43 protein-coding genes (1 of these 43 running past the window's edge) are annotated in these 57,671 nt (G+C 44.9%); 32 read left to right on the top strand and 11 right to left on the bottom strand.

Going from position 1 to position 57,671, the window contains the following annotated elements; translation table 11 throughout:
- Together dxs and JHD69_RS06470 are read right to left on the bottom strand one after the other, a co-directional pair.
- Positions 1-1,764 carry the 5' portion of a 1-deoxy-D-xylulose-5-phosphate synthase gene (dxs, locus tag JHD69_RS06475; protein ID WP_199138518.1) on the bottom strand. It extends 165 nt beyond the left edge of the window, so only the first 1,764 of its 1,929 coding nucleotides appear in the window; it begins with the start codon at positions 1,762-1,764; the stop codon falls past the left edge of the window.
- 87 nt (positions 1,765-1,851) lie between these two features.
- The gene (locus tag JHD69_RS06470; RefSeq protein WP_199138516.1) at positions 1,852-2,556 is read right to left on the bottom strand and encodes a hypothetical protein; all 705 of its coding nucleotides are present in this window, start codon (positions 2,554-2,556) and stop codon (positions 1,852-1,854) included.
- A gap of 149 nt (positions 2,557-2,705) precedes the next feature.
- On the opposite strand from JHD69_RS06470, the gene glyA reads away from it, so the two are divergent.
- Positions 2,706-3,977 carry a serine hydroxymethyltransferase gene (gene glyA / locus JHD69_RS06465; protein WP_199138514.1) on the top strand — a complete coding sequence of 424 codons (1,272 nt, stop codon included), beginning with the start codon at positions 2,706-2,708 and terminating at the stop codon, positions 3,975-3,977.
- 11 nt (positions 3,978-3,988) lie between these two features.
- Positions 3,989-6,760, top strand: a complete 2,772-nt coding sequence (locus JHD69_RS06460; protein WP_199138512.1) for a PAS domain S-box protein — start codon at positions 3,989-3,991, stop codon at positions 6,758-6,760.
- Positions 6,761-6,867: 107 nt separating this feature from the next.
- Here JHD69_RS06460 and JHD69_RS06455 read toward each other — a convergent pair whose 3' ends face one another.
- The 6 genes from JHD69_RS06455 to JHD69_RS06430 form a co-directional block, all read right to left on the bottom strand.
- Positions 6,868-8,250 (bottom strand): hypothetical protein, encoded by a 1,383-nt coding sequence (locus JHD69_RS06455; protein WP_199138510.1) that lies wholly within the window; start codon positions 8,248-8,250, stop codon positions 6,868-6,870.
- A gap of 1 nt (position 8,251) precedes the next feature.
- Positions 8,252-8,950, bottom strand: coding sequence for a ComF family protein (locus tag JHD69_RS06450; protein WP_199138508.1), 699 nt, complete (start codon positions 8,948-8,950; stop codon positions 8,252-8,254).
- Between the two features lie 50 nt (positions 8,951-9,000).
- Complete coding sequence (gene rlmN, locus JHD69_RS06445) at positions 9,001-10,050, bottom strand: 23S rRNA (adenine(2503)-C(2))-methyltransferase RlmN (RefSeq protein WP_199138506.1); 1,050 nt, start codon at positions 10,048-10,050, stop codon at positions 9,001-9,003.
- 93 nt (positions 10,051-10,143) lie between these two features.
- Complete coding sequence (gene rluF, locus JHD69_RS06440; RefSeq protein ID WP_199138504.1) at positions 10,144-11,112, bottom strand: 23S rRNA pseudouridine(2604) synthase RluF; 969 nt, start codon at positions 11,110-11,112, stop codon at positions 10,144-10,146.
- A 258-nt stretch (positions 11,113-11,370) separates the two neighbouring features.
- Positions 11,371-11,862 carry a DinB family protein gene (locus JHD69_RS06435; RefSeq protein WP_370583456.1) on the bottom strand — a complete coding sequence of 164 codons (492 nt, stop codon included), beginning with the start codon at positions 11,860-11,862 and terminating at the stop codon, positions 11,371-11,373.
- A gap of 248 nt (positions 11,863-12,110) precedes the next feature.
- Positions 12,111-12,800, bottom strand: coding sequence for a helix-turn-helix transcriptional regulator (locus JHD69_RS06430; protein WP_199138500.1), 690 nt, complete (start codon positions 12,798-12,800; stop codon positions 12,111-12,113).
- A gap of 126 nt (positions 12,801-12,926) precedes the next feature.
- On the opposite strand from JHD69_RS06430, the gene JHD69_RS06425 reads away from it, so the two are divergent.
- Positions 12,927-15,404 carry a hybrid sensor histidine kinase/response regulator gene (locus JHD69_RS06425; RefSeq protein ID WP_199138498.1) on the top strand — a complete coding sequence of 826 codons (2,478 nt, stop codon included), beginning with the start codon at positions 12,927-12,929 and terminating at the stop codon, positions 15,402-15,404.
- Here JHD69_RS06425 and JHD69_RS06420 read toward each other — a convergent pair.
- Positions 15,389-16,708 carry a sigma-54-dependent transcriptional regulator gene (locus JHD69_RS06420; RefSeq protein WP_199138496.1) on the bottom strand — a complete coding sequence of 440 codons (1,320 nt, stop codon included), beginning with the start codon at positions 16,706-16,708 and terminating at the stop codon, positions 15,389-15,391. The genes JHD69_RS06425 and JHD69_RS06420 overlap by 16 nt on opposite strands.
- Before the next feature lie 90 nt (positions 16,709-16,798).
- Positions 16,799-17,122, bottom strand: a complete 324-nt coding sequence (locus JHD69_RS06415; RefSeq protein WP_199138494.1) for a hypothetical protein — start codon at positions 17,120-17,122, stop codon at positions 16,799-16,801.
- A 219-nt stretch (positions 17,123-17,341) separates the two neighbouring features.
- Between JHD69_RS06415 and JHD69_RS06410 the strand changes: the two genes are divergently transcribed.
- The 23 genes from JHD69_RS06410 (at position 17,342) to JHD69_RS06300 (ending at position 50,805) form a co-directional block, all read left to right on the top strand.
- Positions 17,342-18,508 (top strand): amidohydrolase family protein, encoded by a 1,167-nt coding sequence (locus JHD69_RS06410; protein ID WP_199138491.1) that lies wholly within the window; start codon positions 17,342-17,344, stop codon positions 18,506-18,508.
- A gap of 11 nt (positions 18,509-18,519) precedes the next feature.
- Positions 18,520-19,485 carry a D-2-hydroxyacid dehydrogenase family protein gene (locus JHD69_RS06405; protein WP_199138482.1) on the top strand — a complete coding sequence of 322 codons (966 nt, stop codon included), beginning with the start codon at positions 18,520-18,522 and terminating at the stop codon, positions 19,483-19,485.
- Positions 19,486-19,497: 12 nt separating this feature from the next.
- Positions 19,498-20,442: an NAD(P)H-dependent flavin oxidoreductase gene (locus JHD69_RS06400; protein ID WP_199138480.1), complete on the top strand. Its 945-nt coding sequence runs from the start codon at positions 19,498-19,500 to the stop codon at positions 20,440-20,442.
- Positions 20,443-20,502: 60 nt separating this feature from the next.
- A complete protein-coding gene (locus JHD69_RS06395; protein WP_199138477.1) occupies positions 20,503-20,787 on the top strand; it encodes an acylphosphatase in 285 nt (94 codons plus the stop codon).
- 114 nt (positions 20,788-20,901) lie between these two features.
- The gene (locus JHD69_RS06390; protein ID WP_199138475.1) at positions 20,902-22,401 is read left to right on the top strand and encodes a lipopolysaccharide biosynthesis protein; all 1,500 of its coding nucleotides are present in this window, start codon (positions 20,902-20,904) and stop codon (positions 22,399-22,401) included.
- Positions 22,402-22,404: 3 nt separating this feature from the next.
- Positions 22,405-22,839, top strand: a complete 435-nt coding sequence (dut, locus tag JHD69_RS06385; protein WP_199138473.1) for a dUTP diphosphatase — start codon at positions 22,405-22,407, stop codon at positions 22,837-22,839.
- Between the two features lie 92 nt (positions 22,840-22,931).
- A complete protein-coding gene (locus JHD69_RS06380) occupies positions 22,932-24,629 on the top strand; it encodes a tetratricopeptide repeat protein (RefSeq protein ID WP_199138471.1) in 1,698 nt (565 codons plus the stop codon).
- Positions 24,607-25,398 carry a DUF4292 domain-containing protein gene (locus JHD69_RS06375; RefSeq protein WP_199138470.1) on the top strand — a complete coding sequence of 264 codons (792 nt, stop codon included), beginning with the start codon at positions 24,607-24,609 and terminating at the stop codon, positions 25,396-25,398. The genes JHD69_RS06380 and JHD69_RS06375 overlap by 23 nt, the downstream gene beginning before the upstream one ends.
- Before the next feature lie 20 nt (positions 25,399-25,418).
- A complete protein-coding gene (locus tag JHD69_RS06370) occupies positions 25,419-26,696 on the top strand; it encodes a murein hydrolase activator EnvC family protein (protein WP_199138468.1) in 1,278 nt (425 codons plus the stop codon).
- 82 nt (positions 26,697-26,778) lie between these two features.
- Entirely contained in the window at positions 26,779-27,093 is a 315-nt protein-coding gene (locus JHD69_RS06365; RefSeq protein ID WP_233165745.1) for a Sec-independent protein translocase subunit TatA/TatB, read from the top strand.
- A gap of 40 nt (positions 27,094-27,133) precedes the next feature.
- Positions 27,134-27,331: a Sec-independent protein translocase subunit TatA/TatB gene (locus tag JHD69_RS06360; protein WP_199138463.1), complete on the top strand. Its 198-nt coding sequence runs from the start codon at positions 27,134-27,136 to the stop codon at positions 27,329-27,331.
- Positions 27,332-27,368: 37 nt separating this feature from the next.
- Positions 27,369-28,793 (top strand): Asp-tRNA(Asn)/Glu-tRNA(Gln) amidotransferase subunit GatA, encoded by a 1,425-nt coding sequence (gatA, locus tag JHD69_RS06355; RefSeq protein ID WP_199138460.1) that lies wholly within the window; start codon positions 27,369-27,371, stop codon positions 28,791-28,793.
- Positions 28,794-28,914: 121 nt separating this feature from the next.
- Positions 28,915-30,312 carry a lytic transglycosylase domain-containing protein gene (locus JHD69_RS06350; RefSeq protein WP_199138458.1) on the top strand — a complete coding sequence of 466 codons (1,398 nt, stop codon included), beginning with the start codon at positions 28,915-28,917 and terminating at the stop codon, positions 30,310-30,312.
- 192 nt (positions 30,313-30,504) lie between these two features.
- Positions 30,505-32,823, top strand: coding sequence for an NADP-dependent malic enzyme (locus JHD69_RS06345; protein WP_199138456.1), 2,319 nt, complete (start codon positions 30,505-30,507; stop codon positions 32,821-32,823).
- A gap of 6 nt (positions 32,824-32,829) precedes the next feature.
- Positions 32,830-33,414, top strand: coding sequence for a Holliday junction branch migration protein RuvA (gene ruvA, locus JHD69_RS06340; RefSeq protein WP_199138454.1), 585 nt, complete (start codon positions 32,830-32,832; stop codon positions 33,412-33,414).
- Positions 33,415-33,425: 11 nt separating this feature from the next.
- Complete coding sequence (gene sprA, locus JHD69_RS06335) at positions 33,426-40,580, top strand: T9SS outer membrane translocon Sov/SprA (RefSeq protein ID WP_199138451.1); 7,155 nt, start codon at positions 33,426-33,428, stop codon at positions 40,578-40,580.
- Between the two features lie 76 nt (positions 40,581-40,656).
- Positions 40,657-41,037: a glycine cleavage system protein GcvH gene (gcvH, locus tag JHD69_RS06330; protein WP_199138448.1), complete on the top strand. Its 381-nt coding sequence runs from the start codon at positions 40,657-40,659 to the stop codon at positions 41,035-41,037.
- Between the two features lie 4 nt (positions 41,038-41,041).
- Positions 41,042-41,536 carry a VanZ family protein gene (locus tag JHD69_RS06325; RefSeq protein WP_199138446.1) on the top strand — a complete coding sequence of 165 codons (495 nt, stop codon included), beginning with the start codon at positions 41,042-41,044 and terminating at the stop codon, positions 41,534-41,536.
- A 279-nt stretch (positions 41,537-41,815) separates the two neighbouring features.
- On the top strand, positions 41,816-44,608 hold the full coding sequence (locus JHD69_RS06320; RefSeq protein WP_199138444.1) for an outer membrane beta-barrel family protein: 2,793 nt from the start codon (positions 41,816-41,818) through the stop codon (positions 44,606-44,608).
- A gap of 132 nt (positions 44,609-44,740) precedes the next feature.
- Entirely contained in the window at positions 44,741-47,581 is a 2,841-nt protein-coding gene (locus JHD69_RS06315) for an outer membrane beta-barrel family protein (RefSeq protein WP_199138442.1), read from the top strand.
- A 59-nt stretch (positions 47,582-47,640) separates the two neighbouring features.
- On the top strand, positions 47,641-47,856 hold the full coding sequence (locus JHD69_RS06310; RefSeq protein ID WP_199138440.1) for a FeoA family protein: 216 nt from the start codon (positions 47,641-47,643) through the stop codon (positions 47,854-47,856).
- A 1-nt stretch (position 47,857) separates the two neighbouring features.
- Positions 47,858-49,978 (top strand): ferrous iron transport protein B, encoded by a 2,121-nt coding sequence (feoB, locus tag JHD69_RS06305; protein ID WP_199138522.1) that lies wholly within the window; start codon positions 47,858-47,860, stop codon positions 49,976-49,978.
- A 215-nt stretch (positions 49,979-50,193) separates the two neighbouring features.
- Positions 50,194-50,805: a SprT-like domain-containing protein gene (locus JHD69_RS06300; protein ID WP_199138437.1), complete on the top strand. Its 612-nt coding sequence runs from the start codon at positions 50,194-50,196 to the stop codon at positions 50,803-50,805.
- Here the strand turns inward: JHD69_RS06300 and JHD69_RS06295 are convergent.
- Positions 50,757-51,569, bottom strand: coding sequence for a hypothetical protein (locus JHD69_RS06295; protein ID WP_199138435.1), 813 nt, complete (start codon positions 51,567-51,569; stop codon positions 50,757-50,759). The two genes, JHD69_RS06300 and JHD69_RS06295, sit on opposite strands and share 49 nt — an antisense overlap.
- A gap of 293 nt (positions 51,570-51,862) precedes the next feature.
- On the opposite strand from JHD69_RS06295, the gene JHD69_RS06290 reads away from it, so the two are divergent.
- The 6 genes from JHD69_RS06290 to JHD69_RS06265 all read left to right on the top strand — a co-directional run bounded on the left by JHD69_RS06290 (position 51,863) and on the right by JHD69_RS06265 (position 57,615).
- Positions 51,863-52,105: a hypothetical protein gene (locus tag JHD69_RS06290; protein ID WP_199138433.1), complete on the top strand. Its 243-nt coding sequence runs from the start codon at positions 51,863-51,865 to the stop codon at positions 52,103-52,105.
- Between the two features lie 190 nt (positions 52,106-52,295).
- Positions 52,296-53,882: a cysteine peptidase family C39 domain-containing protein gene (locus JHD69_RS06285; protein ID WP_199138431.1), complete on the top strand. Its 1,587-nt coding sequence runs from the start codon at positions 52,296-52,298 to the stop codon at positions 53,880-53,882.
- A 209-nt stretch (positions 53,883-54,091) separates the two neighbouring features.
- Positions 54,092-54,298, top strand: a complete 207-nt coding sequence (locus JHD69_RS06280; RefSeq protein ID WP_199138429.1) for a hypothetical protein — start codon at positions 54,092-54,094, stop codon at positions 54,296-54,298.
- Positions 54,299-54,506: 208 nt separating this feature from the next.
- Positions 54,507-54,740, top strand: a complete 234-nt coding sequence (locus tag JHD69_RS06275; RefSeq protein ID WP_199138428.1) for a hypothetical protein — start codon at positions 54,507-54,509, stop codon at positions 54,738-54,740.
- A gap of 198 nt (positions 54,741-54,938) precedes the next feature.
- Positions 54,939-57,125: a peptidase domain-containing ABC transporter gene (locus JHD69_RS06270; protein WP_199138427.1), complete on the top strand. Its 2,187-nt coding sequence runs from the start codon at positions 54,939-54,941 to the stop codon at positions 57,123-57,125.
- A gap of 7 nt (positions 57,126-57,132) precedes the next feature.
- Positions 57,133-57,615: a hypothetical protein gene (locus tag JHD69_RS06265; RefSeq protein WP_199138426.1), complete on the top strand. Its 483-nt coding sequence runs from the start codon at positions 57,133-57,135 to the stop codon at positions 57,613-57,615.
- Positions 57,616-57,671: the final 56 nt, after the last annotated feature.

Genomic DNA, 57,671 nt, shown 5'->3' with positions numbered 1-57,671 from the left:
ATCAGCCATAAATTCCAATACGGCACTGCCCATCCCGCCTTGTAAACAACCGTCTTCTACAGTTACTATTTTGGCATAACGCTTAAATACTTCGTGTAGCAGGACTTCGTCTAAAGGTTTTACAAAGCGCAAATCGTAATGTGCAGGATGTATGCCTTCGCTGTTGAGTTCTTTACAGGCTTCTACGGCAAAATTGCCTACATGACCAATGGTTAGGATAGCTACATCTTCGCCATCGCAGATTTTGCGGCCCTTGCCAATTTCCAGTGCCTTAAACGGACGTTTCCAGTCGGGCATAACGCCATTGCCGCGTGGATACCTGATGGTAAACGGGCCGATGTTTTCTTGCTGGGCAGTATACATCAGGTTGCGGAGTTCCTCTTCATTCATAGGAGAGGCCACAACCATATTCGGAATGCAACGCATGTAGGCCAAATCATAGGCGCCGTGATGTGTAGCGCCATCGGCACCAGCCAAACCGGCTCTGTCTAAACAAAACACTACATTCAGGTTCTGTATAGCTACGTCGTGGATAACCTGGTCGTAAGCCCTTTGCATAAAGCTCGAATAGATATTGCAAAAAGGTACCAACCCCTGCGTAGCCAAACCCGCCGAGAAAGTTACCGCGTGTTGTTCGGCAATCCCCACATCGAAAGCGCGATTGGGCATGGCTTTCATCATGATGTTCATTGATGATCCCGAAGGCATTGCCGGAGTGATACCCACGATTTTCGGGTTGCTTTCGGCCAGCTCTACTAGGGTATGCCCGAAAACATCCTGATATTTAGGTGGCTGCGGCTTATCTACTACTGGTTTTTTAATTTCGCCGGTAATTTTATCAAACAAACCTGGTGCATGCCATTTGGTTTGGTCTTTTTCGGCCAGTGCAAATCCCTTGCCTTTTACCGTGATGCAGTGTAATAGTTTCGGTCCCGGAATTGCGCTCAGGTCTTTGATTACTGAAGCTAATTTTTTAACATCATGTCCGTCAACAGGACCAAAATACCTGAAATTGAGTGCTTCGAAAAGGTTGCTTTGCCTTAACAAAGTGCCTTTGATGCTTTTTTCTATCTTTTTAACGTACTTGTGTGCATTGGGCCCAAGTTCTGAAAGCTTGGTCAATACATTCGAAACATCGTCTCTGAAACGGTTGTACGATTTAGAGGTGGTGATGCTGGTTAAATATTCTTTTAGGGCGCCCACATTAGGGTCGATAGACATGCAGTTGTCGTTCAAAATTACCAATAGATTGGAATTTTCGATGCCGGCATGGTTCAAGCCTTCAAAGGCCAAGCCTGCGGTCATGGCGCCATCGCCAATTACGGCTACGTGTTGCCTGTCTTTTTCGCCTTTGTAATGGGAGGCCACGGCCATGCCCAAAGCAGCCGAAATTGAAGTTGAAGAGTGGCCTACGCCAAAAGTATCATATTCGCTTTCGCTTATTTTAGGAAAGCCGCTAATGCCATTTAGAATACGGTTGGTATGGAACTGGTTTCTTCTACCGGTAAGGATCTTGTGTCCATATGCCTGATGGCCCACATCCCATACCAATTTATCATAAGGAGTGTTCAGGGCATAATGTAAGGCAACCGTGAGCTCTACCACACCTAAACTTGCTCCAAAATGCCCGCCGTTAATGCTAACTACATCGATGATGTATTGGCGTAGCTCTTGGCAAATTTGCTCTAAATCTTGTTCACTATATCGCTTTAAATCAGCGGGATAATTGATAGTAGATAGTAAAGCTCCAGTCTTAATTTCCATGCCGTATATAAAAAGTACAAATTACGGCATTTTGTTTAATACTTTTATCAAGAATCGTTTCAAATTTCATCCTAACCAATGCCTGTTTTATTTCTTGGCCACATCAAAACTAATGGTCGATGCCAAGTTGGCCATCAGCTTCTCGTATAGTGCTCTGTTAGTGGTGCTGGTTACTACAATGGCGTTATTGTTGCCTGTGCGCGTGGTTTGGCCAAAGTCGTTTCTGGTTAGGCCGGTTACCAGCTGATTGATTTTGATGGAAACATTGGCGATGTAGTCGCCAGCTACCACCTCAATACGTTTGGCTTCGAAGTCGAGTGCCTGCGATTGTGTAAATTGCACAGAAACTGGTATCTGCGTGCCACTGGCCTCAATATAGGTGCCGTTAAGCGTAAAAGTAGGCACGGCGGCATTTTCTGCCAGGCTTAAATTGAATTTAACATTTTCGTATACGCCGGCAGGAATAGCAACAGTGCCTTTCACGATACCCACTTGCAAGGGATTAATAGCATTGAAGTTCATCGATTCGAAGGCTACATTTGATCCGGCATGGCTGGCCTTGAACACGATCTTGGCAATATTAAGCGACATGCTTGTCCAATTGATGCTGCCATTTGTTCCCTGGGCTACAGGCATGCCACTGGTTGCAGCGGTGCTGCCTAAAGAGGCATACAGGTTACTGACGCCAAAGCTGTAACTCAGGTTGGCTTTGGCGGTTGTATTTTCTTTATTGCAACTGGTTGCAAACAAAGCTATCCATAATACAACGGTAAGAAACGCTAATTTTTTCATTTTTAATAAATTAGATAAGAGATTAAATTTAGTAAAAAATGTGAACATCAAGAAAAAACGGCAATTTATTATTGCCTCGCAAAGGCTCTGGTTTTGGCGCTAAAATTCAGCAATAATTTAGTATTTTTACCAAAAATACTTTTCCCATAATGAAACGAGATACTATAATTTTTGATCTAATTAACAAAGAATTAGATAGACAGGAGCATGGTCTTGAGCTTATCGCATCCGAAAACTTTGTGAGCAAACAGGTAATGGAAGCAGCAGGTTCGGTATTAACCAACAAATATGCCGAAGGCTTGCCGGGCAAACGTTATTATGGGGGCTGCCAAGTGGTAGATGACATCGAAAATTTAGCTATCGAAAGAGCAAAACAGCTTTTTGGAGCCGCATGGGTAAATGTACAGCCCCATTCGGGCGCACAAGCCAATGCGGCGGTTATGCTGGCCGTTATCCAGCCTGGCGATAAAATCTTAGGCTTCGACCTGTCGCACGGTGGCCACTTGACCCATGGTTCGCCGGTTAACTTTTCTGGTAAATTGTATCAGCCACACTTTTACGGTGTTAAAAAAGAAGATGGCTTGATCGACTATGCCAAATTGGAGGAAGTTGCCCTAGCCGAAAAGCCAAAATTGATTATCTGCGGTGCCTCTGCCTATTCAAGAGAATGGGATTATGCTTTTATCCGCAAGGTAGCCGATCAGATTGGCGCCTTGGTGTTGGCCGATATTTCTCATCCAGCAGGTTTTATTGCCAAAGGCTTGTTGAATAATCCGTTGCCACATTGCCATATCGTTACTACCACTACCCATAAAACCTTGCGCGGTCCGCGTGGTGGCATGATCATGATGGGGCAGGATTTTGAAAATCCTTGGGGACACAAAACGCCAAAAGGCGAAATCAAAATGATGTCGGCCATTTTAGACATGGCGGTTTTTCCAGGCACTCAAGGCGGTCCGCTAGAGCATATCATTGCCGCTAAAGCCATTGCCTTTGGCGAAGCGCTTAGCGACGATTACCTCACCTACATTAAACAAGTTGGTGCCAATGCACAGGCCATGGCCAAAGCTTTTGTAGCCAAAGGTTATGGTATCATTTCTGGCGGAACAGACAACCATTTGATGCTGATCGACCTGCGCAACAAGGGCATTACCGGTAAGCTGGCCGAAAATGCATTGGAGAAGGCAGATATTACGGTTAACAAAAATATGGTTCCTTTTGATGATAAGTCGCCGTTTGTAACCTCGGGCATGCGTGTAGGTACGGCGGCCATTACTACCAGGGGACTAAAAGAAAGCGAAATGGGACAGATTGTAGACCTGATAGACCAGGTATTGAGCAATCCGGAAGACGAGAATAATCTTAACCAGGTCAAACAACAGGTACAAGCCTTAACCAGTCGCTTCCCGCTTTATAAATAAGCTTTTAAGCAATGTTCAACCAATCTCCCTATTCTCCTGAACAAGAAGAACAGCGCCTTGCTGCCCTGTATTCTTATGATATTTTGGGAGACGGACTGGAGCATGAGCTCGACAATTTGGTGAAGCTTGCGGCGCAGATTGCCAATGTGCCTATTGCCTACGTGTCTTTTGTTGATCGCGACAGCGTGATCCTGAAATCGGCCGTAGGTGTAGAAGCTGAGCATAGAAAGTTGCCTAGAACGGTAACCATTTGCCAGTATACCATGATGGCCGATCATATTTTTTTGATGCCAGATGTAAGGCAGGAACCAGAATTGTCGAGCCATCCATTGGTTAATAGCGACGCCCACATTAGGTTTTACGCCAGTGCACCGCTAAAAGACAGCGAAGGGTTTGCCTTGGGCTGCCTTTGCCTGCTCGATGTACAGCCCCGAAGCCTTAACGAACACCAGCTCGAAGCCCTGTCTACCCTGGCAGTACAGGTGGTAGCTCAACTGGCGCTTAAAAGAAAAAATGCCCAGCTCGAAGCCCAAACCAAACGTTTTGATGAGTTTGTCGATATCTTTACGGTTTCGCCCGAAATCCATTGTATTTTAGACCGGAATGGGGCTATTCTTTTTATCAACGATGCGGTAACCTCGCTGTTGCAATATACCGTTGAGGAAACCATTGGCCAGAGCATGTGGGATTACTGCCTGCGTGAAGATGTAGACAGAACCGTTTACGCGATCGAAGATGGATTGCGAAGTGGCGAGAAACAGTTCAGTATCGATTTTAGGCTGGTAAGCAAGTACAACCAGGTGAAATGGATGGGCTGGAACATGGTGGCCAAAGACAATCGCTGGTATTGCTATGGCAGGGATATTACCGAAAGCAAAAAGGTGGAAAACGAATTGACCCAGCTGTCGTTCGTGGCCAGCAAGGTAAATAATGGCGTGGTAATTAACGATGCCAACAACAATGCCATTTGGGTTAATGATGCTTTTGAGAAAATTACCGGCTTTACCCTCGAAGAAGTAAAGGGCAAGCCTTTGGGCGATTTGATTCGCGGTCCAGAAACCGATTGGTCGCTTATTGAAAAAGCACGCCAGCTTACCCAGCAAAAGCAGTCCTTTACCGTCGATATTCTGGCCTACCGTAAAGATAAACAACCCATTTGGCTGTCCATCTACAATACGGTAGTGCTAAATGATGAAGGTAAGGTAGAAACCGAGGTAGAAATCATCATCGATATTACTGAAAAGAAAAAGGCCGAAGAAGAGCTGCAGGTGCTGTCGCTGGTGGCCAGCAAAACCAATACTGGCGTTACCATTTCGAACGAGAAAGGAGAAATTACCTGGATAAACGATGCCTTGGAAAGCCTAATAGGCTATTCGCTGGCTGAGCTTTCGGGCAAAATGCTGGGCGATGTGCTTTCTACGCCCGAAACCGACAAGGAACTGATCCTTAAATCGCGTAAAAAGGCCAACAACAAGCAAGCCTATACCATTGAGGTTTTGGCGCATAAAAAAGACGGCACACCTATCTGGCTTTCGGTGGCCAATACGCCGATCATCAATGCCAACGGACAATTAGAGCGCCAGGTAGAGCTTATTTACGACATTACGCAACGCAAACAGGTGGAGCGCGAAATGGTAGAGGCCAGGGAACAGGCCCTGCAACTGAGCGAAGCCAAAGAGATGTTTCTCTCGGTGATGAGCCACGAAATACGTACGCCGCTCAATGCTGTTATCGGAATGACGCATTTGTTGTTGGAAAACGAACCCAAAGATTCGCAGATTGACGACCTGAACATCCTGAAGTTCTCGGGAGAAAACCTGCTCAACATCATCAACGATATCCTCGACTTTACCAAAATAGAAACCGGAAACCTGCAATTGGAAGCCTTGCCCTTCGACTTGCACACGCTTTGTGTAGACATTGTCAACTCGCTACAGGTGGCCGCCGGCAAAAAAGGAAACCAGTTGCTGCTGACTTACGACGACAAGATACCCGAACCCTTGCTGGGCGATAAAACAAGGCTCTACCAGATTGTGATGAACCTATTGGGCAATGCCATCAAGTTTACCGATCATGGAAAAGTTGAGTTTACGCTTAAGCTCAAACAGCAAACGCCAGACGAAGCCTTGATTTATTTTGAAGTTGCGGATAATGGCATCGGTATTCCCAAAGAAAAGCAGTCTTATATTTTTGAAACATTTACCCAGGCCAGAACTGATATTTCGCGAAAATACGGAGGTACGGGACTGGGTTTGGCCATTACCAAAAAACTGATCAAGCTCTACCAATCGGAAATAGAGGTGCAAAGCGTAGAAGGCAAGGGAACGGTGTTCTGTTTCGAAATTAGCTTCAAATTGCTGGAGCAACCTGAAAAAGTTCAAGTGCCTCATGCCTTGCCTAGCCTTTTTACGGGCAAACACATCTTGGTGGTTGACGATAACGAGGTGAATATCCTGATTGCCAAAAGATTTTTGAGCAAATGGGGCTTGGATATCGATTTTGCCTCCAATGGCGAAGAAGCGATCCGCAAAATCATGGACAACACATACGACCTGGTATTTATGGATATCCGTATGCCGGGCATTGATGGTTTTGATACCACGCGCATAGTTCGCGAAATTCCGGGCGCTTATTACAAGAACCTGCCCATTATTGCCTTAACGGCATCTACCTTGCATAACGAAAACATGAAATTTAGGGATTGTGGCATGAACGGACACGTTTTAAAGCCGTTTAATCCAGAAGAAATTAAACAGGTGCTCCATAACTTCCTTAAAAAGTAAAGGGCCGATATTTCCTAAAAAATATCGACCCTTACCATCTAAATTAACGCTCTCGATATAATAAACGCGAGCAAGTGCCAATTGTTTTAAAATGGGCAATAAAATTTTTAATTATTTTCGTAACAACCTAATTCTGAGGGAAATATTCTTAACTTATAGTTTAAATCTTTGTTCAGGTAAGCATTGAAATAGCTGTCGTTGCTCAAATCAAAGCCCTTGTTGTTGGCCGGACTGCCCTTGGCCAGCCTGAAATTTCCGGCATCAGCATTGATAAATAGTGGATCGCTGTTCAGCAGGTTGGTGTCGTTTAAGGTGTTTGTATTGATTTTGAGCAGGTTGTTTTTTACGGTAGCCGTTAATAGTGTATTGGCAACTTTTTTGTCGATCAGAAACTCATTGCTCAAGCTTCCCCATACAATATTGTTGTAAAAATCGATGTTCAGGTTGCCCGATTGTGTATTGCTGATATAATCAGAGAAGTATACGGCCGCTGTTTTCCGTGCAAAGTAGGGGTTGTAGCCTGCAAAAGTATTTTGTTTAAGGTTGTATTTGCCACCACCCACGCCGTAAAGCAGGTATTGGCCACAGTTAAAGAAAAGATTGTTGAAGGCGGTGAGGTCTGTTTGATAGCCCAAAAAGCCTACCACCTCCATGTTTTTGATAATGGTGTTGGTTAATAGCAGCTTGGGCTGGTCGTTTACCGATAGCGAATCGACGGTAATGCCGGTAATGCCATTTTTGATGACTGCATAATTGATACGCGAATTTTTGCTTTCGGGATAGAAATGGATACCATTCCACTGCCCGGTTTCGTTGCTGTACAGCTTTTCCAGCCGATCGCTGGCAAATACAACGCTATCGGCCTTGGTGCCCAGCGCGGTTAAGGTGCCTTTAATACTCATGGTAGAGTTGCCATGAAACAGGATTTTGGTGCCCGGCTCTAAGGTCAGGTTGGTGTTTTCGGCTACGGTGAGCGATTTGTAGATGATGTAGGGTAGCTTGCTGTTCCAAACCGTATTGTTCTTAATGGTGGCGCTGTTGATAAACACCGCATTCTGTCCGTAGGCCACCAGTGCAATGCGTTGCTTTTTGCCGTTAAAATAGCACAAAATCGAATCCTGCACAATAAAAGGGAGGTCTTGCTGGGTTGGGTTGATGTTGACTTTGACAAAGACGTTGATCGAATCGTTGCCGTTTATTTTGAGGTTATTGGTTTCTGAAACCGCCTGTCCGTTAATGTTCAGGCTAAAAGCCGAATTGTTGCCTCCGCTTAGACGGATTTGGTTGAGGTTAATGGCCCTCGAGTTTCGGTTGTAGATTTTTAATCTCCTGGTGCTTGAGCCTACTGCTGTAAAAACCGTATCAAATAACACGCTGTCTGATGAGAAGTTGAGTTTGGCATCCAAGTCTAGCGTCAGCTCCTCGTCCTTGTTGCAGGCCGCAAAGATCAGGCTGGTTAAGATACTCAGAAGCAGTAGTTTTATTCTCATCTTATTCTGCAAAAGCAAGGGTAGCTATACTTAATTTTTTAACACCAATGTTTAATAACGTTTGGCCGCAGGCTTCTAGTGTTGATCCGGTGGTAATTACGTCGTCGACCAAAAGAATATGCCCGTCTTTTAGTTCTTCAGGATGCCTCACCTCAAAAACCGATTCCATGTTCTCGTACCGGGTATATCTCGATTTTTTGGTTTGGCTGCTGGTGGCCTTTTGGCGTAATAAGTTAGCATTTTTTACCGGAACATCCAAAACTTCGGCTATGCCCTTGGCAATGAACAGGCTTTGGTTGTAGCCCCTTTGTTTTTCTTTGCGCGCATGCAAAGGTACAGGCACAATGGCGCTGATACCGGCATATGCTGGATTTTGAAGCAGTTTTTGGCCTAAAAGATGGCCCAACAGTCTGCCTGTTTCGGTTTTGCCTTTGTACTTAAGGCCGTGCATTAATTGTTGCACTTTGTTGCCTTTCTTAAAATAGAGCATCGCCGTGGCCGCGTTAAAAGGTATACGGCTCCAAAATTGTTTTGCTACCGGGTTATCTGGATATAAATGGAAATCGGTGTAGGGAAGGTCGTAAAGGCAATGGCTGCAGATTTCTTTTTCGCCATAATGCAAATGCGTGCCACAAGCATTGCAGAGCAATGGGAAGAGCAGGTTGATCGTATCTTCAGCTAAGCGCTTGATGGCTATCATACCTACAATTTAAGCAATTGTTGGCATACGCCGAATACATTTGCGAAAATTTAAGCCGTTTCTTTTACAGCCAGCTGTCCGCAGGCTGCATCGATATCTTTGCCACGGCTTCTCCTGATGTTGGTGTTGATGCCCTGGCTGCGCAGGTAATTGGCAAAAGCATCTATTTTGTCGCCTTCGGCATTGATGAAATCGGCAAATTGAATAGGGTTGTACTCGATGAGGTTTACCTTGCAAGGCACGTGCTTGCAAAATTTGGCCAGCTCCATGGCATCCTGTATTTCGTCGTTAAAATTATTGAAGACGATGTATTCGTAGGTAACCGGATTTTTGGTTTTGGAGAAATAGTATTTCAAGGCTTCGGCCAATGCCTTTAACGAATTGTGTTCGGTAATAGGCATGATTTCGTGTCGCTTGCTATCGTTGGCGGCGTGTAGCGACAGGGCCAGGTTGAACTTTACGCCATCATCGCCCAGTTTTTTGATCATTTTGGCAATGCCTGCAGTAGAAACGGTAATTCGCTTGTACGACATGTTCAGCCCATCGGGAGCGGTAATTCGTTCAATAGATTTCAATACGTTGGCATAGTTAAGCAATGGTTCGCCCATGCCCATGTATACGATGTTGGTTAAGGGAATATTGTAGTTCTTTTTAGCCTGTTGGTCAATCAGCACCACCTGATCGTAAATTTCGTCGGCGTTAAGGTTACGTTTGCGGTCCATATAGCCGGTTGCACAAAACTTGCAGGTGAGGCTGCAGCCCACTTGCGAGCTTACGCAGGCTGTCATCCTTTCGTCGGTAGGAATCAGTACGCCTTCTACAATGTTACCATCGTACAAACGGAAGGCGTTTTTGATGGTATGGTCGTTGCTAAACTGTGCGCTGTTGATCTCGACTACGTTAATGGTATAATTGTCTGAAAGCTTTTTACGCAGGTCTTTAGACAGGTTGCTCATTTCGTCAAAGCTACGTGCCGATTTTTCCCAAAGCCATTGGTAAACCTGTTTTGCTCGGTAGGCGGGCTCTTTCATTTCGGCAAAGTGCTGCTGCAATTGCGCCAAATCAAGCGAACGGATATCTATTTTCTTCGTGCTAAGCATGTTACGGTGCAAAGATACTCATATTAGTTCGTTAGCAATGGGTTCGTTGATAAAATGACGCCCAAACCTGAACTTTTTGACATCGGTATTAAATTATCTTTTGGGGCTGCGGGTTTTGGCTGCGGGTGCGCCCGATTTGCCTTTGCCTGGTCGGGTAGGCCTTCTGTTGGGTCCAGATTTAAACCAGTCGCTTCCTGTGGTATTTGATTTGCTTGGGCCACCATTGGCTTTGGCCTTGCCTTTTGCGGCTGGGGTTTTCTCTTTGCCAAAGCGCTGTGCGGGTTTTTCGGTCTTTGGAGCGGCCGATCTTTGGTTTTCTTTTTTAGGGGTTGCAGGTTTCTCAGAACTCGACTTGGCCAATTGTTTAGTAATTTGCGCCAACTCTTCTGGCGTAAGCTCGCGCCAATCGCCGACCGGAATGCCCTTTAAGGTGATGTTCATGATCCGAACGCGCTCCAGTTTCGTTACCTCATAGCCAAAATGCTCGCACATGCGACGGATTTGCCTGTTGAGGCCTTGTACAAGCACGATTCTGAAAACATTGGCTGCTTCTTTGGTTACCTTGCACTTTTTGGTCATCACGCCCAAAACCGGTACACCCTTGCCCATGCCTTCAATAAACTGATCGGTAAGGGGTTTGTTTACGGTAACCACATATTCTTTTTCGTGGTTATTGCCTGCACGAAGTATTTTGTTAACCAGGTCGCCATTGTTGGTTAAAAAGATAAGACCTTGCGAGTCTTTGTCCAACCGGCCAATCGGGAATACCCGCTCGCTGTGGTTTACATGATCTACAATGTTGTCTTTGATCTTCGCTTCGGTGGTGCTGGTAATGCCTACAGGCTTGTTATAAGCCAAAAGAATGGTGTTTTCTGCCTGTTGCGGCTCAATGGTTTGGCCATTTACACTTACCACATCGCCAAAAAACACTTTGTCGCCTACCTTAGCTTTGCGTCCGTTAATAAAAACCTGGCCAAGTTCAATGTACCTGTCGGCCGCTCTTCTTGAGCATAAACCGCTTTCGCTAATGTATTTGTTTAATCGTGTTGTAGAATCAGACATGGGGTAAAGATTATGAAATATCTTACAAAGTAACCAATTCTAATCCGATAAACAGCAACAATACTGAGTTTTGCCGATCAAATCTTTGATGCAAAACCAGTATACTGTGGATTTTTAGGGCTGAAATACCATCAATCAAGTCGCGGGTGGCCAACCTCAGAATAAATCAGGCTTCGGGCAACGTTTAAAACAATGCCAAGCCAAACTTTGACAACCCTTAGGGCCAAAGTAGCCAAAAAGGTTGTCAAGGTACAGGATTTAAAAGCTTGGGTCATCTGCACTGGGGCCATAGCTTCCTGGAATTGGAATGTTTAACAAACGCAGGTAAACGCCTAGCTGTGCCCTGTGGTGAATGGTTTGACTATAGGCATGTCTGATGGTTTCGTACTTGGTCATGGTGGCATAAATCTGATCGGCGTTGCGCAAAACCCAAGTGCCGCTCAGGTCTTTGTCTGTTGCTTGGCTGAGGCTCGAACGACCATCTTCGTAGCTTTTTTCGAAGAGGGCAAGCAACTCGGTGGCATTGCTTACTGAGGTTGGATTGTAGGGCTCTGTGGCAAAATCCAGGCCGTCGGTTTTTAAAGCCAGGGTTACCCAGGTTGGCAACTCGGCTATGTGGACGCTCAGGTCTTTCATTTTCATGCTTTTTTCGTGTGGCGCCCAATCCAATTTGTCGGCAGGTACCAAAGCCAGCATTTTACGGGTTGTTTGGGCTTCTTGCGCCAATTCTGTCAATAAAAGTTCAATCATGTTCATCGTTTTGCTATTTGTTTAAACAAAGTAACGAACGCTTACTGACAACCCTATGGCAGTGCGAAATTCGGGATGAAAAATTTTAGCAGCATTTTGTTTTTCGCCACCTAGCCGGCAGGCTAGTCCTTTCTCCTTGATGAGAAATGGACCAAAGAATCAAGGCTTCAAACTGCGCTTCAAAATCAACGAAAGCATAAAAAACGATTTGATGAGATGCAGGAATCGAGGTCAGGCATGATGATACCTTAATAATCCACTGGCAATATCTTCATGTAGTCGTTCAGGGCCATGTGCTCACTTTTGCGGAAGGGGGTTTCGGTGCATTTAACCGATACGATATTGATAACCTTGAAATCGCGATATTCGTTGCGCAGGTGGCACCAGGCTATCAAATGCCAGCTAAATGCATAAAAGATCAGGCCTATTGGCTCAACCTCTCTTTTGCTGGCTTCGCTTTTCTTGTTTTTATAATCTATTTCTACAATGCATTTGGCGCTGATGGCGTTTTGGAGTACCGAAAGGTATTCGGTATCGTTTTTCAGCCTTTCGGGCAGCTGCAGCCTAATGTTTTCGTTCAGGTTTTCGAGCTTTTCCTTTTGGCTGCTGCGCAACACGCCTTTTACCTTGTTGAGTGCCGTCGTGTAATGGTGCGCAATAGATTTATCGCCAAAGCCCGTTAAGAAGCGTTCCATCAGCAATAACGCATTGGCCTCGTCAGAATTAAACGAAATTGGTGGCAAAAAATAACCCTGTACAATAAAGTAGCCTTTATGGGGCTCAAAACTAATGGGAACGCCCTGTTCGCCAAGCGCCCGCATATCGCGGTAAACTGTACGTATACTGATGTCGAACTGGTCGGCAATTTTTTCGGCAGTTACGTATTTTCTTGACTGCAATAAGATTAATATTCCAAAAAGTCTGTCTATTCTGTTCATTTTGGCCTGAAAATAGCTGTGATAAAACTACAGATAATCGGTTAGAAACGAAACCGAAATTTAAACGCAACTACATTTTCTAAACCGTTGCGTTAACTAAGGGTTATTTAGCGTGAAACAATTTTAATGCAGACCAATATCAAAAGGCGTTTTTTTACGGTAGCAAAGAGCAAAGTGGTGATAGGCTTCTTATTGGCTTGTTTTGCGCTTTTAACAGCTTGGGCCATCAGCAGGTTTGCCTTTAAGAAGATGCTGCGCACCGTTGAAGAGATTTCGGCACCGAACGAGCGCCTCAAAATGGTAAACCAGTTGTCGCACAGCATTTCAAAACTCGACCAGTTGCAACGCGACCAGGCTATCAACAACAAGGGAAAGAGCGCCGAATTTATCAGGGAATCGCGCGCTTCGCGTGGTAATTTAGATAGCTTGGCTAAGCTCTATGCCAAAGACAAGGCCCAATTGCGCCGCATCAGGTCTATTAAAAGATTGCTTGATGATAAAGACCAGCAGTTTGTGATGTACATGCAAGTACGCGAAACCCTGGTCAATACCAAATCGTTTTCAGAAGAAGTAAGCAAGCTGAGCGATCTGATTGCCCAGCGCGGCCAACAACGCGATAGTGCGCTGCTGACTACCGAAACGTCTACTTCGACTACCATTGTAGCGCCCGAAGAGGAGAAAAAATCGAGGGGATTTTTAAGCAAGCTGTTTGGCAAGAAGAAATCAGAAGTCTATAAAATCATCAACGAAGAATTTAAGATCAAGCGCGATACCTTAAATACGCAGGTAGAAGATAGCATTGCCAACCACATCGACACCATTTTAAGAACCATTGAAACCGAGCAGAAAGAAAAAAGCGCCAGGTTTTTGAAAAGGGAAGCCGATTTGGCTACGGCCAGTACGCTGATTACCACCCAAATGCTCAATATCCTGAAAGAGGTAGAGGCAGATGCGGTAGCGCAGGTAGACCTGAAAAACAACCAGGCCAAAGCCGTCGTGAATAAAGGCGCAGGGCAGATTACGGCTTTGCTGATCGGTTTTTTCTTCCTGACCATTGTGCTGGTGTACCTCATCCTAACAGATATTGCCAGCATTAACCGCTACCGGAAGGACCTCGAAACCGCCAAAGACGAGGCCGAATACCACAGCAAGGCCAAGCAGCGCTTCCTTTCTAACATGAGCCACGAAATCAGAACGCCCCTGCAGTCTATTTTAGGCTATGCCGAACTGATTGCACAACAGGATAAGCCGAACCAAAAAAATGTGGATGCCATTTACCAATCGGCAATGCATTTATTGCAGATTGTAAATGAGGTGCTCGATTACAACCGTATCATTTCGGGCGAGTTTACTTTTAGCCAACAGGTGTTTAACGTAGGCAAGGTGCTTGACGAAGTGGTAGAGGTTATGCGCCCATTGGCCGAGCAGAAGCAGGTTGGCTTGGTTGCAGCCTTTGACTTGGATGGCGTACAGTATGCCTTGGGCGATGCTTTTAGATTGAAGCAGATTTTGTTCAACCTGTTGGGCAACGCCATTAAATTTACGGTAGAAGGCCAAATTAACTTCGACCTATCGCTAAAAAGACATGGCGATTTTGTGCATTTCAACTTTGTGATCAAAGACACGGGCATTGGTTTTGACGAAGCACACATCCAACGGATCTTTAATGAGTTTGAACAGCTAGAAAGCAACGAAAAATACATCCATAACCAAACCGGAACGGGTTTGGGCTTGGCCATTGTCAAATCTTTGGTAGAAAGCCAGGGTGGCCACATTAACGTGAAGAGCCAAAAAGAGAAGGGTACTACCTTCACTTTCCACCTGAAATATCGGCATGCCGAAAAACCCGAAAACGAACTGGAAGCCATTGGCCAAAACCCCATTGTCAATACCGGCAAAGTATGGATGATAGACGATGACCAATTGATTTTAGAGCTCTGCGCATTGATTTTCGAAAAACACGATATCCCTTATCAAACCTTTAACACGGCACAAGCCATACTCAATGCCGAACACAGCGATGTAAATTATGTGCTCATTGATATGCGCCTGCCAGAAATGTCAGGCTTGGAACTGCACCGCATCCTGAAGCATAAAATGCCTTCGCATGTTAAGTTTTACGCCATTACGGCGCAGGTACTGCCCGACGAACAGCAGGCTATTTTAGCCGAAGGATTTAATGGGTTGATTACAAAGCCTTTTAAAACAGAAGACCTCTTGTCTATTTTCGAAAGAATGATGGTGATTGAAGAACAGGTAGCGTTTGATGTGAGCACCATTGAAAAGATGACTTTGGGCGATCAACAATTGCTGCAAAGGATACTGAACCAGTTTCAGGCCGATTGCCAGCAGGATAGCGCAATGCTTAAAGAAAGCATCGAAAAAGACGACAAAGCCAATTGCCGACTTATTGTACACCGTTTGGCCGGACGTACTGCGCAGGTTGGGGCTGCCGCGCTGGCGGCAAAGTTCAGAAAGCTGGAGCTTGTAATAGCAGAAAGCCCGCAAGTTGATGAGAAGATAAAGAATCAGGTCAATAGCCTTATTGAAGAGCTAAATCAGTTGCTGGTAATGATCGATGAAATAGATTATTCGATGCCGTAGCGTTCCATTTTGCTGTAAAGCGTTTTCCTGTCAATATTAAGCAGCTTGGCCGCCTTTGATTTATTGAACCTTACTTTTTGTAAGGTTTCGGTAATGAGCTGTTTCTCGTTTTGCTCGTTTACGGCTTTGAGGTCGGTGCTGCTGTTTTTCGACAGCTGGCTTACGGCCATTTTCATTTCGTCGGGCAGGCTTGCCATTCCGGCCGTTTGACCAGGGCTTAAAAGCACCATTCTTTTGATCACGTTTTTGAGCTCGCGCAAATTGCCTGGCCAATCGTAATCCAGCAACAATTGTTTGGCATCGGGTTCAATAGCCTGTACGTTCCGGCTCAGTTCCTTGTTGCTTAGCGTAATAAAGTGGTTGATAAACAGTTCCAAATCCTTGCCTCGATCTCGCAAGGCAGGCAATTGTATCTTAAACTCGTTTAGGCGGTGGTAAAGGTCTTCCCTAAATTCGCCTTGCTGGATGCTGTTGGCCAAATCGTCGTTGGTGGCGGCAATGATCCTCACATCTACAGGGATGGCTTTTGTACTGCCAATAGGCTGAATAATACGCTCTTGTAGGGCCCTGAGTAGCTTTACCTGCACTTCGTAGCTCAGGTTGCCCACTTCGTCTAAAAACAAAGTACCCCCATTAGCGGCCTCGAATTGTCCTTTTTTATCGTTCAGTGCACCGGTAAATGCACCTTTTGTATGGCCAAAAAGCTCGCTGCCGGCCAAATCTTTCGATAAGGTGCCACAATCGATGGCGACAAAAGGCTTGGTGCTGCGCTTGCTCTGCAGGTGCAGGGTTTTGGCAATATGTTCTTTGCCGGTGCCGCTTTCGCCCTGTATAATCACCGACATATCAGTTGGAGCTACCAGGGCAATGTGCTGATGCAGTTTTTCGGCTACTTCGCTTTTGCCTTTAATAAAGTTATCGTCTGTGGCCACAGGTTCTGCTTCATCTTTGGCCAGCGAGTTTTTGATAACCATCAGCAACTCGTCAGGGTTTACCGGTTTGGTAATGTAGTCGAATGCACCCAGCTGTATCGATTTTACGGCAGTACGCACATCGTTAAAGCTGGTCATTATGATGGTAGGGGTGGCAATGCCTTTTTCGCGGGTATATTTGAGCACGTCGAGCCCGGTGCCGTCGGGCAGGCGATAATCGACCAGCAACAGCTCGAAATCCTGTTCGCCAATTAGTTTGTACGCCTGTTTGGTATTTGATGCCAATAAGACCTCGAAACCACTTTTGATTAAGAAGCCTTCAATAATTTGCGCAAAAGTGGAGTCGTCTTCAACAATCAGGAATTTTGACATGATACAAAAATAACAAAAGCCAGATAAATCTGGCCTTTGTTAAAGTATAATTGTGTTTTCTGCTATTCAATTATGCTGTTGATTTTTTAGCTATTCAACAGGTTTACCGTCTTTGTCAAGTTTGATAGAACCGGTTTCTTGTTCTTTCTTCACATCGATTTGGTACCACTCTTTTTTGGCTTTTTCGTCTTTGACCAAGAAAGCAGCAGTAGCTGTCCAGGCTTTGTAAGGCTCAGAAGCCAAAGTAGTTTTTATGCCTTCTGGCAAATCTTCCAATTTTACCGGCGTTTTGGTTACGCTGTCTTGAACGGTAGTAACGATTTCGATTGGGTTTGATTTTGATTTTGCTTCACTTGCTTGTGCTGCCGAAAATCCTGCGAATGCTAACGTAGCGGCTAAAAATAATTTTTTCATAACTGTATTTTTAAATTAGGGTTTTGAAATAAATAATTATACTGAGCTATAGCGCATAATGGTGCCAAAAGAAAAATTATTTTCAATTAACTGATAATCAGTATAATAAATTTATTGATGAGGTTTGCTGTTGTAGCGTTTCTCTACAACTTGCTGATTTTGTCGTCAAAAAACAGATAAACTTCTTAGGTTTCGAACAGAATGCGCTTAATTTGTGGCATGCAACATTACATTTCGGCCGACTGGATTTTTCCAGTTGAAACAGCTCCTGTCCAAAATGGTGTAATTGGCCTTGATGTCGATGGAACCATTACCGCCGTGCTCACGCCCGAACAAGCTCAAGAAATGAAGCTTGAAGGCATTGTTAAGTATAAAGGAGCCATTATTCCGGGTTTGGTTAACACCCATTGCCATTTGGAGCTCTCGCACCTGTTCAAGAAAATCGACGAACATACCGGCCTGCCCCAGTTCATCAGACAGATTTTGGCCTTGCGTGCACAGCCCGAAGACGAAATAATCGAGGCTATGCAAAAAGCCGATGAAGCCATGTATGCCAATGGCATTGTTGCCGTCGGCGATATTTCCAATCAACTGGATTCGAAACCTATTAAACTGCAAAGCAAAATCTATTACCATACCTTTGTTGAAGTTTTTGGCTTCAGCAGACCAGCTGCACCGGTAATAGAAGCTGGCCTAAAACTAAAGGCCGATTTCTTGCCTCTCAAGGCTTCTGTGGTGCCCCATGCGCCATATTCGGTTTCTTCAAGTCTGTTTGCCGAAATTAAAAAGAACCATACCGAAGATGATATCTTGAGCATTCACAACCAGGAAACGGCTGGCGAAAACGAACTTTTTAGCAAGGGAACAGGTAAATTGGCCGATTTTTTTGCTAGTGTAGGCATTCCTCCACACGAAGCACAGGCCTCGGGCCAGAATGCAATCCGCTACCATTTGCCTCAGCTCAACCAAACGTTAAATACGCTGTTGGTGCATAATACCATGAGCGAGCTGGAAGATGTGCAATTTGCCGAACAAGCACATGCTAATTTGTATTGGTGCCTTTGCCCTAATGCCAACCTGTACATCGAAAACTGCTTGCCCAACGTAGCAATATTTAAAGAGCAGCAAATAGCTTTAACTTTGGGTACCGATAGCTTGGCCAGCAACCATCAGCTTAATATTTTGGCCGAAATGAAAACCCTGCAAGACCGTTTGCAAATCCCTTTAACCGATTTGTTGCAATGGGCAACTTTAAATGGCGCCATGTTTTTAAATATCGACTCAACTTTTGGAAGCCTCAAAGTTGGCAAAAAGCCAGGCCTGAACCTGGTGCAGCTCTCGGCCGATTTTAAGCTGGAAAGCGACCAGGTTCAACGTTTATTTTAATGAGATAGACCATGAAGATAGCCATATTAGACGATTATCAGGATGTAGTTAAAACCTTGGCTTGTTTCGAATTGCTGGGTGGCCACGAAGTACAAATCCTGAACGATACCGAAAAAGATCCGACTTTGCTTGCCACCAAGTTGCGGGATGTAGAAGCATTGGTGCTGATCAGAGAGCGGACAACCATTACGGCTGCTTTGCTTAAACAGCTGCCCAACCTGAAGCTGATTAGTCAGACAGGTAAAATAGCCGGACACTTGGATCTGGAAGCCTGCAACAGCTATAACGTGGCCGTGGCCGAAGGCGTGGGCTCGCCGGTAGCCCCTGCCGAACTAACCTGGCTCCTTCTGATGAATACCCTGAGACAGCTGCCCAATGCCATTGCCGCGATGAAAGCCGGAAACTGGCAAACCAACATGGGCACCAGTGTTTATGGAAAAACCATTGGTATATGGGGCTATGGCAAAATAGGCAAGCTGGTAGCCAATTACGCCAAGGCTTTTGGCGCCATGGTTTTGGTTTGGGGAAGCGAACAGTCGCGGGCCAATGCCATAGCCGATGGCTTCGAAGCCGCTCCTAGTAAAGCCGTTTTTTTTAGCGAAGCCGATGTGGTTACCTTGCACCTGCGTCTCAATGAACAGACTATGGCCATCGTGAAAGCAAGCGACCTGGCCCTGATGAAGCCTACCGCCGTACTGATCAATACCGCGAGGGCCGAACTGCTAGCAAGTGGCGCGCTGCTCAAATGCCTAAAAGCCGGCCGATCTGGTTTTGCCGGTATCGACGTTTATGAAAACGAACCCGTTAAAAATGCTAATTTTGAATTGTTAACGCTTCCCAATGTAGTGTGTACCCCACATTTGGGCTATGTAGAGCAAAACAGCTACGAACTGTATTTTGGCAAAGCCTTCGAAAACGTGGTCAACTATAGCAAAGGCAGGCCAACACATATTGTAAATCCGGAAGTACTTAAATAAAGTAAATCAAACATGAACCCCATCTGCAAACTATTCAACATCAAATATCCCATCATACAGGCCGGAATGATCTGGTGCAGCGGCTGGAGGCTGGCTTCGGCGGTTTCGAATGCTGGTGGATTGGGTATTATAGGCGCCGGGTCTATGTATCCGGAAGTTCTTCGCGAGCATATCCGAAAATGTAAGGTGGCTACCGAACATCCATTTGGGGTAAATGTACCTTTGCTTTATCCCAATATTCAGGAAATTATGGATATTTTGGTAGAAGAGGGCGTAAAAATTGTATTTACCTCGGCAGGTAATCCTGCCACCTGGACATCTTTTTTAAAATCGAATCAAATTACGGTAGTCCATGTTATTGCCAATACCAAGTTTGCGCTCAAGGCAGAAGCTGAAGGTGTTGATGCCATTGTGGCCGAGGGTTTTGAGGCCGGCGGGCACAACGGGCGCGAAGAAACTACCACCATGTGCCTTATCCCGATGATTGCCAAGGCCGTAAAAATTCCGGTAATTGCTGCCGGGGGTATAGGCAGCGGACGCGCCATGTTGGCGGCCATGGCCTTAGGCGCGGCTGGGGTTCAAATAGGATCGGCTTTTGCCGTAGCCAAAGAATCGTCGGGCCATCCCAACTTTAAAGCAAAAATTATCCATGCGGCCGAGGGCGATACCAAATTGAGGCTGAAAAAACTGGTGCCGGTACGCCTGCTCCAGAATGAATTTGCGGCTGCGGTTGGACAAGCCGAGGCCGATGGTGCCAGCACCGAACAGTTGGCCGCGCTCTTGGGTAGGGCCAGGGCAAAATTGGGCATGTTTGAGGGCGATATGGAACAGGGAGAGCTAGAAATTGGGCAGGTTTCGGCTATGCTGGATGAAATTAAGCCTGCAGCACAAATACTAAACGAAGTTTGGGAAGAGTTTTTGCTAGAGAAAAAAAGATTGCTAGAAATGAATTTTTAACCCAGTTTATAGTTATTACTTACTAACCAACCAACAACGAACCAACCAACTAATAACGAAATGAAACATATCAATATAAAAGTTACAGGTAAAGTACAAGGTGTTTTCTTTAGGGCAAGTACCAAAGCCGTAGCCGACCAAATGGGCGTAAAGGGTTGGGTAAAGAACCAAAAAGACGGGAGCGTTTACATCGAAGCCGAAGCCAGTGAAACCATACTGGGGCTCTTTTTAGATTGGTGCAAGGAAGGCCCCGAAAAATCGGTAGTAGAAAATGTAGAAGTAGCCGATGGAGAAATTAAAAATTATCGCAACTTTGAAGTTATCAAAAAGAATCTGTTGTGGTAAAACTGATTAACGATTTAGCTTGACGGTTTACGATTGCAAAAAGTTCGAGCCTAATCTGAAATCCAAAATCTAAAATCGTCAATCTAAAATCGTCAATCTAAAATCTAAATTACATTGTCTGTATATAAAAAATTTATTGGTCAAACCGCTGTTTATGGCATAAGTACGGTCCTTTCCAGGCTGTTCAACTTTATCCTTACCCCAATTTACACCAGGGTTTATCCCAAGGGTGTGTATGGAATTTTTACGAACATCTATGCCAATGCTTCCATCATCAATGCCATTTTGGCCTTTGGTATGGAAAGCACCTATTTCAGATACCTCAACAAGTTTGAAGACAAGAAACAGGAGGTATACAACAATTCGTTCCTTTGTATTGCCTTTGTTTCTACCTTGTTTCTGTTAACCGGTATCGTGTTTAACGAACAGATTGCCGGCTACCTAGCCAATAAGCCCAGCGAAATACCCGATTATAAGCAGTATGTTAATTTTTTCCTGTGGATCTTGTTCATTGATGCCATCAGCGTTATCCCCTTTGCCAAACTGCGTGCCGACGAAATGGCCGTTCGCTACAGCGTAGCCAAATTTCTCAATATCGGCTGTTTTGTAGGGTTTAACCTGTTTTTTATCTATGGCGTTCCGGCAATTATTAAGCACCATTGGTTAGGTGCCGATTGGCTGGCTACATGGTACAGGCACCATTGGGTGGGCTATGTGTTTATTGCCAACCTTATTGCCAGTATCGTAACCTTTATTTACCTGATTCCCCAATTTTTGCAATTGCAGCTTAGGTTCGATAAAAAATTGTTTGCGGCCATGTTTTCCTACAGCTGGCCAATTTTAGTGGCCAATCTTTCTTTCATTGTTAATGAGAACTTGGATAAGATTGTGTTGAACAAACTGTTGCCCCCTGCGATTGCCAACGGCGAAGTGGGTATTTATGGAGCCGTATGCAAAATTGCTATCTTTCTGAGCATCTTTATTACGGCCTTTAGGCTGGGCGCCGAGCCTTTCTTTTTCAGTCATGCCAAGCACAAAGACGCCAAGAATACCTATGCCACCATTTTGCAGTACTTTGTAATTGCTTTGGCCATTATTTTTGTGGCACTGATTGCCAATATCGAAATCCTTAAATATTTCATCAGTCGAGACGAAAAGCACATTGCCGAGTTTTGGGTAGGCTTGCCTGCGGTACCTTACCTGTTGCTGGGCTATGTTTGCCTGGGCATTTACATGAACCTTTCGGTGTGGTACCGTCTTTCAGACCAAACCCGTTTTGGCCTGTACATTTCGGTAGCTGGTGCCGTCATCACCATCGTACTCAACTTTGTGTTGATCCCGAGGTTCAGCTACATGGGCTCGGCGTGGACCAGCATGCTGGCCTATTTTGTGATGATGGTTTTATCGTATGTATTGGGACAGAAATATTATCCGATACCTTATAACCTGAAAAAGATTTTGGCTTATTTGGTAATTTCTACCGCCATTGTATTCTCCTCGTTTTTCATCTTTCACCGCAATATTTATATCGGCAATGCCATGCTCGTCGTTTTTATTGCAGGTATTTATTATGTAGAGAAAGACGGCTTAATGAAAATCTTAAAAAAAGGCTAGCCCATGTTAAACATCAAGATCATCAACCACTCAACCCATCCTTTGCCGGCTTACGAAACCGAACATGCCGCGGGTATGGACTTAAGGGCTTTCATTAATGAAGCCATTACGATTAAACCTTTGCAGCGTATTTTAATTCCAACGGGTTTACACATCGAGTTGCCGGTAGGCTACGAAGCGCAGATCAGGCCCAGAAGCGGACTGGCCTTTAAGCACGGCATAGGCATTGTCAATTCGCCGGGAACCATTGATGCCGATTACCGTGGAGAAATCAAGGTGTTGCTGGTTAACCTGTCTGACACTGATTTTGTGGTGAATGATGGCGAGCGGATTGCCCAAATGGTAGTAGCCCAACATGAAACCGTTAGTTGGCAACTGGCTACCGAACTGGGTGATACCCAACGTGGGGCAGGAGGCTATGGCCATACGGGAAAATAATTAATGATTGAATGAAGGAATTTTGAAGGCCAGAATGGAAAGGTTAAACCCACTCGATCATTCAAAATCCACGCATTCAAAACTAAATTGGTATGAAATTTAAACTTGTTTGGGTATTGGTTTTTCTCTGTTGCGCCCTTACGAAGGCGCAAGAACCTGTAACGCTTCCTTCGAGAGAGAACAATGCCGTTAAGGAACTGTTTTTTGCGGGGTTGAAAGAAAAAATGGCCGAAAATTATGCCAATGCCAACGTTAGCTTTAACAAGGTGGTGGCCATGGACGCCAAAAACCATGCGGCTTATTTTGAATTGGCTTCGCTTAATCTGCGTCAGAACAAGTTGTTGGATGCAGAAGTGGCCATTAAAAAAGCCATCGCCCTTAACCCCGGAAACGTTTGGTATCTGAAACTGCAATCGGAGATTTACAAGCGCAACGGCAACATGGAAGCTTTGATACCGGTGCTCGAACAATTGGTAAAGCTCGCTCCAGAAACCGAAGAATATTATTTCGACAAGGCCAGTGCATTGGCCATTGCCGGCAAAACCGAAGAAGCCCAGAAGGCCTACGATGCCGTAGAAAAGAAATTTGGCTCGTCAAAAGAGCTGGCCCTAGCCAAGCAGCGCATTGCCGTGCAGGGCAAAACCCCGGCAACCGACGAAGCCCTGAACAAGATGATTAGCGAGGGCCCTGCCGATGTCAAAAACTACCTCTATTTAAGCGGCATCCTTTTAGAAAAGAACAAACAGGCCGAGGCGCTGGCGCTCTTGCAAAAAGCCAAGGCACTAGAACCCGATAATTACGAAATAGGCCTGGCCTTGGCCGATGTTTATCAATCGCAAAAGAACAACGAACTGGCTGTAGAAGCCTTAAAGAGTGCATTTGCAAATCCGGCGATGCCCGTGGCCAATAAAACCAAGATTATCAGTGCCATGTTGGCCAAATTTAGCAATCCGAGTATAGCTAAAGATGCTACGGTTTTGGCTCAAACGGCTTTAAAGGCGCATCCTAACGAGCCAAAGCTCCTCCTGCTCTATGGCGATGTATATTACCAGCAAGGCAGCCTCAATCAGGCCAAAGCGCAGTACATGGCCGCTTTAAAGCTGTCAGATCAGCTGTATATGGCCTGGGAAAAGGTATTGAGCATCCAAACTTTACTGGGCCAATACACAGAAGCCATTAAAACCGGCGATGATGCCTTGGCCATTTATCCCAATCAGGCCATTTTATATTATTACAAGGCCTTTGCATTGCATAGAAACGGGCAAAATGCCGAAGCCGCACTGGAAATCAAATCGGCTTTGCAGCTAGATGCCGACGACAATAGCTTAAAGGCCATGATTTTTGCCCTGCAGGCCGAGGTTTTTATAGATCAGGCCAAGCTCAAGGAGGCCGATGCAGCTTTCGATAAGGCCATTTCGCTTGATCCGGCCAATTATTTGACCTTGAGCAATTATGCCTATTATTTGGCGTTAAGAAATCAGAATTTAACAAAAGCCGAACAACTGGCGGCCAAGGCGGCGGCGGCACTCCCGCAAAATGCATCCATCGCCGATACTTATGCCATGGTACTGCTTAAACAGGGCAAGTACGAACAGGCGCTTAACTGGATCGAAAAGGCATTGCAAAACAATGAGGCTTCAAATCCTGTTTACCTAGAGCACTACGGCGATATCCTTTTTCTGAAAGGAGAAACAACCGCCGCGCTGGAGCAGTGGCAAAAGGCCAAGCAGGCAGGAAATGATTCCGATAAACTAAACAAGAAAATCAATGAAAAGAAATATATTAAGTAGCCTATTATTGGCATTGGTGGTTTTTGCGACGGGCTGCAAGACCAAAAAGATTATTGTGGCCACACCTCCGGTTAGTCAGGAGCAACCCGCCCAACCCGATAAAAAGCAGGACAACCTTAACCTGCTTAAGGGAAAAGACCTTTCTTTTAATACCCTGGCCTTAAAAGGCAAGGCAAAGCTTGACATTAATGGCGAGGAGAATAACGTAACTATCAATCTCCGGATACAGAAAGACCAAAAGATCTGGGCAATCATTACGGCAGCCGGTGGCATTGTTGAAGTTGCCAGGGCGGTAATTACGCCAGATAGTTTGCTCTTGCTCAATAAGCTGGAAAAAACCTATACCCAAAAGCCGTTCAGCTATATCTACAACTTTACCAACAAGCAGATCAGTTTTGGCTTGTTACAGGCCATATTTGCCGGCAATACCATTCCCGAGTTTATGAACATGGATGCCAATCTGGTTCAGGAAAACGGTGTATGGGTGCTGAGTGGCAACAGTGGCGACCTGGCCTATCGTACGCTCTTTAACACCTTGCTCAAACCATCAGAAGTTACGTTGAACGATGCCAAGGCTGCCCAAGCCCTCAAGGTAAGCTATGGAAAATATACACCGGTAAACAATGCACTGTTCCCATCAAGCGTTAAAATCAATACGATGTCGGGCGAGAAAAAGATCAATATTGAGATCGAATTCACTAAGATAGAGAGCGATGTGCCGGTAGAGTTCCCTTTCAACGTCCCTAAAAATTTTAAGGTTATCAACTAAATTTTTATATTTTTGGTGCAATGAAGTTAAACAAGTTACTCCTTTCCCTGCTGTTAACGGGCCTATGTTCAACCGGTTTTGCACAATCGAGCAAAGAGCTGATCAAAAAAAAAGAAGCCCTGCAGAGGCAGATAGAATTAGCCGAAAAAAACCTGAATAAAACCGCTAGTGGCAAGAAACTAACGCTGACCGAGATCAACACGATCAAGGCCCAGGTACGTTTAATGCAGGATAAAATCTCTACCATTAATTCGGAGATGAAAAATCTGGACCAGCAGATTACCGAAAATACGGGTAAGGTGCATAACCTGCAAAACCGCTTGAGCGATTTGAAAAAGGAGTATGCCAATATGATCCGCTTTGCGCAGCGCAACCGCAACTCGTACGATAAGATGATGTTTGTTTTTGCGGCCAGCGACTTCAACCAAGCCTACAAGCGCATCAAATACCTGCAGCAGTTTGGTCAGTACCGTAAAAAACAGGCCGCCTATATACAAGGAACCGAAAAAGACCTGAGCAATCAGATTGTGGTACTCGACAAAGACTTAAAGAACAAAAACAGCCTGCTTAAAGAACAGGTAAGCGAAAAATCGAAACTCGACAAAAAGAAGATAGAGCAAACCGTAGTGCTTAACCAATTGAGCAAACAGGAAAAACAGTATAAGCAAGACATCCAGAAGAAAAGGCAGCAACAGGAAGCCATAAGCAGGGAAATCAGGGCAGCCATTAACAGAGAGATTGCCGCCGCCAAGAAAAAAGCCGAGGAAGAGGAAAGGGAAAGAGAGCGGATTGCCGCAGCGAAAGCCAAGGCCGAAAACAGACCGGCACCGGCTGCTCCGGCAAAACCTAAGTCGGCAACAACCAGCGAAATGTTGAGAGCAACTCCAGAAGCTGCCAAATTATCTGCCGCTTTTGAAAATAATAGGGGTAGTTTGCCTGCGCCGGTAGCTACGGGTTATATTGTGCAGCGCTTTGGTTCCTATAAAGTTGACCAGGCTACGGCAAATAGCGATGGCGTAACTTACAACACGGCAGAAGGCACTGCTGTGCGCGCAGTTTTTAATGGCAAGGTTACATCGATCAGCCCTTTCCAGGGACGTTACTTTATCCTGATCAATCATGGCGAATATTTTACGGTTTATTCTAACCTCAAAAGCGTTAGCGTATCCAAAGGCGAAACCGTAACAACCAAGCAAGTTATAGGTGTAGTGGGTGATAGCAATGGTGTAGGAGAGCTCGAATTTCAGGTAAGGAAAGGCGATAAGGCACAAAATCCGGAAGGTTGGATTGCGCGTTAAACCTTTAAGAACTAATATTTGTCTATATTTGTATAAAAATTGATTAAAGATGTATTCAGGGGTGTTATTAGAGTTCCTAAACATGGGGGGCGGCGAGATTGCCATCATTATGGTGGCCATACTTTTGTTATTTGGAGGTAAAAAATTGCCTGAATTGGCAAGAGGCCTCGGAAAAGGTATCAGAGAGTTTAAAGATGCGTCGGAAGGTGTCAAGCGTGAAATCCATCGGAACATAAATGCCGTAGATATAGACAAGGAATTGAACGAAGAGGCAGAGATTGAGAAAAATGCGGCGCGCCACCATCCAACAGAAGAGGCCACTGCAGAAACAAGCGAAGCCCCAGCCAATGAGCCAACGGCAACCGAACCCCACAAGGATAAGGAAACCTACTCATAGGCCATAAAATCAGACTTAAAAAACTTAATATAAAAAAATCATGGTACAACCAACAATTCTTGCCGGCTTAGGCACACCAGAGATCCTTTTGATTATCGCTGCTCTTTTGTTGCTTTTTGGAGGCAAGAAAATCCCTGAATTGATGCGCGGTTTGGGAAGAGGCGTAAAAGAATTTAAAGACGGTAAAGACGGGTTAGATTCGGGCGGCAACCCAACTAACAGAGACGAAAAAAACTAATTTAATTTACGCTACCTAATTCTTTTAAATCCAAGTCTTGAAGAAATTTGCTTCACTAGCCGAGATACGTGCAAAGCTCGACCAAAAAGAGCTTGATTTACAGGAATTATTGGCCTATTATTTCGAGCAGATAAGCATTCATAAACACCTCAATGCGTTTAATGAGGTGTTTTTTGATTCTGCCACGCAGCAAGCTGACACGGTACAGCAAAAGCTAGCTAACGGAACGGCAGGCAAACTGGCGGGCATGGTTATTGGCATCAAAGACAATATCTGCTATGCCGGTCATGAAGTCACTGCCTCTTCTAAAATGCTCGAAGGCTTCATTTCTCCTTATTCATCAACGGTAGTAAAACGCCTGTTGCAGGAAGATGCCATCATTATTGGCCGCTTGAACTGCGACGAATTTGCCATGGGCGGCTCTAACGAAACTTCTTATTTCGGTGCGGTAAAAAACGCAGCCGATGAGGCAAGGGTATCGGGCGGTTCCTCGGGCGGGTCGGCGGTAGCCGTACAAGCCGATATGTGCCTGGCAGCTCTGGGTACCGATACTGGCGGTTCGGTTCGTCAACCGGCAGCCTTCTGTGGCAACATCGGGTTTAAGCCAACTTATGGACGAATTTCTCGCTATGGCGTAATTGCCTATGCCTCTTCCTTCGATCAGGTAGGTACCTTAACCAGTTCGGTTAGCGATGCCGCTTTGTTGCTCGAAGTATTGGCAGGCGCCGATGAAGAAGACAGCACCGTAGCCACGCTTGCAGTGCCTCAATATGCGCAGCATTTAAGGCCACTGGCCCCCAAAAAAATTGCCGTGTTGCGGGAAACCATTGATAACGAAGCCCTTGATCCCGAAATAAAACAGGCCATACTCGCCAGTTTGGAGCAATTCAAAAGCCTGGGCCACGAAATTGAGTACGTATCGTTTAACCTGCTCGATTACCTGGTGCCAACCTATTATATTTTAACCACTGCCGAAGCCTCTTCTAATCTTTCGCGCTTTGATGGTGTCCATTATGGCCATCGCAATACCGATGCCGAAAGCCTGAACAGCCTTTACAAGCTGTCGAGAGCTGAAGGTTTTGGTGAAGAAGTGAAACGCAGGATCATGTTGGGCACTTTTGTGCTTAGCGCTGGTTACTATGATGCCTATTACCAAAAGGCACAGCAGGTACGTCGCTTAATTAGGGAAAAGATAGAAGAACTGTTAAAGACCTACGATTTCTTGTTGAGCCCGGTTACGCCTACACCGGCCTTTAAAATGGGCGAACATAGCCAAGATCCCTTGGTCATGTACATGGCCGATATTTACACCGTGCTGGCTTCACTGGCTGGTATTCCGGCAGTTGCCTTGCCTTTGGGCAATAACCAGGCGGGTTTGCCGTTAAGTGTTCAGTTAATGACCAAACATTTTAACGAGCAGGAGCTACTTTCCCTGTCGCATAGCTTTTTAAATAAAAATTAGGACTAGCCGTTTCGGCGGTATTGGATAGGCCATGCTCATGGCATTCATGGGCAAACCGAATAAAATTGATGCCGGATTTCCTTGCGGAAGTTTCCGTCATTTAAAACCAAATAATAAGCTGATGAAAAAAATCGTACTATTTGCGTTAAGTTTAGTGGCATTTTTCAATGCAACAGCCCAAAATCCGATCAGAAATAACCAAAACGATTCCTTGTTCAAGGCCGTTACGACTAATTTGCCCCACGATACCGTTGCCGTACCTTTCATAGACAAGCCCCTGTTTTATAACCAGAACCTGGTTTATAAGCTGCGTTTGGATTCGATTCAAAAAACGGTTCCATTAAGCTATAACGAATATGTACAGAACTTTATCGACATCTACAGTCGGCGAAAAGACATGATGGGCAAAATGCTCGGGCTGTCTAACTACTATTTCCCCATCTTCGAAAAAGCGCTAAAAGCCTACAACATTCCGGCCGAAATTAAATACCTGCCCATTATCGAATCGTCTATGAGTCCGCATGCCATTTCAAGGGTGGGTGCCACAGGCCTTTGGCAGTTTATGTTCGGCACTGCCAAAGCTTACGGCTTAAACATGGACAATTTTGTAGACGAGCGCAAGGATCCAATCCAGGCCAGTTATGCCGCGGCGGCCTATTTCAGGGATGCCTACGAAGAATTGGGCGATTGGCTGCTGGCCATTGCGGCCTATAATTGTGGCAAAGGCAATGTAACTCGGGCCATTGATAAGGCAGGTTCGCGAGACTTTTGGGCCATCAGGCCTTTCCTGCCCAAAGAAACCAGAGATTATGTGCCGGCTTTTATTGCCACGGTGTATGTAATGAACTATGCCAATACGCATAATATTGCCATGCAGACCTCGCCAATTACGCTTAAAACAGATACCGTTCATGTGAGCCATTTTGTAGCCCTGGCCGATTTGGCAAAGGCTATGAACTACGAAGAAGAAACCTTGGTTGGACTAAACCCTTCGTACAAGAAAAAAATCGTTAACGGAACCGCAGAATTGCCTAAGCGCATCATCATGCCTAAGGTAGAACAAGAAAGCTTTGCCAAAATTTACGAGGTTTTAAATAACGATATCGAAATGGATCGTGAGGTGGTTTTGGCCTCCACAGACGACGTGCGGGAGCTTCGCAAGAAAGCACCGGTACAAAAGGCAGTGGCCAAATCTAATTACCATAAAGTTAAACCCGGCGAGAACTTGGGCGCTATTGCCAATTTGTACGGCGTAGAAGTGCAGGATCTTAAGGTTTGGAACAAGTTGCCCAGCAGTACGATTGTTCCGGGCCAAAAGCTAAGGATTTACGGATCCGCCCTCGAACAGGCCAAGCCTGCGGCCAAAGCGAGCTTCATTAACTATAAAGTAAAGGCTGGCGATACCTTGTCGGGCATTGCCGAAAAATTTGACGGCGTAAACGTGGCCCAGATCAAAAAAACAAATGGCCTTAAAAAAGCAGTCTTGCAACCGGGTATGGTGCTGAAGATTAAAAGCTAGTTCGGGGCCTCATTTCAGAGTCCGATTACCTGGTATTTTTGCCTAAATCTCTCCGTAAAAATACCTGTTTCGATACTTTTTGAGCGCGGAGAACTGTAGTATAATTCGCTGTACGTACGTGTGATAACAATTAAAAAACAGTTACATTAGGACAAAATAATTGTAACTTTGACCGTTACCAAACTGTACTGTATGAGCAAAACGAACAGAAAACAAGACGCTTTAGATTACCATTCCCAAGGCCGGCCGGGCAAGATCCAGGTCGTACCTACCAAACCTTATTCATCGCAAAGAGACTTGACCTTGGCTTATTCGCCGGGCGTAGCAGAGCCTTGTTTGAAAATAGCTGATCACAAAGAAGACGTTTATAAATATACAGCCAAAGGCAATCTGGTAGCCGTAATTAGCAACGGTACTGCGGTGTTGGGCCTTGGCGATATTGGCCCCGAAGCGGGTAAGCCCGTGATGGAAGGCAAAGGCTTGTTGTTCAAGATTTTTGCTGATATCGATGTATTCGACCTTGAGCTTGATACCAAGAATGTCGACGACTTTGTGAAAATCGTAAAGGCATTAGAGCCAACTTTTGGTGGCATAAACCTCGAAGATATCAAAGCGCCAGAATGCTTTGAAATTGAGCGCAGGCTAAAAGAAGAAATGAACATTCCGGTGATGCACGACGACCAGCACGGTACCGCTATTATTTCGGCGGCCGCCTTGCTCAATGCTTGCGAACTGCAAAAGAAAAAAATGGACAAGATTAAAATCGTGGTAAACGGCGCCGGCGCCGCAGCCATTTCTTGTTCGCGTTTATATGTGGCATTAGGCGCCAAAAAAGAAAATATAGTGATGTGCGACAGGAGCGGCGTCATTCGTAATGACCGCGCCAATCTCGATCCGATCAAACAAGAATTTGCTACCAGCAGAAACCTCAATACCTTGGCCGAATCGATGAAAGATTCGGATGTGTTTATCGGGCTTTCTTCGGCAGATTGCGTAACTGCAGACATGTTGAAGTCGATGGCCAAAAACCCGATTGTTTTTGCCATGGCCAATCCCAATCCCGAAATTGCCTACGATTTGGCTATCAGCTCGCGCAAAGATCTGATTATGGCTACCGGCCGCTCAGACTACCCCAACCAGGTAAACAACGTACTGGGCTTTCCTTATATTTTTAGGGGCGCATTAGACGTAAGGTCGACCAGCATTAACGAGGAAATGAAGATCGCGGCGGTTCGCGCTATTGCCGATTTGGCCAAAAAATCGGTGCCAGAAGCTGTAAACATGGCCTACAATGCCAAAAACATCAAGTTTGGCAAAGATTATATCATCCCTAAGCCAATGGATTTCCGTTTAATGACCAATGTGTCTATGGCGGTGGCAAAGGCCGCTATCGACAGTGGTGTGGCCCGCAAAACCATTACCGATTGGGATGCTTATGCTGAAGAGCTGAAACGCCGCCTGGGCATGGACGATTCGATTATGCGTGCCATTACCAACAAGGCCAAGCAGGCGCCAAAACGTGTGGTGTTTGCCGAAGCCGATAACTACAAGATTTTAAAGGCCGCGCAAATTGTAAGAGACGATAATATTGCCATTCCTATTTTGTTGGGCAACAAAGAAGTAATCCAGCAGATTATTGAAGAAAATGCCCTCGATTTGGAAGGCGTACAGATCGTAGATCCGGCTCTGGAGCCTGAAAGAATGAAAAAATATGCCGAATCGCTCTACCAAAAACGCCAGCGCAGGGGAGTTACCTTGTTCGAGGCCAATAAGTTCATGCGCGATAGGAACTATTTTGGCGCATCGATGGTCGAGTTTGGCGAAGCCGATGCCATGATTTCAGGCTTGACCAAAAACTATGTATCAACCATTAAGCCCGCTTTGCAGGTAATTGGTACCGAAGCTGGCGTAAACCGCGTGGCTGGTATGTACATGATGATGACCGAAAAAGGGCCAGTATTCTTCGGCGATACCACGGTTAACGTAGATCCAACGGTTGAAGAACTGGTAGATTTGACCCTGCTGCTCGAAAAATCGGTGGGCAAATTCAATATCCAGCCTCGCATTGCCTTGCTTTCGTACTCCAATTTTGGGTCAAATGAAGGCGAAGTGCCTGAAAAAGTGCGTAAAGCAGTAAAAATATTACACGAAAAACACCCCCAAATCATTGTAGATGGCGATATGCAAGGTAACTTTGCAATTAACAACGCTATGCTAAAAGATAATTTTCCTTTTAGTAGATTAGCAGATGCACCCGCAAATACATTGGTTTTTCCTAACTTGGAGTCGGGCAATATTGCCTATAAGCTCTTACAGGAGTTGGGCGGGGCCGAAGCCGTTGGACCAATTTTGCTGGGCCTTAAAAAGCCGGTGCACATTGTGCAGCTGGGCAGTTCGGTAAGGGAAATTGTAAATATGATTACCATTGCGGTACTCGATGTCCAGGCCAAGGAAGAAGATGCTAATCCGGTAAAGAGAAGGGGAATATTAAACAGAATAGCTAAAAAGTAAACGCTCATGTACGATTATATTGATGGTAAATTGGCTTTTAAATGCCCAACTTATGTGGTGGTTGAAGCCGGAGGTGTAGGCTATCACATCAATATTTCGCTCAATACCTATTCGGCCCTGCCGCAAACAGAGCGCTGCAAGATTTACACCTGGCTACATGTTAAGGAAGATGCCCATACCTTGTACGGTTTTGCCGACGAAGGCGAAAGGCGCCTTTTTTTGCACCTGATCTCGGTTTCGGGCATTGGCCCTACCACCTGCCGGATGATGCTGTCGTCTATTACGCCGGTTGAAATCCAAAATGCCATTATACAGGCTGATGTGGCCCTCATCCAGCGCATCAAGGGCATTGGCGCAAAATCTGCACAGCGCATCGTGCTCGAACTGCAAGACAAACTGAAGAAAGAAGGTACAGATTCGTTAATTTCTATGCCTCAACATAATACAATTAAAGATGAAGCGTTATCTGCTTTGATCATGCTTGGATTTGGCAAGCAGGTGGCAGAGAAGGCACTAGACCATGCCGTTAAAAATGCAACGCAGGATTTAACGGTAGAGCAAATGATAAAAATAGCTTTGAAGAATTTATAACCAAACGCCGATTGACAAATAAATTTACACTCTTAATTCTTCTTTTCTTTCTTTTTGCCGGAACAAACGCCTTTGCTCAAGTTACGCCTGCAAAATCAGGAACTGATTCGCTCAAAAATTCCTTCAATTTACGCGAAAAACAGCTGTTGGGCCTACGGACCAGCAACAACCCCTTTTTGCCTTTGCCCGACAACGTCAAACGCGAAGTAGAATTCGATGCGGTAAACAAACGCTATGTTATCACAGAAAAAATAGGGAACAGGTTGTACTCGCCGCCACAGTACTTAACCATTGAACAATACTTGCGTTTGGTCAACAGCGAAATCAAGCGCGAAAACTGGCGCATCCTGTCTAATGCCGAGATTGCCGACGTGAGAAAAACCGGAATTATTCCGCAGGTTAAGGTAAACAGCCGTGTTTTTGAAAAGATTTTTGGCGGGACCACTATTGATATCCAGCCAAGGGGCGAAGCCGAGCTTACTTTCTTGGGCCGGATCAACAAAAACGAAAACCCCTTGTTCAACGAGCGCCAGCGCGTACAGAGCAACTTCGATTTCAACCAGCGTATCCAAATGGACGTGGTGGGCGATATCGGAACCAAGATGAAGATCAAAATGAACTACAACACCGAAGCGCAGTTTGATTTTGAAAATCAGATCAAGCTCGACTATACCGGTGGCAAAGATGACATCATCAAGAAAATAGAGGCCGGTAACGTGAGTTTGCCGCTTAACAGTACTTTAATTAATGGTACGCAGGCCTTATTCGGTGTTAAAACCCAGCTCCAATTCGGAAAGTTGGATGTAGCGGCGGTTTTTACCCAACAAAAATCGCAATCTAAAGAAATCCAGATCAACAACGGCGCACAGCAGAACGAGTTCAGGATCAGCGGCAGCGAGTACGAAGCCAACAAGCACTACTTTTTGGCCAAGTATTTTAGAGACAACTACAACAGGGCCTTGGCCAATCCGCCAACCATTCTCTCTGGCATTTTGATTACCAAAATTGAGGTTTGGATTACCAATAAAACGGGCAATACCCAAGATTCGAGAGATGTCTTGGCCTTTTTGGATTTGGGCGAAAACCAACCCTACAATACGGCACAAGTAACGGGTGGCGGTTCGGTGTTGCCATCGGGCTTTACCAATCCTACTTTCCCAACGGCTTCCAACAATTTGCTGGCCAACCTTCCGGCCGATGCCAGACAAACCAATTCCAATTCGGTAATCAGCTATTTTCAGGCTAATGGCGCTACCGACAACTTTGCCAAGCTTACCTATGCCCGTAAACTGACCGAGCGCGAATATACTTTCCAGCCTCAATTGGGTTATATTTCGTTAAATAATGCGCTCAATGCCGACGAGGTACTGGCTGTTTCCTATCGCTATACCTACAATGGCGTAGAGTACCAAGTGGGTGAGTTTTCTACCGATGTAGCCTTTGACCAGGCCACACCAAAAGTGCTTTTTTCTAAACTCTTGAAAAACGAAACCATCAAAACCAATTTGCCAACCTGGGATTTGATGATGAAAAATATTTATTCGATCGGCGGCTACCAGATCAGTCCGCAGAATTTTAAACTTGATATTTTCAGGATCGACGATAAAACCGGTATAGAAATGCCATTGATTAGAGAAGGCACAAAAACAGCGCTGAAGCAATATATTTCGCTCACTAATCTCGATCAGCTGAACCAGCAAAAAGAGCGCAAGCCCGATGGCGTATTCGATTTTGAAGCCGAAAACAAACCTTTCTCCAATCCTGCACAAAATACCCAAAGCAGCTATTCGCCCACCGGGTCGGGGCTGAACAACTTGGTCAACAATACCAACAACGGCTATGTTACCATCGATCCGTTGAACGGCCGGATTATTTTTCCTTTGATCGAGCCTTTTGGCAAAGATTTGGCCACCAAGTTCGATTTGCCTGCCGAACAGGCACTGGCCGATAAATATACCTATCCGCAATTATACGATTCGACCAAGGTAGTGGCGCAGCAACTGTTCAGCAATAAAAACCTGTACATCATCAAAGGCGCTTACCAGTCGGAAATTGCTTCCGAGTTTTCGCTCAATGCCATTAACGTAACCAAAGGCTCGGTTAGGGTTTTTGCCGGAACCATTCCTTTGCAGGAGGGTACCGATTTTACGGTTGATTATGACATGGGCAGGGTAAAAATCGTAAATACCGCTTTGCTCACCTCAGGTCAGCCCATCAGGATTACCACAGAAAACAACGAACTTTTTGGCCTGCAGCAACGCTCACTTTTTGGCGCCCGTTTAGATTACCATGTGAACAACAAGCTGAACATTGGCGGTACTTTTATGAACCTGACCGAAAAGCCGCTTACGCAAAAGGTAAACTATATGGAAGAGCCGATATCGAATAGTATTTTCGGGTTGGACTTTAACTACAGTTCGCCTTCGCGCTGGCTCACCAAAATGGTGGATAAATTGCCCCTGATTTCGACCAAGGCACCATCCAGCATCAGTTTTGGCGGCGAATATGCGCAGCTCATTCCGGGGCATCCAAGTGCCATCAATTCGGGGGGCGATAAAGGCGGTTCGAGTTATCTCGACGATTTTGAGGCTTCGAGATCTATCATCGACCTGAAAAGTTCGGTCCCATGGCAAATTTCGGGTACGCCCCAGCTATTTTCCGAATCGCAGCTGGTCGATAACCTGGCTTATGGCTACAATCGTGCAAAATTGGCTTTTTATAATATCGATCCGGCTTTTTACAACAGTAGCTCGAGCATTATACCTTCTAGCTTAAGAAACAACCGCAACGAGCTTTCTAACCATTACGTGAGGGAAGTACTGGAGCAGGAGGTATTTCCTTTCAAAGAAATCAGCACCGGTCAGCCCCTGAACCTGCCAACTCTCGATTTGGCTTATTATCCCATGTTGCGTGGCCCTTACAACTACGTAACCAATGGTTTTAATCCGAATGGTACGCTCAACAATCCAAGATCGCGTTGGGGAGGTATCATGCGGAGGATAGACATCAACGACTTTGAGGCCAACAACATCGAATACATCGAGCTTTGGGTGATGGATCCATACATGTACAAGCCAACTTCGCAAGGTGGCGATTTGTACTTTAACGTCGGAAACATCTCTGAGGATATTTTAAAGGATGGCCGAAAATCGCTGGAAAATGGCTTGCCGGCCAATGGCGACCCGAGTAAGTACGACGAAACCAACTGGGGAAGGGTGGCCAAGCTGCAACCGGTAATCCAGGCTTTTGACAACGACCCGGCGGCCAGAAAAGCACAGGACGTAGGTTTAGATGGTTTATCTAATGCCAACGAAAAAGCGAAGTTTGCCGCGCTTATCAACCAGATCAAGGCACAGCTTAATCCTGATGCGGCATTGGCATTCGAGAACGACCCTTCGTCAGACGACTACTCTTACTTTAGAGGAGGTGCCCTCGACCAGCAAAATGCCGGTATTTTAAGGCGTTACCAAAACTACAACGGTACCGAAGGCAACTCTAAAACCTCGCAGCAATCGATAGACGAATTGGGCATCGAAAACTCGGCCTCTACGTCGTTGCCAGATGGAGAAGATATCAACAGGGACAATAACATGACCCAGTCTGACGAGTATTTCCAGTATAAGGTTTCGATGCGCCCGGGCGATTTGGTGGTAGGACAAAACTTCGTCACCGATAAAGTAGTATCGCAGGTTAAATTGGCTAATGGCCAAACCCAAAGTGCCACTTGGTACCAAATCCGTATTCCGTTGTCGCAATACCAGCAAAAAGTGGGCGGCATCCAAGACTTTAAATCTATCCGCTTTATCAGGATGTTCATGACCAACTTTGCCGATACGGCCATTTTAAGGTTTGGCAAGATCCAGCTGGTAAGGGGCGAATGGCGTACCTACAATGCCAAAAACGAGGCGAACCAGGTTATTGCCGATCCAAGCCTGCAACCGGCAAATCCGGATAATTCTACCATCGAAGTAGCCACCGTAAACATTGAGGAAAACGGCAAGCGTACGCCAATTCCTTACGTGGTGCCACCGGGCATTGTGCGCGAACGCGATTTTAGCAATTACCGTGGCGATACCCGCCAAAATGAACAGTCGCTTTCGGTAATCGTGAAGAGATTGAGAGACGGCTATGGCAGGGCCACTTTTAAAACCGCCATCAACGACTTTAGGTCTTACAAGCGCCTGGAAATGTATGTCCACTTGGAGGCAATCGGTAATTCGACACTGAACGATAACGATGTAAGCGCGTTCCTGCGTATTGGTACAGACAATCAAGACAACTATTACGAATACAACCAGCCTTTAAAGGTGACAAGGCCGGGTACCAGCGATCCGTATGCCATTTGGCCGGATGCCAATAAAATGGACATCCAATTGGAGCTTTTCCAAAAAGCCAAAATAGCCAGGAACAACGCTAATGTTGCTGGTGGCGCACCATGGCCGATTAACGTACCCTTTGTGTACATAGATGGAACCAATACCATTATTGTAAAGGGCCAGCCAGACATGAGCAAAGTGCGGGTGTATATGTTGGGTATTAAAAACCCTTTACGCAACCAGGCAGTGCCGGCTGGCGACGATGGCCTCGACAAAGATGCGCAGGTATGGTTTAACGAATTACGCCTCACCGAATTCGATGAGCGTGGGGGCTGGGCGGCTACGGCGCGCATGAACGCCAAGTTGGCCGACTTTGCCGACGTCAATATTTCGGGAAGCAAATCGACCATCGGTTTTGGTTCTTTAGAGAAAAAGGTAAGCGAACGCAACCGCTCTGATAATACTTTCTTCGATATTTCTTCGAGCATTGAACTGGGCAAGCTCCTGCCTCAGAAAACAGGCATCAAAATACCGATGTACGTGAGCTACTCTAAGCAGGTTATGACTCCGCAGTTCGATCCGCGTACGCCAGATATCGAGCTGAAAAATTCGTTGAAAAATGCTTCGAAGGCACAAAAGGATTCGATATTGAACTTTGCGCAGGATTATACCACGCGCAGCAGCATCAACTTTACCAATGTACGCAAGGAGCGTACCAATACCGAAAAGCCTGTCCGTTTGTGGGATATCGAAAACTTCAACGTGTCGTATGCGCAGACCAAGTTTGCCCATCGCGATTTTGTGAACGAGAGCAGTGTCCAGCACACTTACAGGGCATCTTTGGGCTACAATTATACCGGAACTTCTAAAAGCTACCAGCCTTTTGATAAGATCATCAAGTCGAATACCCTCAAACTACTGAAGGACTTTAACTTTACGCTGCTGCCAAGCTCAATCAACTTTAGGATAGACGTCGATCGTTTTTACTCCGAAAATACCTTGCGCAACAACGACCCGAACAATTATATCCCAATCAATACCACCTTTAACAAAAACTTCCTGATTTCGAGGGTATATGGCATTGCATGGGATTTGACCAAATCATTAAGCCTCGATTTCGACGCCACCAACTATTCGATTGTTGACGAGCCCGAAGGCCGGATTGAAGGGTTAAAACGCGATACGCTTTGGCAAAACCTTAAAAACCTGGGCCGTACTACAGACTATAGCCACAACCTGAATGTCAGGTATAATTGGCCGATCAATAAAATTCCGGGTTTAGACTGGATCAACGTGGCTACGGTATATGGAACCAGCTTTAACTGGCAAACAGAGCCTTTGTCTACATTGAGGGATCCGAACATTAACCTGGGTAATACCATCCAGAACTCGAGGACCATCCAGTTCAACCCAACCCTTACCATGAGCAACCTGTACCGCAAGTTTGGTTTTGTCAAGAAAAGCCTGAACAAGCCAGATACGGTAACCAGCTTTTCGGATATCCTGGTTGGATTGGTAACCAGTATCAAGAGCATCAATGTGGCCTTTACCCAAACCAAGGGTACATTCTTGCCTGGCTATTTGCCTAAAACCAAGTTCTTTGGTATAGATGCTACTACTGGCGCACCAGGCTTGGGCTTTGTTTTTGGCAGCCAAAGAGACATCAGGCTGATGGCCTTGAACGATGGCTGGCTAACTACCGACGAAAACCAGACCCAATTGTACATCAATACCCTGCGCGAGGATTTTCAGCTCACCAGTACCATCGAACCTTTGAGAGATTTCAAAATTACGCTGAGTGCTACCAAAAACCGGACACTGAATTATTCGACCAATTTCAGGTACGATAACAGCATTCAGAATTTCAGAAACTTTAGTCCAACCACCACCGGCGATTACAGTATTTCGATCATCAGCCTGGGTACGGCCTTTACCGATAAAAATGGATCGACCATATCGAAACTGTTTAATAAGTTTATGAGCAACAGGCAGGTAATTTCTAGTCGCTTGGGTGCCGAAAACCCGAACTCTTCTGGCCAAAGCGCCGGAGGTTTTGCCGATGGCTACGACAAGACTTCGCAAGATGTGGTGGTATCGGCATTTATTGCCGCCTACACAGGCCGTAATGCCAGCTCGATGAGCCTCAACAGCCTGCCTAAAATTCCTTTGCCAAACTGGAGGATTACCTATGCTGGCCTCACTAAAATTCCTTTCATTGCCGAGAACTTTTCAGAGTTTGGCATCAGGCATGGTTACCGGTCGCTTTACAGCATTAACGGTTTTAACAGCTTGCTAAAATATCAGGAAACCGATGGCTATGTAAGCAGCCGGGATGTAAACCAGAACTTCCTGCCGTTGTACCAGTTTGCGCAGGTAAGTATTTCCGAGCAGTTTGCGCCGCTTATTGGCGTAGATACCAAGCTGAAAAATAACCTGACGGCCAGTTTTGAAATCAATAAAACCCGCATTCTGGCCCTCAGCCTTTCAAACAGCCAATTGGCACAGCTGTCGGAGAATAACCTGGCATTTGGTTTGGGCTACCGTACCAACAAGTTCAGGTTTCCATTTGGCTGGTTTAGCCAATTGAAAATGGACAACAACATGGACTTTAAATTAGATGTTTCGGTAAGAGACAATAAAACGGTTATCTACAGGGCTGATGTTACAGAAGCCGAGGTATCGTCGGGCGCAAAAAACATTACTTTAAGGCCAAGTGTCGATTATATCCTCAACCAGCGCTTTAACCTGAAGGTATTCTATGATTCGAACATTACCAAGCCTTATACCTCGCAATCGTTCAACACTTCTTTCAGCAATTTTGGATTTAGTTTGCGCATTACGCTGAATTAGCCGTTGTTAGAAAGCGGTTTAATAATTACCTTTGGAGACTAACTCAATAAACGAAAATAAAAACACATACAAAACAATGAACTTTCCATCAGAACTGAAATACACCAAAGACCATGAGTGGGTAAGGGTGTCGGGCAACGAAGCGGTAATCGGTATTACTGATTTTGCGCAACGCGAATTGGGCGATATCGTTTACATCGACATCAATACAGTAGGTGCAGAAGTAAGCAAAGAAGATGTTTTTGGCACGGTAGAGGCTGTTAAAACAGTATCTGACTTGTTTATGCCATTAACAGCCACGGTATTAGAAGTAAACAACGATTTGAACGACAGTCCGGAACTGGTTAACTCAGACCCTTATGGAAATGGCTGGATGGTAAAAGTTGCCATAACTAACGTAGCCGATGTAGAAGACCTGTTAAGTGCCGATCAATACAAAGAATTAGTGGGCGCCTAAAACCATGAAAAAATATGGAGTGCTAAGGTCGCAACTTTGGGCCGTTATTTGGACCATCGTTATTTTAGTGCTTTGCAACATGAAAATGCCAGACTCAGATGGTGGGCCTGGCTTTTTCTTTGAAGGTTTTGATAAGCTGGTGCACCTGGGTTTTTTCTTTGTGCTTAGCGTGTTGCTTTTTTACGGAAAGATCAGGTACCAGCATAACTACAATTTTCGCTCGCTCACCATATTTAAAATTATACTGATTTCGGTTGTTTTGGGCGGAGGGATCGAGTTGCTGCAATGGAAGGTGTTTACCTACCGATCGGCCGAGTGGTGGGATTTTGCTTGCGATATGATCGGTGCTCTGATGGGCGTATTCAGCTACGTTTTGCTGCACTTGTCCAATTACGGCAGGCACAACGAAGATTTGCCTATTACCAAACACAAACATAAAAGCCATGGTGCTGGCTTCGGCATCGACAAGAAAATAAGAGGCGATGAAAAAAAGGTTTAAGCTGCTGCTGATTTTAATGTTAAGCTTTTTGCTGGCTGGATGTGGTTTGTTCAAGCCTTCCTGCTATTGCCCTAAACTGCCCCGTTCGCATTACCAAGCCCGTTAATTCCGTTTAACTGCCTTTGTCTGTTGCCGGCTCCCTGAAAGGAAGAGAACCGCTCTGTAACGATAAAGTTAGTTGTATTTAAATTGTTACCCATATTTTAACACTTCTTAACAAACTTTTGAGGCTCCCGCTAGTCTGATAGGATAACTTTACAAAATTATATAAAAATTAGAATGAAGAATTTGATTAAAAGTACACTACTCATTGCTTTCTTGTGTGTAAGCTATTTTGCCCAGGCCCAGTCTGGCGGAACGGTTAGCGGAAAAGTAATCAATGGCAAAGACAAATCGCCAGTCGATTATGCTTCGATAGCCATCAAAAAAGTAAGTGATTCATCTACGGTTGGTGGTACCAATACCTCATCAACCGGTGCTTTTACCGTTGGTGGCTTGGCCCCAGGTAAATATAAATTATATGTGGCCTATTTGGGTTTTAAAACCATTACCCAGGATTTTGAACTAACTGCCGCCAAGCCTAGCATGAACTTTGGTACATTAACGATGGAAGATACCGGCGTAACCTTGAAAGGCGTAGAAATCAAAGGCGAAATCCCACCGGTAGTCGTTAAAAAAGATACCTTGGAAATCAGTGCATCAACCATCAAGGTTAAAGAAAATGCAGTGGTTGAAGACCTTTTGAAAAAAGTGCCGGGTGTAGATGTTGCCAAAGATGGCAGCGTTACCGCGCAGGGCGAGAAAATTACCAAGGTAAGGGTTGATGGTAAAGACTTTATGGGCAACGACCCTTTGTTGGCCACCAGAAACCTACCTGCAGATATGGTTGACAAGATCCAGATTATTGACGATATGTCTGACCAAGCCAAATTTTCTGGCGTTGACGATGGCAACCGTGAAAAAATCATCAACATTACCACCAAGCAAGACAAAAAACATGGTTACTTCGGCAACAGCACTTTGGGCTATGGTTCAGACGATCGTTACGACGTGAATTTGAACGTGAACAAGTTCAACAAGAACCAACAGATTTCTTTGATTGGCCAGTTTAACAACGTCAACAAGCAAAACTTTGGTGGCGGTATTGGTGGTGGCGGTTTTGGTGGCGGTGGCCGTGGCATCCAGTTTAGTGGTGGCGGTGGCAGTGGTTCAGGCGGTATTACCACAACCAATGCGGCAGGTATCAACTTTGCCGATACCTACGATGACCAGACCCAGATCAACGGTAGCTACTTCTTCAACAAAACTTCGTTGTTCAATACCAATAATACTTTTACCCAAAACTTGTTGGGCAACACTACAACAACCAATTTAAGCGATTTAAACAGCACTACCGAGCGTATCAACCACAGGTTTAACTTTACGGTAGATACCAAATTGGATTCGATGACCTCAATCCGGGTGCAGCCATCTATTTCTTATACCAAAAACAGCGGTACAAGTACGACCAATTATAACAGGAATGTGCTGAACAGCAATACCATTGGTTTGCAGAAATACGATACAGGATCAGAATCGCCCGTGATCAGTAACAACTTGTTGATCCGTAGAAAATTCCAACGTAGGGGCCGTACCTTGTCATTAAACGTGAATACTAACATTAACGATAATGATGCGGGCAACTACAACTATATTTCGGAGAATATTACCCAAGGAGCCTCGGTTTCACAAAAGCTGACCAACCAGTTCAACGACCAAAATTCGAGTTCGCTGAGTAACACGGCCAGATTGGTATATACCGAACCGTTAACCAAGACCTTTAGCTTGGAGTTCAACTATCAGAATGGCTATAGCCACGATAACAAGGAAAGACTGGTTTATAATTTCAACCCGGCTACCCAGGATTATGACATCAAAGATAATACCTACAGCAACCAGTTCGAGAATACCACTTTGACCAATGCTTTGGGTATGAGTTTGAACCAAAACGAGAAAAAATACAACTGGAATGTGGGTGTAGCGGTGCAACGTACCAATCGTGAAAACGATAACAAGACTACTGGCAACGTGTTTACACAAAACTTTACCAATATTACACCACAAGCACAGTTCAGGTATAATTTCAGCAATACTAAACGCTTGAACATCAGGTATAACGGACGTACCAATCAGCCAAGTATCGATCAGATCCAGCCAATCCCAGATAACACCAATACTCAAACCATTGTTTTGGGTAATCCAGGCCTGAAGCCTTCGTTTTCTAACTCGTTGAACATTTTCTTCAACAACTTCGATTTCGCTAGCTACCGTACTTTGTTTATCGGTGCCTTCATTACGCAAACTTTTAACGATTTTGCCAACAACCAAAGCTTGATTACCAATACAGCTGATCCGAACTACGGAAAAATTGCCAATAGCTATGTAAACGTTGACGGTAACTTCAATGCCAATGTTTTTGGAAGCTTAAGCCAGCCGATCATCAAAGGGAATAAGCTAACTTTGCAAATCAACTTAAGTGGTAATTACGGCAAAGCAACCAACTATACCAACTCTTTAGAAAACGTAACCAAGAGCAGCGGCATTACCAATAGCTACAAGTTGATATCTAACTTGGATAAGCTTGACTTGATTGCTGGTATTGGTGGAAGCTGGAACCATAGTAACTTTACCATCGGCAACCCGACCAATTTCTATACTTTGGCGCCGAATATCGATATCAGTTACTTGTTTCCAGGCAGTATCCGTTTGCAAACCGATGTTACCTATAACAAAACTACGGGTCGTGGCGATGCCTATAACACAAGCTATACCATTATTAACGGCTACATCAGTCGCCAGTTCTTTAAAAACAGAGGTACCTTCAAGTTTGCGGTAAATGACTTGTTGAACGAAAATACAGGTATTTCGCGTACTGCTACCAACAATAGCATTGTAGATTCTAATTTCAACGTATTGAAACGCTACTATATGTTCTCGTTTACTTACTCGCTAAACAGGGTAGGTGGTCAAACCATGAATATGCAAGGACCAGGCGGTGGCCAAAGAATGAGAATGGGCGGCATGGGCATGTAAGCCTAGCCACTCGGCAACAGATCGCCATCGGCTTAATTGCCGGTGGCGATTTTTTTTAACACATTTTAACTATAAAAATAGTTGCAAACTACTATGTTTTTAGTTAGTTTAGGGAAACCAAACTAAAAACTAATGATTAAATCTGTTTCCCTAAGCTTTTTCTTGCTTTTCTTTTTGAGCACAACGCTGTTGTTCGCACAGCAAAAATCGGGTTCCGTAAAAGGCAGAATAATTGATGCCAAAACTAAAAAGCCTGTCGATTTTGTTTCTTTTGCCGTCAAAAACGTCAAGGACTCTACCGTTGCTGGTATGGGAGCGACTACAACCGAAGGCAACTTTTCGGTTAAATCCCTCGCCTTTGGCCAGTATAAGTTTTATGCGGCCATGATTGGCTATAAGCCGATTATCAAAGCCTTCGAAGTTACCTTAGGTAAGCCATCAGCCGATTTTGGCACCTTAGAAATGGAAGAAAGCGCCATTACGCTAAACGACGTCCTCATTAAAGGCGAGCTTTTGCCGATGATCATTAAAAAAGATACCATCGAATTTACCGCTGATGCCTTTAAAACCCAGGCCGATGCCAATGTAGAAGACGTGCTCAAGGTCATGCCGGGTATGGAGGTGGATAAAGACGGCAACATTACCTTTAATGGCAAGAAGATTGACCGGGTATTGGTAGATGGAAAGGATTTTTTTGGCAAAGACCCCAAAACGGCTACGCAGAACCTGCCCAAGGAAATCGTGAATAAGATACAGGTAATCGAAAAGAAAACCGACGACGCGATATTCAAAGGCATCGACGATGGCAAGCGCGAAAACGTGCTGAACATTACCTTAAAAGACGACAAGAAGAAAGGCTATTTTGGGAACATTGTTGCCGGAAAGGGCAATGGCAGTTTGTACGATGCCTCAACCAGTATCAATCGCTTTAATGGCAAACAGCAGCTTTCGGTCATCGGTTTGGCCAACAACATCAACAAAACCAGTTTTTCTTATGCTGATTTAAGCGATTTCTTGGGAGGCGATGTCTTTGGGTCGGGTATGGTAAGCTCGGTTATGGTCGATGCAAGTGGAAACATGTCTATAGGTTTAAATGGCGAAGATGCATTTGGAGGTGGCGGAGGCGGCATTAACGATAACAAGGGCATTGGGCTCAACTACAACGACGAATGGGGCAAGAACAAGAAATTTCCCAATAAAATCTCTTTTAGCTATATGTTTAACCGCAACTATGGCATTCGCCAAAGTTTGTCGAGCCGGTTGAACCTGCTGGGTGCAGACAGTTATTTTAATGATAAAAACAACGATGCCACTACTACAAGCAACAGGCACCGCTTTACCATGCGGTTAGACCTCGCGCTTGACTCGACTGCCAAAATCCAGTTTACGCCAAACTTTGGCTTTAGTGGATCAGATGCCGAAAGCAATTCCATATTCAGCTCTTACCTGCAAAATACCTTGGCCAACATCAACAAGGGCAATTCTACCAATACCAGTAACAACAAGACACCTGGTTTTGGGGGCAGACTCGCCTATAACAAAAGATTGAGTAAAAAAGGAAGAAGCTTTTCGTTGTCGGCCAATGGCAACAGAAGCGATTCTTCGGTTGACGGACTCAATTTCTCTAACATCACCATCAACAACAATGGCGTTCCAACCACCACCATCCTTAATCAGCTCATTGATCAGGCAGGCGATGTAACGGGTTATGGATTTGGTGCCGATTATTCGGAACCTTTGAGCAAAAAGCTTAGCCTAAGCGGCTTTTATAACTATAGCAAAAGAGAAGATGTAGTGGAGCGCATGGTGTACGACTACAATACCGCTAGTACCCGCTACGATTTGATCAATCCGGGCCTTTCGCGCAACTTGGAAAATTTTAATGAAAGCCATACCACTGGGTTGAGGCTGAACTATAATCCTACCGATAAGTTGACCTTGGGCCTAAGTGCAGATCAGAAATTTGTGGCGCTTAAAGGCAAAAACCTGATGAACCAGGTGAACGTAACCAACGATTACAGTTTCTTGCAGCCTAATCTTTTCCTTTCTTATAAAATCACTAAGACCTCTAGTTTTTCGTTGTATGGCAACCGTTACGTTAACACGCCAAACATTTCGCAGCTGCAGCCCATTACCGATAATTCCAATCCTTTGCAGATCACGACCGGAAATCCAAATCTTAAGCCTTCTAAGCAAAACAGTGTAAATCTTTCCTATAACCGGTTTAATCCAACATCAGGCAGCAGCCTTAGTTTTAACGCCAGCTATTATGGCTATGAAGACCAAATCATGAACAATTCGGTGCTCGATCCTAAAACAGGTATACAAACTACTTTTTATGATAATATCAGCGGAAGCTACAGCTACAGTGGACGCCTGAGCGGCAGCATCAGGGCAAAAAGCCTAGGCCTTACCTTTAACCCGAGCATCAGCCTCAACTATGGCCATAATATCTCCTTCCTTAACAATAGTGTGGTCAGTTCAAATTCCACTTCCTATAATGCCGGTTTGGGCATTAATTATGCCATTGGTTCAGACCTCCAGCTGTTTAACCGCATCACCTACAACAAACGCAACTTAAGCTACAATTACAATAACCTGCCCGATAATAGTTTTACTTCTGTTTACAACAACTTGAGCTTAAATGCGGCCCTGCCCTACGACCTGAGGTTTACCTTGCAGAGCAACCTCTCTTATAATTCGAACATTGCGCTGGGTACCAATAACAACACCATACATATGGCCAATGTAAGTTTCGAAAAGCTGTTCATGAAAAAAGCATTGAGCTTAAAGGCAACCCTATCAGATGTGTTTAACAATAGCCGCAATACATCGAGGTTTGCCAACGAGATTTATGTTACGGAAAATGTGAACCTGGGCATGAGGCGCTACTTTTTACTAGGTTTAACCTATCGCTTGAGAAAGTTTGGAGCGCCTGCAGGCGTAGCCCCGCCAAATATCATGAGATTTTGACGGGGGCTTATTTGGAATTAATACAAATAAAGGGTAAATTGCGCCCATAATTTCATATAATGAAGCTTTCGCAGTTAAACCCAGGAGAACGAGGAACCATCGTAGCATTTACAGACCTAGAAATGTCTGTGAAATTAATGGAGATGGGCTGTTTGCCAGGAGAGGTGGTCGAAGTAGAGCGCTTTGCACCACTGGGCGATCCTATGGCCATTCGTGTAGCGGGGTACCAACTTTGTTTACGCAAAAGCGAAGCATCGGTTATCCTAATACAGTAATATTTTGGTCGATATAAAAGTTGCACTTGTTGGTAATCCCAATACGGGAAAATCTACCCTTTTTAATCTCTTAACGGGATTAAATCAGAAGATTGGAAACTTTCCAGGAATAACCGTAGATAAGAAGACCGGCCAGAGCAAACTCAACTCAACCCAAACAGCCAATATCATCGATTTGCCTGGTACCTATAGCTTGTACCCTAAAAGCAAAGACGAAAGTATCGTTTTTCAGGTGCTGGCCGATAAGCAAAACCCCAGCCATCCAGACATGGTGGTGTTGGTGGCCGATGCAACCAACCTGCGCCGTAACCTCTTGCTTTGCTCGCAGGTAGCCGATTTGGGACTGCCTATGCTATTGGTGTTGAACATGACCGATATGGCCAAGAAGGAAGGCATCAATATCGATGTTGACAAGCTAGCTAAGCGCTTGGGCATTCAGGTAGTGGCCATGTCGGCCAGGAAGAATGAAGGTGTCGATAAGCTTAAGCAAGCCATTGCCAATACCACGCGTATCAGTACGCAGTTGCCTAGTATCGACTCGAAACAGTTTGCGCCGGAAGCCATCGAAGCGATTAAGGCGAAGATCGACACCGAAAACGACTATTATGCCTTGCAGGTGTTGCATCAGCATGAACACCTGGCTTTTTTCAACGAGCAGCAACAGCACGAAATAGAACAGATAGAACAGGCGCATGGCTTCGAATCGTCGAAAATACAAGGCGCCGAAACCGTAGCCAGGTACCGTTATCTCAGTACCATTTTAAGCGATGTGGTAATAGACCTCGGCGCCGCCAAAAAATTCAAGATCACCGATAAGCTCGATTCGATATTAACCCACCGCGTTTGGGGATTTGTTATCTTCTTGCTCATTCTTTTCTTTGTTTTTAACGCTATTTTTTCTTGGTCTACCTATCCCATGGACCTGATTGAAAGCAGTTTTGCCTGGCTAACCGATTTTGGCCACGCGCATTTGCCCAATGGCGTGCTCACGAACCTGTTTTTGGATGGTATTGTGGCCGGCTTGGGAGGCATCGTTATTTTTATTCCGCAGATTGCCATTCTGTTTGCGCTCATTTCCATCTTGGAAGATACTGGCTACATGGCCAGGGTAACCTTTATGATGGATAAGATCATGCGCAAATTTGGGCTAAGCGGCAAATCGGTAGTACCTATGATTGGTGGCATTGCCTGTGCCGTACCCTCTATCATGAGTGCCCGTAACATCGAAAACTGGAAAGACCGTATCATTACCATCATGGTTACGCCATTGGTAAGCTGTTCGGCCCGTTTACCGGTTTATACATTGCTTATCTCGTTGGTTGTTCCAAACGAAAAGATATTGGGTGTTTTCAATAAACAAGGCTTGGCACTTATGCTTATGTACGTGATTAGTATTGCAGCAGCCATATTGGTGGCGCTGGTGATGAAGTTCATCATCAAGGCCAAGGAAAAATCATATTTCATTATGGAACTGCCGGTATATAGAATGCCGCGTTGGAAAAACGTGTGCTATACCATGTACGAAAAATCGAAAACCTTTGTATTTGAAGCCGGTAAGGTTATTATTGCCATTTCTATTGTATTATGGGTTATGGCTACCTATGGGCCTGCCAAACGATTTGAAGCTATAGAAACAAAATATGCGGCCATTGAAACACCTGCTACCGATAGTGTAAAACTGGCCGAACTGGAAAGAGATAAGGCCGCCGAGAAACTGGAAAATTCTTATGCTGGCATTTTGGGACAAACCATCGAACCCGTAATCAAGCCGTTGGGTTTTGATTGGAAGATAGGCATTGCCCTGATTACTTCTTTTGCCGCGCGTGAGGCTTTTGTGGGCACGATGTCGACCATCTACAGCGTAGACAGTGCCGATGAAGCAACCACAACCATCCGCAATAAAATGCGTGGTGCTGTAAACCCCGATACCGGCGAACCGATTTTTACTTTTGCCACGGGCCTGTCGCTCATGCTCTTTTATGCCTTTGCCATGCAGTGTATGAGTACCGTTGCTATTGTTTACCGCGAAACCAAATCGTGGAAATGGCCGGTTATCCAACTGGTTTACATGACGGCCATGGCTTATGTGGCCAGCCTTATTGCCTATCAGGTGCTTAAGTAAGGAGTGAATAAAGAGTGGTTGAATTAGTGAATTAGTGAATTAGTGAATGATTGAATGGACGGAGGAACAGCTCAAATGATGGTCCGAACTGCTCATGCAAGAGTGTCTGCCCTTTGCTTTAGCCTTAACCTTCCTGCTGGATCCCTCTTGTCTTTAACCTTTGGATTTGATAAATTGCATCAAAATAATCTCCCAGCAGAGAAGAACGGTAGAGAATGGATAAAACAGAGGTTCTAGCACAATATATGCCCGTTTCGGCAGCGCCCATCATTGCCAAATGGATCGACTATTTTCAGTGCGAGTTTAAAATTTCGAAAGACAGAAGTACCAAACTTGGCGATTACAGGCATCCCTTTAAGGGCAAAGGGCATAAAATTTCGGTCAATAATGGCCTTAACCCCTATGCTTTTCTGGTTACTACTGTCCATGAGTTTGCACATCTTTTAACCTGGAACGACCATAAGGGCAAAGTAAAGCCCCATGGCGCCGAGTGGAAGTACAATTTTAAAAGGATGATGAAGCCTTTTTTCGAGCTTCGGGTTTTTCCGGCCGATATCCATCACACCATCATCAACTACCTTGATAATCCTGCGGCTTCCAGTTGTACGGATTTGAGCTTGGCCCGAGCGCTCCAAAAATATGATACAACGCTGGCCACCACCAGGGTAGAAGAACTGCCGCTGCATACTGTTTTTGTGCTGAAAGACGGGCGCAAGTTTAAAAAGGGCGAACGCATACGCAAACGCTACAGGTGTGTTTGCCTCGATAACGGAAATACCTATCTTTTTAACCCTTTGGCCGAAGTTTGGCTGGCTACCGGAACGTAAACCGCCTCTTGGTCTTGAACAATCCATTTGAGGTTCAGCTTCTGATCTTTAAAATCGATTGGACTGTTTAAAAGGCTATCAATGAGCGCATCCTTTTCCTTGACTAAAATACTGGCCGTATAACTGTTTTGCAGTTTGCTTTTGAGCATAATGTATCTCGAATCGGGGAAGGTAGTAATGTTTTCAAATACCATATCGAATTTGTCGCTTCCACTTAAAATCTGGTCTAAGGTTTTTATTTTTTCTAGATAGCTGTGGTCTGAGGTATTCGCTTCGCTTAAGGTAAGGTCTATGAAGGGCAGGTTTTTAATGGCGGCTTCGTCGGCTGCCGTGCGGTTTTCTACCTTAAAAACAGTGTTGTTGCGCAAATAGGTGCGGGTGTCTTTGAGTACGGTGCCATTGTCGCTGCTCAATTCGTTTCTAACTGTTTCTAAGATCAGACTGTCGTTTCTGAAATAGTATTTTTTGGTATTGTTGCTGAGGCCGTTGTAGCCATGCTCAATCAAAACGATGGGTTGGCCGTTGTCGCTGTATTTGTCTACATAAAAAGACAGGTCGCCAAGCATATAGACCAAGCTTGTGCTTTTTGCCAACTGAGAAAGACCCTTGTCAACAGAATCGGCATAATGCAAAATAGATTTTGAATCAAGATCGGTGGCATGCTCGTCGGCCATGTTGGCCTGTGGATGATCGGAATTGAGCTTGGTGCAAGCATATGTTGTACTCAACAGGCAAAGCAAGACAAAATAATATACAGTTTTCATGGGCTTCCTTGGCTTGATACAGCTGGTAAGCTATGACTATTATCGTGCCAATGCGCAACTCGAATGCAAAAATAGACTTTAAGCAACTGGCTTGGGGCGGAAAAAGAAATCTACAATGTAAAAAATATGAACAAAATATATGGGTTACAACAGGTATTTTTAGGTGAAACCTAAACCGGTATTATTTATCGGTAAATCAAAGCACAACAACCAAGGAGTGTCGGCTTAACCCACACCGCTGAAGCAGCCCAAGCGTAATCGGGATGCATGAATTACTTAACTAAAAACTAAACATGAAAAAAGTGAACCAACTCAGTAAAGCTGAACTTAAGAAAGTATTAGGTGGAGGCCTACCTCCAGAAACCCCAGGTGGCGATCCGAGCTATTGTGCAGCGAGGGGCAAAGGCTATGTAATCTGCATTGATAATGGAGGTTCTGGCGATGGCCATTCGTATTTCTATGCCTGTTGCAGCAGTTTGGCCGAAGCAGGCATGTTCTGCCCTTCAGGCTCGGCTTATGGTTGCGATATGCCTTAATGTGAATTAAGGTCGAATCGTTTAAGACCAGCTTTAGGTGCTGATACCTATAGGGGTTTTAGTACAAAACATATTGAAAGTCTCGATGTGCATGAGTGCATAAGAAAATAGATGCTTATGAAACGTCGCTTTCAATCTTTAAATTAGGATATTGTTTTAGATAAGGACAACAACCAGATACAAATATACTATGACTCTATTTTCTTCAGCAAGCCAGGCTAATGCTGTGGCCGTAACCGCCTTGTTCCTTAAAAAGCTCAAAGTAAAGTTTACCAACGATGGTTTACAGCAAGTTCTGGAAGACCATCCAGAATACCCCAGCCTTTTGGCTATCAGCGATTGCTTAACTGAATGGCATATCCCCAACCAAGCCTACAAAATTGCCAAAGAAGATTATTCGGTAGAAGAGCTCGAATTTCCATTCATCGCGCATTCTGCCATGAATGGGGGTAATTTTATGCTGATCCATGCCATTAAAAATGGGAAGGTAACCTACAGCAACGAAAAGCATAAGCAGGCCATCATGCCTGAAGAAGAGTTCCTGAAAAAATGGAGCGGCGTGGTCTTGCATGCCGAACCCAATGAAGAAAGCATAGAGCCTAATTATAAAGCACAGGCACTCAAAGAAAATTTTAACAACATCAAGGTTCCGGCCTTGCTCTTGGTTGCCCTCGGCGCGGTTTTGCTGAGTATCGATTACCAGACCCTACAATTGAATATTGGCCTGGTGCTGTTTATCAAGCTAGTAGGACTTGTTGTGGGTGTTTTGCTTTTAATGCACAGCATTGATGCCAATAACCCACTTATCCAGAACCTGTGTAGTTTGGGCGATAAGAATAACTGTAATGCCATTTTAAAGTCTGATGCCGCCAAGGTAACCAGTTGGTTAAGTTGGAGCGAAGTAGGCTTTTTTTACTTTGCAGGATCCTTTTTGGCGCTGCTGGTTACTCCGGCTAGTGCGCCTATAATTGGCTGGCTAAACCTGCTTTCGTTGCCTTATACAGTTTATTCTATTGGTTATCAGTATAAAAACAAGAATTGGTGCGTATTGTGCTGCAGCGTGCAAGCCCTGTTATGGCTCGAGTTTTTTGTCATCTTTTTTATTCATCCAACTTATGCGCTTATCCTTACGCCTGAGGTCGTTTTAACAACGGCGGTAAGCTTTTTATTGCCTATACTAGCCTGGGCTTTTGTTAAGCCGTTTTTGGCACGGTCGGCCCAATTTAAACCGCTTAAAGAACAATTAAAGAAATTCAAATACAACAGCGAACTGTTTGAGCAAGTATTGAAAAACCAGCCGCGTTATGCCGTTCCGAACGAATTGATGCCGGTAGTGCTCGGAAATCCAGCAGCAGAAATCGTGATTACCATGGTAAGTAATCCGTTCTGTGGCCCTTGCGCTAAAGCCCATCAAACTATCGACGAATGGCTGAGCTATCGCGATGATATACAGCTCAAAATCATTTTCACCACTGCCAACCACGACGATGATGCCAGAACTAAGGTTTCGAGGCATGTAAGCGCACTAACCACTTTAAATGATCCAAAATTGGTAGAAAAAGCCTTGAACGATTGGTATGCCCAAAGCCCTAAAAAATACGAAACCTGGGCCGAGAAGTTTCCGATCAGCTTTAATGGCGAAATGGATATCGTAACCGAAAAGCAGAAGGCCTGGTGCGATATGGCCGAAATTGCCTATACTCCAACCATTTTAATCAATGGTTATAAGTTGCCAGAACCTTACCGATTGGAGGATATCAAGTATCTGTTGACCTAAGATTTATCATATAGTCGGTATTTGCGATTAATGTTTTTTTTAAGTCTGGCGACTGAATTTTAGAATGAAATTAAACTTTTTGTACAAAGTGGGGCAGCCGGTTGCAAACGAAACTGCCCCAAAACGAGTGCTGGCGTTTACCGGCATCGCTATCAGTAGCCCAGCGTGGAGGGGCTACAGAACTTACAACCAAAGTTAATATTCGAACAATGAAAAGAAAGAACTTACTGAGCAAAGCTGAAATGAAAAATGTTTTGGGTGGCATTACGCCAGAAATGGCAAACTGCGAAGATCCGGCTTGGAGACCTATGATTGTAGATCAGGAAGGAAATTGTAGGATCCACAATTATAATTTCTGTTTGAACTGGTGTTCTCCAGAATTCTGCGACATGGGCGTTTGTACCCTAACCGTGTAATAAACTCGAAGGATTGTGGTAACACTAATCCCTTGGCCTTTTATGCGCAACACCCATTTGGAGTAGAACCGCTTGACGGTTTCTAAAAGGGGCGGTTGCTTCAAAACACACTGCCCCATAACGAATAGCAGCATAAAGTGCTGTCGCCGAAGCAGGCTAGGCGTGACTGGCCCGCATATTCTAATTCACAAACTAAAATTTTTTAATCATGAAAAAAGTGAATTTGCTCAGCAAAGCTGAGCTTAAAAAAGTAATGGGAGGAGGCGGTAGTGTGCCTTGCGCAAAATATGTTGTCTGCGTAAACAATTCAGATTGGTCTGAAACGCACTATCCTAATGTTTGCTGCAATACTTGGCAAGATGGGGTATCGTTTTGTGCCTCGCATGGATTTGTTGGGCCGGTTGGTTGCATAGATAACCCTAACGGCCCAATAGAAGTGTAATTTGCTAATCGGATAAGCCAAGGCCGGAAGGCTTGGCTTATCTTCATCAAACTGGCCCGCTAGCGCAGGGCTATTAAGCCAAATCAAATCAAGAAATTGATAATATTTAATGCTTTTGTGTGCGGAGCATACAAAAAATGCTTATTTTTTCACTTCGTAAATACTCGTTGCCTTACCCGATAGAACCAAGTAACTATCTTGAAAAAATTCCCATTCTATAAACAACCCGATCAGATGGACTGCGGTCCCACCTGTTTGCGCATGGTAGCCAAATACTATGGTAAGAACTTTAGCCTGCAAAAACTAAGAGACATTAGCGGCATTAATAAGGAAGGTGTTTCCCTTTTGGGCATTAGCGAGGCTGCCGAGAAAATTGGCTTCAGAACCATGGGCAGCCGGCTCGGCGTGGAGCAGTTGGCCGAAGCTGAGCTTCCCGCCATTTTGCATTGGAACCAAAATCACTTTGTTGTTTTACATAAGATTAAAAAGGGCAAGTACTATATCGCCGATCCAGGCAAGGGATTAATCGAATACACCCAAGCCGAATTTCTGCAACGCTGGCTAAGCACGCAGAACAACGGACATAGCCAAGGCATAGCCCTGATGTTATCGCCAAGCCCAACTTTTTATGAGCAGGAGGGCGATAAAAACGAAGGATTGAATTTTTCTTTCCTGTTACGCTACCTGTACCGCTATAAACAGTTGGTTGCCCAGCTTTTTGTAGGTCTTGGGGTAGGCAGTTTGTTGCAGCTTATCGTGCCTTTCCTTACCCAATCAGTGGTAGATATCGGTATCAATACCCGCAACCTTAACTTTATCTATATCATTCTCATCGCGCAAACCATGTTGTTTTTAGGTCGGATGAGCGTCGATTTTATCCGATCCTGGATTTTGCTGCACATCAGCACCCGGATCAATATCTCTATCCTGACCGATTTCCTGATCAAGCTGATGAAACTGCCGATGAGCTTTTTCGATACCAAGATGACCGGCGATATCATGCAAAGGATGAACGACCAGAAAAGGATCGAAAGCTTTTTAACGGGTTCTACCTTAAGTACCATCTTTTCCATGTTTAACCTGGTGGTGTTTACAGGTGTGCTCGCCTATTATAACGTCAACATCTTTATCATTTTCCTGGCTAGCAGCATTCTGTATTCGGCTTGGGTAATTGCTTTTTTAAAACGCAGGAGGGAACTCGACTTTAAGCGCTTCGACATTTCTTCCAAAAACCAGAGCAGCATTGTACAGCTGATCGGCGGGATGCAGGAAATCAAACTGAACAATTGCGAACAACAGAAACGATGGGAATGGGAGCGCCTGCAGGCTGGCCTATTCAAATTCAGCATCAAGAGCCTTTCGCTGGGCCAGATCCAGCAGGCCGGTGCGTTTTTTATTAATGAAGGAAAAAATATTGTAATTACTTTCCTGGTAGCCAAATCGGTTATCGACGGACAGCTTACTTTGGGTGGTATGATGGCTATCCAGTACATTGTGGGGCAAGTAAACAGCCCGATAGAGCAACTGCTGGGCTTTATCCAGCAGCTGCAGGATGCCAAAATCAGTTTGGAACGCCTGAATGAAATCCACCAGATGGAAGATGAAGAGCCTGCTGACAAAAGCTTTCTCAAAGAACTGCCCATGGATCAGAGCATTGCCGTTAATAACCTGAGCTTTACCTATCCGGGAGCCGGCAACGAGCCTGTGCTTAAGGGAATAGATTTATCTATCCCGCAAGGCAAAACCACCGCTATTGTAGGCATGAGCGGAAGCGGCAAAACGACCATACTAAAGTTGCTCTTGCGCTTTTATGTACCCCAAAAAGGCGATATCAAAGTAGGCGCAACGCATCTGGACCAAATTGGTTATGGCTATTGGCGCAAACAGTGTGGTACGGTCATGCAAGATGGCTTTATATTTTCGGACAGCATTGCCAAGAATATTGCCGTAGCCGACGAATATCCGGATATGGCCAAGCTGCAGCATGCCATTAAAGTGGCCAATATCGGCGACCTGATCGAGAGCCTGCCTTTAGGCCTCAATACCAAGATAGGCGCAGAGGGCAATGGCATTAGTCAGGGGCAGAAACAAAGGATACTGATTGCGAGGGCGGTTTATAAGGATCCGGCCTATATCTTCTTTGATGAGGCCACCAATGCGTTGGATGCGAACAATGAAAGCGTAATTATGCAGAACCTGGAAGACTTTTTTAAAGGCAGAACCGTAGTGGTGGTGGCGCACCGTTTAAGTACGGTTAAAAACGCGGATAATATTGTGGTGCTCGACAAAGGAGTGATCATCGAACAAGGTACGCACACCGAGCTGACCAAGAAAAGAGGCGAATATTATAATTTGGTGAAAAACCAACTGGAACTAGGAAACTAACAAAAACATGCCATTAAGAGAAGAAAGTATTTATCAGCACAGCGAAGAAGTTAATGAAATCATTACCGCGGTTCCCTCATGGATATTGAGGCGAGGCATTACGCTGATTTTATTGATTTTGTTGGCTATTATTCTATTATCGGCATTTATACGTTATCCAGATATCGTTAAAACCTCGTTGAAGGTTAATTCGCTCAATGCCCCGAAAGAAGTCATTGCCCATCAGCCCGGCAAACTGGTAAAGCTTTTGGTGAAAGACAATCAGCCCGTTAAGGATAAAGAGCCTCTGGCTTTTATAGAAAGTACGGCTAACCATTACGACGTGATGAGTTTGGTTGCCAAATTGAAAATGCTCAGTAAAAAACTGGCCGATGGCCAGGTTATCAAAACAAACGATTTGGACACGAAAGGCCTTAATCTGGGCGAATTGCAAGGCAACTATCAATCTTTTTATCAGGAATACCTACAGCTGTCTCTTATACACATCTAAAACGGGGGGGGGGGGGGGGGGGGGGGGGGGGGGGGGGGGGGGGGGGGGGGGGGGGG

The sequence above is a fragment of the Pedobacter sp. ASV12 genome, assembly GCF_016429155.1.
Taxonomy (GTDB): Bacteria; Bacteroidota; Bacteroidia; order Sphingobacteriales; family Sphingobacteriaceae; genus Pedobacter.
This window is presented reverse-complemented; position numbering and strand designations above follow the sequence as displayed.

Coding starts and splice junctions, on each gene's coding strand:
- JHD69_RS06265 (WP_199138426.1), top strand. CDS start 57,133: ATGCCATTAAGAGAAGAAAGTATTTATCAGCACAGCGAAGAAGTTAAT.
- JHD69_RS06375 (WP_199138470.1), top strand. CDS start 24,607: ATGAAAAGAAATATATTAAGTAGCCTATTATTGGCATTGGTGGTTTTT.
- JHD69_RS06435 (WP_370583456.1), bottom strand. CDS start 11,862: ATGATTGAACTTTTATTGACAGAATTGGCGCAAGAAGCCCAAACAACC.
- JHD69_RS06415 (WP_199138494.1), bottom strand. CDS start 17,122: ATGAAAAAATTATTTTTAGCCGCTACGTTAGCATTCGCAGGATTTTCG.
- JHD69_RS06275 (WP_199138428.1), top strand. CDS start 54,507: ATGAAAAAAGTGAATTTGCTCAGCAAAGCTGAGCTTAAAAAAGTAATG.
- JHD69_RS06295 (WP_199138435.1), bottom strand. CDS start 51,569: ATGAAAACTGTATATTATTTTGTCTTGCTTTGCCTGTTGAGTACAACA.
- JHD69_RS06280 (WP_199138429.1), top strand. CDS start 54,092: ATGAAAAGAAAGAACTTACTGAGCAAAGCTGAAATGAAAAATGTTTTG.
- JHD69_RS06325 (WP_199138446.1), top strand. CDS start 41,042: ATGAAAAAATATGGAGTGCTAAGGTCGCAACTTTGGGCCGTTATTTGG.
- JHD69_RS06360 (WP_199138463.1), top strand. CDS start 27,134: ATGGTACAACCAACAATTCTTGCCGGCTTAGGCACACCAGAGATCCTT.
- JHD69_RS06405 (WP_199138482.1), top strand. CDS start 18,520: ATGAAGATAGCCATATTAGACGATTATCAGGATGTAGTTAAAACCTTG.
- JHD69_RS06395 (WP_199138477.1), top strand. CDS start 20,503: ATGAAACATATCAATATAAAAGTTACAGGTAAAGTACAAGGTGTTTTC.
- JHD69_RS06285 (WP_199138431.1), top strand. CDS start 52,296: ATGACTCTATTTTCTTCAGCAAGCCAGGCTAATGCTGTGGCCGTAACC.
- JHD69_RS06350 (WP_199138458.1), top strand. CDS start 28,915: ATGAAAAAAATCGTACTATTTGCGTTAAGTTTAGTGGCATTTTTCAAT.
- JHD69_RS06455 (WP_199138510.1), bottom strand. CDS start 8,250: ATGAGAATAAAACTACTGCTTCTGAGTATCTTAACCAGCCTGATCTTT.
- JHD69_RS06310 (WP_199138440.1), top strand. CDS start 47,641: ATGAAGCTTTCGCAGTTAAACCCAGGAGAACGAGGAACCATCGTAGCA.
- JHD69_RS06450 (WP_199138508.1), bottom strand. CDS start 8,950: ATGATAGCCATCAAGCGCTTAGCTGAAGATACGATCAACCTGCTCTTC.
- rluF (WP_199138504.1), bottom strand. CDS start 11,112: ATGTCTGATTCTACAACACGATTAAACAAATACATTAGCGAAAGCGGT.
- JHD69_RS06370 (WP_199138468.1), top strand. CDS start 25,419: ATGAAGTTAAACAAGTTACTCCTTTCCCTGCTGTTAACGGGCCTATGT.
- JHD69_RS06315 (WP_199138442.1), top strand. CDS start 44,741: ATGATTAAATCTGTTTCCCTAAGCTTTTTCTTGCTTTTCTTTTTGAGC.
- JHD69_RS06470 (WP_199138516.1), bottom strand. CDS start 2,556: ATGAAAAAATTAGCGTTTCTTACCGTTGTATTATGGATAGCTTTGTTT.
- JHD69_RS06430 (WP_199138500.1), bottom strand. CDS start 12,800: ATGAACAGAATAGACAGACTTTTTGGAATATTAATCTTATTGCAGTCA.
- JHD69_RS06380 (WP_199138471.1), top strand. CDS start 22,932: ATGAAATTTAAACTTGTTTGGGTATTGGTTTTTCTCTGTTGCGCCCTT.
- glyA (WP_199138514.1), top strand. CDS start 2,706: ATGAAACGAGATACTATAATTTTTGATCTAATTAACAAAGAATTAGAT.
- JHD69_RS06420 (WP_199138496.1), bottom strand. CDS start 16,708: ATGTCAAAATTCCTGATTGTTGAAGACGACTCCACTTTTGCGCAAATT.
- JHD69_RS06425 (WP_199138498.1), top strand. CDS start 12,927: ATGCAGACCAATATCAAAAGGCGTTTTTTTACGGTAGCAAAGAGCAAA.
- ruvA (WP_199138454.1), top strand. CDS start 32,830: ATGTACGATTATATTGATGGTAAATTGGCTTTTAAATGCCCAACTTAT.
- JHD69_RS06290 (WP_199138433.1), top strand. CDS start 51,863: ATGAAAAAAGTGAACCAACTCAGTAAAGCTGAACTTAAGAAAGTATTA.
- JHD69_RS06460 (WP_199138512.1), top strand. CDS start 3,989: ATGTTCAACCAATCTCCCTATTCTCCTGAACAAGAAGAACAGCGCCTT.
- JHD69_RS06345 (WP_199138456.1), top strand. CDS start 30,505: ATGAGCAAAACGAACAGAAAACAAGACGCTTTAGATTACCATTCCCAA.
- JHD69_RS06365 (WP_233165745.1), top strand. CDS start 26,779: ATGGGGGGCGGCGAGATTGCCATCATTATGGTGGCCATACTTTTGTTA.
- JHD69_RS06410 (WP_199138491.1), top strand. CDS start 17,342: ATGCAACATTACATTTCGGCCGACTGGATTTTTCCAGTTGAAACAGCT.
- rlmN (WP_199138506.1), bottom strand. CDS start 10,050: ATGCTTAGCACGAAGAAAATAGATATCCGTTCGCTTGATTTGGCGCAA.
- dut (WP_199138473.1), top strand. CDS start 22,405: ATGTTAAACATCAAGATCATCAACCACTCAACCCATCCTTTGCCGGCT.
- gcvH (WP_199138448.1), top strand. CDS start 40,657: ATGAACTTTCCATCAGAACTGAAATACACCAAAGACCATGAGTGGGTA.
- JHD69_RS06400 (WP_199138480.1), top strand. CDS start 19,498: ATGAACCCCATCTGCAAACTATTCAACATCAAATATCCCATCATACAG.
- JHD69_RS06320 (WP_199138444.1), top strand. CDS start 41,816: ATGAAGAATTTGATTAAAAGTACACTACTCATTGCTTTCTTGTGTGTA.
- JHD69_RS06300 (WP_199138437.1), top strand. CDS start 50,194: ATGGATAAAACAGAGGTTCTAGCACAATATATGCCCGTTTCGGCAGCG.